We start from the raw sequence: 55,379 nt of genomic DNA, 5'->3' as shown, positions 1-55,379 counted from the left end.
CTGGTCCGGCTTGAAGGGCATGGTCGACAAGGCCAAGATTGCGCTTCTGTCGCCTGATTTCATGGATCGCACGGTGTTCTGTTGTGGACCGGAGCCTTTCATGGCCGCCATCCGCTCCATGCTGGATGCTTCCGGCTTCGACATGAGCCGTTACCACCAGGAAAGCTTTTCGCCAGCCGCCCCGGTTGCTGTGGGCGAGAGTATTCACACCGTGGCGGATGGCGAAGCACTCTCGATGGTGGGGTTTACGCTTTCCGGCAAGGAGGTGCCGTGCCAGCCCGGCCAGACCGTTCTGATGACGGCGCGCGCCGCCGGTGTGCGCATCGGTGCCGCCTGCGAATCGGGGATATGCGGCACCTGCCGGGTGCTGAAGCTCTCCGGCGAGGTGGAGATGAACCACAATGGCGGCATTCTCGATGACGAAATCGATGAAGGCTATATTCTCGCCTGCTGCTCGCGGCCGTTGACCGACGTGAAGGTGGAAGCCTGAGCGCACGAAATCCTGCGTCTTATGCGGGAATCTATTTTTGAACCGGAACCAAAGGTCTTAAAACTCGTTTGCACGTCATCGAATTCTTTTCGGGTGTTTCAATGGGGCTGCCCCTACCTCCGACAAGACCGAGTAGTTAGAAAGCGCGGTTCAACGCGCTACAGCAAACGGAGGAAAGATCATGATGAATTTCCGCACGACGAGCGTCGCTACGGCGGTTGTCCTGTTCCTGACAAGCTTCACGCCGTCGCAGGCGTTCCAGGCACCTGTTCCGATGGCGAAACCGGCAATCTCAACCGAGAATGTAGTGCCGGTGCAGTATCGTGAATGGGACCGCCGAGGTGACCGTAGATACGGCGACCGCATGTATCGTCCGCGCCCGTCGCGGGACGGATATTATAACGGCCATCGCGGCTATCGCGACCGCCGTCCGGGCTACCGCTATCACAACGGAATGTGGTTCCCGCTGGCGGCATTCGCCACTGGCGCAATCATTGGCGGTGCCATGGCGCAGCCGAGACCGGCTTATGGCGGCAGCCATGTTGCCTGGTGCCAGAATCGTTGGCGCTCTTACCGCGCCTACGATAACAGCTACCAGCCGAACAGCGGTCCGCGTCGTGTATGCGTATCTCCATACAGCCGTTAAGCACGCCTTTCGAAAGCCCGGATCGGATCCGGGCTTTTGTTTTCGGGTGGCGAGTTTCGGTAACCGAAGCGTGACAACGCCGTTAATGCTGGGTTCAGGCGAAAGCGCCTAGCCTGCAACCTGTGATGTTCCAGCCAGCACCGACAAACTGGCTGGATAAAAAGAAAAAGGTGTAATTATTCACGTGCAACGGCCTGTCGACCGTCGTGAATGGAGGAAGTCAGATGAGAAGCTATGTGAAGAATATCCTGGCTGTCGGTCTTTCTGCAATCGTGGTTGCAGGAGCGATTGTTCCCGCTGAGGCAATGCCATTGCTGATGGCGCCGAAGAGTGTCGAGACCCTGGGTAACGATGCCGGCAAGAATGTCGTCAATGTGCAATACTGGCGCGATCGTGACAATCGTGGCGGCTGGGGCGGCGAACGCCGCGGCTGGTACGGCGGCCATCGCGGTTATCGCGACTACCGCCCGGGTTATCGTCACCACGACGGTTACTGGTTCCCGCTCGCAGCCTTTGCGACGGGCGCGATCATCGGCGGCGCACTGTCGCAGCCGCGCGAAGTCTACCGTCCGGTTCCGGAATATCGCCCGCGTCCGGTCTACCGCGAATATCGTCCGGTCCGTCGTGCCGGCATGAGCCAGGCGCATGTGAACTGGTGCTATGGCCGGTATCGGTCCTACGATGCCTATAGCAACACGTTCCAGCCCTACAATGGCCCACGCCAGCCCTGCTATTCGCCTTACAGCTGATAGCACTACTCCGTCACTCCGGCCTTCATCCGGCAAGACGGAGTAGCGATTGACCAGCCTGATAGTTATTACGAGCCGCCCGGATACGGGCGGCTTTTTGTTTTCACAGAATGCGCGCCCGCTTCAGCACGAACCAGGCAAGCATAACCGAAATCACGATGAAGATGCTGGCCGCCATCGTGCCGCCGGTGCCGACCGTAAATGGCAACTCATCCGTGTTCATGCCGAAGAAGCCAGTGACCAGCGATGGCGGCAGCAGGAATGCCGTCATCAGCGACAGGATATAAAGATGCCGGTTGGTTTCGGACGAGAGCTTGGAATCGATTTCCTCGTGCAGCAGCCTTGCGCGTTCCTGAAGGGCGTAGACATCGTGATCGACGGCCTCGAGGCGGCCCATCAGCCGCGAGGCGACATCCTCGAAACCGTCAGGCATCTCGTCCTCATCGGCGGCAGACGCCCGCCGCATCAGGGTGAGCACCGTGCGCAGATGCCGGTGGAGGCGAACGACCGTGCGCCTGAGCGGCGCAAGCCGCCGCCGCTCGTCGCGGTTTTCGCTGTCATAGACCAGATCCTCGATGGCATTCAGCTCTTCGGTCGTTTCCATCACCAGGCTGATCAGCGAACGCTGGAACTCCGCGACGAGGCCTTCGAAGACATGGGCCGGCGTGAGGTAGCGGTTGGAATTCTTGTCGACTGCCGCTTTCAGCCGGTCCACTGAGCGCAACGGTTGCAGACGGGTGGTAATGATGAAACGGTCGCTGACCGCGAAATGCAGCCAACCGAAATCACGCGTTTCCTGATCGAACTCGCGCTGGAAATCGACCAGCGTTCCATAAAGTGACTTTTCATCCACCGTGATGGACGGATGGGTTTCATGGGTGGTGAGGCTTGCCAGCGCTGCCGGATCGAGACCATCGATCGTTTCGAGAAAGCCCGCCACCCGCTGATCCGCGAGATTGAGGTGCAGCCAGAAGAAGCCCTCGCATTGCGCCATCTCGCTAAAGCCCGCATCGGGCGCAAGCCGCCTGCATGGCGCCGTTCCGGGGTGGAATTGATAGGCCCAGACAAGGCCGGGGATAGCGGGCGTTATGAGATCCATCGTGGCAGTCCTGACCGGCGGAATGGGAGGGGAGGCGTCCGTCGCCCCAAGACGGAAACGGCAGCGGTGGCACGGCACCTGTCAGCGCATGCTGAGCAAATTCATATGACAGTTTTATAACAATCCCGCTGAAAAGGCGGGAATTTTCAAATTGACGTTTACGTAAAAATCATTTAGCCCGAAAGCAACAGCACGATAGGCAAGAGCTTCGGGAGGAGGCAGCATGTATACCGCGCCGGTGGATGATATCGCCTTTACACTCAAACATGTGGCGGGTCTGCAAGACGCGTTGTCCAGGGGTGCTCTGAGAGACCTCGGTGAAGATGTGGTCGATGCCATATTACAGGAGGCCGGCCGTTTCGCCACCGAGCAGGTCGCGCCGCTTGCCGATATAGGCGACCGACAGGGCGCGCGGCTGAGCGACGGCAAGGTCTCAACGCCGGACGGCTGGGCCGATCTTTACCGGCGCTGGGCTGAGGCCGGCTGGAACAGCCTCACCGCACCGGAAGAATTCGGCGGCCAGAACCTGCCGCATATGCTGAATGTCGCCGCACTCGAAATGTGGAATTCCGGTTCCATGGCTTTCGCGCTTGCGCCGACGCTCACCATGGGCGCGGTGGAAGCTCTCGTTGCCCACGGTAGCAAGGACCTGAAGCGCATCTATCTTCCCAAACTCGTCTCCGGCGAATGGACCGGCACGATGAACCTCACCGAACCGCATGCGGGATCGGACCTTGGCGTGCTGAAAACCCGTGCCGAGCGTAATGGTGACGGCACCTACCGCATTTTCGGGCAGAAGATTTTCATCACCTGGGGCGAACATGACGCCGCGGACAATATCATCCACCTCGTTCTTGCCCGCCTGCCGGATGCGCCGGCCGGCACGCGCGGAATTTCGCTGTTCCTCGTGCCGAAATTCCTGCCCGAAGACGATGGCACGCCGGGCAGTCGCAACGACGTCTTCTGCCATTCGCTGGAGCACAAGCTCGGCATTCACGGTTCGCCCACCTGCACGATGATCTTCGGGGACGGAAAGTTTGGCGAAGAGAAGGGTGCCTTGGGCTGGCTGATCGGCGAGGAGAACAAGGGTCTCGCCTGCATGTTCACCATGATGAACAACGCCCGCCTTGCCGTTGGCATGCAGGGCGTGGCAATCTGCGAGGCGGCGACACAGAAGGCAATCGAATACGCCAGGGAACGCACGCAGGGCAAGGCGCCCGGCTGGCAGGGTTCGGGCATGAGCCCTATCATCGAGCATCCCGATATCGCCCGCACGCTGTTGACGATGAAAGCGCTGACACAAGGTGCGCGCGCCATCTCCTTCAACTGCGCCCACGCCATCGATATGGCGCATGCCGCCGAGGACGGGGCTGAACGCGCCCACTGGCAGGAGCGCGCAGCTCTTTTAACGCCAATCGCAAAGTCCTTCTCCACCGATGCCGGTGTCGATGTCGCTTCCATGGGCATTCAGGTGCATGGCGGCATGGGCTTCATCGAGGAAACAGGTGCGGCGCGTTACCTGCGCGATGCCCGCATCGCGCCGATCTACGAAGGCACCAACGGCATTCAGGCGATCGACCTGGTGGTGCGCAAGCTGCCGCTTTCCAATGGCGCACAGGTGCGCGGTTTCATCGCAGAATTGCGCGAAATCGTCGCCCGAACTGCTGCCTCGAACCGCACCGATCTCGGCGAGACTGCCCGTTATCTCGAAACGAGTCTCACCGATCTCGAAACGGCGACCGACTGGTTGCTGGAACGCCTGAAAGCGGGGGAAACCGAAACCGCGCTCGCCGGTGCCACGCCCTATCAGCGCCTCTTCGGGCTGGCGCTCACCGGAGCCTATCTTGCCAAGGGCGCCCTGGCCCAGGTGGATGACGGCAGGGGAGCGCCTCGCGCATCGCTCTGCCGGTTTGCGGCGGAAAACCTGCTGGCGGAAACGGCAGCGCTGAGGGATCGCGTCATTGCCGGTGCAGCAAGCCTTGCCGCCGCCCGCGCCGTGCTGGGTTAAGGAGAAAACCATGTCGGACGACCATATTTTAGTCGAGCGGGTCAGTCATGCGCCTGAGGTTCTGACCATTCGCTTCAACCGGCCGGAAAAGAAAAATGCCATCACCGATGCAATGTATATGCGCATGGCAGAGGCTCTGAAGGCCGCCAATGCAGACCCGGATATCCGTGTCGTCGCGTTTCTGGGTACGGAAGGTTGCTTTTCCGCCGGCAATGATATGGCCGATTTTCTTGCCTTCGCCATGTCTGGCGCAAAGGGCAAGCTCGCGGTGCTCGATCTTCTGAAGGCGCTGGCAACCTTCGAAAAGCCGCTGGTTTCGGGCGTCGATGGGTTGGCCATCGGCATCGGCACGACGCTGAACCTGCATTGCGATCTGACCGTTGCCTCCAACCGCAGCCTGTTCAAGACGCCGTTTGTGGATCTGGCGCTGGTGCCGGAAGCCGCGTCCAGCCTGCTTGCGCCAAAGCTCATCGGCCATCAGCGCGCCTTTGCCCTGCTGGCCATGGGCGAAGGTTTTACCGCCGAACAGGCCTTGCAGGCCGGAATGATCTGGAAAGTCGTGGCGCCGGAACATGTCGAAAGCGAAACGCTGGCGCTTGCCACGCGGCTTGCCGCCAAGCCGCAGCAGGCGTTGAAGATTGCCCGCGATCTCGTGCGCGGCAATCCGGCAGATGTGCTGGCCCGCATCGATGAGGAAGCCCGCCATTTCACCGCGCAATTGCAGAGTGCCGAGGCGCGGGCCGCTTTCGAGGCATTCATGCGGCGTTAAGCGTTCCGGCAGGAATTCCTTGCGGTTAAGGAACCGGGTAATATGGCTTGGGTTAGATAACGCAACGTCATCCTTCGAAGGCCACCCGCCATGCGTCACTTTGTTTTCGCCCTGACCGTCCTCCTCTCCGCTGCGACTGTCGCAGAGGCGGCGGCGACCGTGCCTTTGCCGGGTTCGAGCAATAACGTCATTCTGGCGCAGTCCACGCAAGAGGACAGCCCGAATTATTACTCCGGCAATTCCCGCGATCGCCAGCGCCGCGCGCGTTTCGTTTGCGTCATCACTCCACCGGACAGCGCCAATCGTCGTCGGCCCTATGTCTGCCCCATCGAGCAGGGCCGCGTTGGCGGCGCCTGCCGTTGCTCGGGCGTGGTCGGCAACGGCACGGTCGACACCGCCTGGTGATTATTTCTCCAGCGTCGCCACCGCTTCCACATGCGGCGACCACAAGAACTGGTCGACCGGCGTGACGCGCGTGACGCGATAGCCGCCCTCCACCAGAATGGCGAGGTCGCGCGCAAGCGTCAGCGGATTGCAGCTGACGGCGACGATTTTCTTCACCGCGCTGCGCGCAAGTTCCTTGCACTGGACTTCCGCACCGGCGCGCGGCGGATCGAACACCACGGCATCGTAATTCTTCATTTCGCTCGTCATCAACGGCCGGCGGAAAAGATCACGCTTTTCGATGCTGACGGGTTTCAGGCCCTGCGTGTTGCGCGCGGCGAAATCGAGCGCTTTCAGCGGCTTGTCCTCTGCCTCAACCGCATGCACGCGGCCGACGCGCGCAAGCCGCAGCGCAAACGTGCCGGAACCGCAGAAGAGATCGGCGATGCGTTTGGATTTGCCAACATGGGCAAGCACCAGTTCCGCCATGGCGTCTTCGGCCTGTTTGGTTGCCTGCGTGAAACCGCCGGCCGGTGGGGAAACCGGAATGCCGCCGAATTCGATGATCGGCTTTTGCGGTTCGATCAGGATTTCGCCTGATAGCGCGACACGGGCGATGCCACGCATGGCCAGCACCGTTTCCGTCAATGTACGCCGCTGTTTGTCGCCGACGGATTTGATGCCTTCGACGGAAATGTCGAGGCCCGAAAGCGTTTCAAGAACGGTCATGCGGAACGGTTCGGCATTCGACGCAAGGGAAAGGCCGATTGCGCGCACGGCGTCCAGCCGCGCGACGATACCAGGCGAGGTGACGGGACATTCCTCGATGGCGACGATGTGATGGCTGTTTGCCTGGTTGAAGCCGAGCAGCAGGCCCTTTTCCGTCTTGCGGGCGGCAAACACCGCGCGGCGGCGCTCGCCGGGGCGACAGATGACGAGATCGTCTACTGGCGGCGTCAGGCCTTTCGATCTCAGCGCCGAAACCACCAGCTCCCGCTTGAAGGCGTGGTAGGGCTGGTCGGCAAAGTGCTGCAGCGAACAGCCGCCGCAGGTGCCGTTAACGCCCTCGGGGCCGAAGTGGCGGCACACGGGTTCGCGGCGATCCGCGGAGGCTTCCGCAATCGAGATGATGGTGCCGGTATCCTTGACCTTGGCGATCGCCACCGTTTCGCCGGGCAGGGCGAAGGGCACATAGACCGGGCCGTCGGGACAGTGCGCAATGCCGTCGCCCTGGGCGCCAAGGCTCTTGATGCTGACGGTCTGCGTGCTCATGGCTTTTCGCCTCCGAGAAGAAATTCGATATTGCCATCGCCGCCGGAAATCGGCGAGGGGATGAGGCCGAGGCTCTTCCAGCCCATGTCTTCAACGAGCCAGCGTTCCAGTTCGGCAGCAACGGCAGGCGCCGTTTCCGGCTCTTTCAACAGCCCGGCCTTGCTGATGGCATCACGGCCTGCCTCGAATTGCGGCTTGACCAGCAGAACCGCTTGCGCGCCGGAGGCGGCAAGCGCGAGTGCCGGGGCAAGGGCGAGCTTTATGGAGATGAAAGACACGTCGGAGACGATGAAGTCCACGGACCGGTCATCAATGTCGTCGGTTGTCAGGAAGCGCGCATTCAGCCCTTCCAGATTGGTCACGCGCGGATCGTTCTCGATCCGTGGATGCATTTGCCCGTGGCCGACATCGATGGAGGTGACGTGTTTTGCGCCGCGATGAAGCAATACCTCGGTGAAGCCGCCGGTGGAGGCGCCGACGTCGAGGCATTCATGGCCCTTCGGATCGAGCCCGAAGTGTTCGAGCGCGGCGGTGAGCTTGAGGGCGGCGCGGGAAACATAGGCCTGCGCCGGATCGGTAATGGCGATCTTGACGTTTCCGGCAACGGTTTGGCTGGGCTTTGTGGCCGTTTTCCCGTTGACGCTCACGGTGCCGCGCGCAATCGCATCGCGCGCACGCGAGCGGCTGGCAAAGTGGCCGAGCGAAACAAGAAGCTGGTCAAGCCGTTCATTTTCAGGTGTTTTGGACATGGTCCCGTGTCAATGACCGCCAAACCCCGCAGATGCAAGCGATTTATCGCGCGCAAGGCTTCGCAACGGCACCATTTGCCGCAGCGCAGGGTCGTTTCGTGGTCTTTAACAGCATATGCGATTAATCCAATATAAAGGCTTGTATTGCACTTTGTCTGCAAGGCCCGTGCGGCCAGTCGGAACCTGCCATGACGGCATCTCCTCCCATTTCCAAAATTGCGACCGTTGCAGCGCAGACGCTTGCTCCGTGGCATCAGGTCGCCGAGAGAGTTTGCGATGTCGCTAAAAAATTTCCCCATCAACATTAAGCTCATTGTCACCTTCTGCGTCTTGATGGGCGTTTGCCTGCTCGCCTCGGCGGTGGTCTTCTGGCAGACGCTGGGGAGCGAGCACGTCACGGTCCAGAACAACAAGGCCAACAACATCCTGCATGCGGTTGACGGTGCGACGGCCGCAATGCTGGAACAGGCCGTCAACCAGCGCGGCTTTCTGCTGTTTCGCAGCGACAGCACCTACAACGATGTTTTCGCCCAGCGCGATCTGATGCTGAAGAAGCTTGGTGAAGCCCGTGCGCTTGCCGCCGGCCAGCCGGACATTCTGAAATCCATCGATGACATGCAGGCATCCGCCACCGTGTTCTTCAAGGAACTGGCGGAACCGCAGCTTGCCGCCCGCAAGACGACCGAAGCACCGATTTCCGAAATCATCGAGATCGGTCGCAATCAGGCCAAGGGTCAGCTCGACGGTTTCCGCGCCTCCGCCGCCAAGATCAAGGACCAGCTGAACGGCTTGTCGGCAAGCTACGCCGCACAGCAGGACGCTGCCGCACTCAACCTCAAGCTCGCACTTCTGGGTGGCGGCGCGGTTGCCGGTCTTCTGGCCGTGGCCCTCATCTGGGCCCTGTCGCGCTCCATCGTCACGCCGATCGTCGGTATGACGGCGGCTATGAGCAGGCTTGCCGACGGCGATATGACCACGGAAGTTCCGGCTCTCGACCGCAAGGATGAAGTCGGCAAAATGGCGAAAGCCGTTCTCGTCTTCAAGGAAGCCGGGTTGGAAAAATCCCGCCTTGCCGGCGAAACCGAGCGCATGCGCTCCGCAACCGAGACCGAGCGCCGCCGCAACGAAGAAGAGAAGGCCCAGGACGAAGCCGCCAACGCCCTTGCGCGTGACGAGCTTGGCAAGGGTCTTGCGGCTCTGGCGGAAGGCGATCTCGCCTACCGTATCGAAACGCCGTTCGCCTCCTACATCGACCCCATCCGTATCGACTTCAACAGCGCTGTCGAAAAGCTGCAGCAGGCCATGCGCGCAGTTGGCGAGAATGCCGCTGCAATCAATGCCGGGGCTTCGGAAATGCTCTCTGCTGCCGACGACCTGTCGCGCCGCACCGAACAGCAGGCCGCTTCCATCGAGGAAACCGCCGCAGCACTGGAAGAAGTCACCACCACGGTGCGTGACAGCGCAAGGGGTGCTGAGGACGCTGGCAATCTGGTTCAGCGCGCCCGCAGCGGAGCGGAAAAATCCGGCATCGTGGTCCGCAAGGCGGTTGCCGCCATGCGCGAGATCGAAAAATCATCAGGCGAAATCGGCAATATCATCGGCGTCATCGACGATATCGCTTTCCAGACCAACCTGCTTGCGCTGAACGCAGGCGTCGAAGCCGCCCGTGCGGGTGATGCGGGCAAGGGCTTTGCCGTCGTCGCGCAGGAAGTGCGTGAACTCGCCCAGCGTTCCGCCAATGCCGCAAAGGAAATCAAGACGCTGATCGGCGCTTCCAGCCAGCAGGTGGAAAACGGCGTCAACCTCGTCGACGAGACTGGCAAGGCGCTCGAACTCATCGTGGCAGAAGTCGAGGAGATCAACGCCCATGTCAGCGCCATCGTCGTCGCTGCCCGCGAACAGGCGACTGGTCTGCAGGAAATCAACACGGCCGTGAACACCATGGATCAGGGCACGCAGCAGAATGCCGCAATGGTTGAGCAGCAGACCGCCGCCAGCCATTCGCTCGCCCGTGAAGCGGAAGCGCTCAATAGCCTGCTCGGCCAGTTCAAGGTGGGCGGCGTTCGCGGTGCCGTTGCCGGCGCCGGCGGATATTCTGCTCCTCGCCAGTCCTCGGTGAAGCCTGTCTACCAGTCCGCACCCGCCGCACCAGTCAGAAAAGCCGCAGTGAAGCCTGCCTCCACAACCGCAAGGCCGGTCGCTTCACCCGCCCGCGCCCTTGGCCAAAGCCTCGCCCGCGCCTTTGGCGGCAAAGCGGAAGCGCCGGCTGCCAAGGATCAGGACTGGACGGAGTTCTGAGCCTGACGGTCACGATCATCAAGCGTGAATCAGGGGGCTGTGAAGCCCCCTTTTTGTTGCTAGATTTACGGCGCGAGCACTCAACCACGCTTTCTGTCGCAGTTTCCCAACAAAGGTGATTTCGAGATGGCACCTAGGATCAAGTTGAAAGTTCTGGATGGTGCATATGGGGTGGCCCGACTTGAGGCATCTGAAGCCATTCCGGCCTGGGCCGATGGCGGTGGCTTCGTCAGTATCACCCGGACCGATGATGAGCTTTCCATCGTCTGCCGGGAAGATCGTATACCTGGGCATGTCAGATCTGATACGGGTTGGTCCTGTCTAAAGCTACAGGGGCCATTTGCCTTCGATGAAACGGGCATCGTCTTGTCCGTTATCGAGCCGCTCTCGACCAATGAGATCGGTATATTCGTGGTTTCGACTTTCGATGGCGACCACCTGCTTGTGAAATCGAACGATCTGGAAAAAGCTTTCGTTCTGCTGAAAAATGCAGGGCATTCGCTCATCTAATATCCATTTCGCAGCGACACTGATGCACTATGCGTTGGTGGGACGATGATAGTCTCACGCGGCATGATCAGCCCGCATGGGGTGCCATACGGAGATATCGCGCGGGGCATCCAGAAGCTCGGGCAAGGCATCGTGCCAAGCCTGCCGATAGGGACGATGAACCTGAACGTCTAGGACATCCTGATGGTCGCTCCAGGTCTCATGCAGCAGGAAGTGGTTTTCGTTTTCGCCGTCCCGATGCAGGGTTGCGTTCACAAAGGTGTTCTCGTGTCGCATGGCGTCGAGCAGATCATTCAGCAATCCTAGAAAACGTTCGCGCTGATCGGCACGGACCTTGAAGCCGATGAGATAGGTGGTGTGCATGGATAGTTACTCCTTTGTACCGTTCATCAGGGCGGCGCGGGTCTCGGCGTCGGCCGGGTAGAAACATTCCAGCACCAGCTCGGACAACGTCACATCCGTGGCGGTTCCGAAAACCGTGGTGGTCGAAATGAAGCGCAGCACGCCTCCGGACAACGGATCGCGTAGTTCGAGCGGTATCGCCAGCGGATCGGCCCCGGCGGAATGCCGTGGAGCTGCAGGCGCGGGATAGGCGGAAAGTTCCGCATGCAGCCGGGAAAGCGTCTCGTCTCCGGTATCTTCGACTTGGCGGCGTAGGCGATCCAGCAGGTGATGCCGCCATTCGGCAAGATTGACGATGCGTGAACTCAAGCCATCAGGATGCAGGCTCAGCCGCAATACATTGAGGGGCGGGTGAAGCAGGTCTTCGGATATGCCGGCGAGAAGCGATTTGATCGCATCATTGGCAAGAACCAGATTCCAGTGGCGGTCGACGGCAAGTGCCGGGAAGGGCATGTGGCCCTGCACCACGGTTTCGACGGCCTTACGAACGGCCGTCATATCAGGCGCATCCAGTGATCGTTCGGAATGGATCGGCGCATAGCCTGCCGCCAGCATCAGCCGGTTGGCGGCGCGGGCTGGCATGGAAAGCTGCTCTGCCAGCCTCGCCAGCATTTCACGGCTGGGCGAAGATCGCCCGCTTTCCACAAAACTCAGATGGCGCGCCGATATCTCGGCATCGGACGCCAGATCGAGCTGGCTCAATCTGCGGCGCGCCCGCCATTCCTTAAGCACCTGGCCGACATGTTCTTGATGATGTGTCATGCCCCGCAGCCTAGCAGAAGATATCGGCAATGCGATTACCTCGCAGGTAATTGTTCTGCGTCACAGCCGCCGGCATGCTCAGGCCGTCAACCAAAAGGAGCGCAATCATGACGCAACATCTCAAAATCGCCGAAACCTACCTCGCTGTCTGGAACGAGGAGAGCGATGAACGCCGCCAGCGCCTCGTCAGCCAAGGCTGGGCTGAAATGGCGTGCTATACAGATCCTTTGATGCAGGGTGAGGGGCAGCAGGGGATTGCCGCGATGATCGAGGCGGCGCGGCAGAAATTTCCGGGATATCGCTTTGTGCTCACAGGCACCCCGGATGGCCACGGCAACTTCACCCGTTTTTCATGGCGTCTCATTTCGCCTGACGGAGAAGATGTTGCCGGCGGAACCGATGTCGTCAGCCTAAATGCCGAGGGGCAGATTGAAAATGTCGTCGGTTTTCTCGATGGCGCCGCATCCTGAGGCAGAGGCGGGTCGTCCCGCCTTCAGTCCCGGTAATGCTGTCAGCCGGCGAAACCGACGCCGGCCTGACGCTGGCCGAGCGCATTGAACACGGTGGAAACGATGCCGGCGCGGTCGAGGCCGGCATTGGCATACATGGTCTCGGGCTTGGCCTGCTCCACCCAATGGTCGGGCAGCGTCAGGGTCCGGACCTTCGGGCCATGGTCGAGCAAGCCTGCGCTTGCCATGAAATGCAGCACATGTGCACCGAAACCGCCGACAGAGCCTTCCTCGATTGTCACCAGAACCTCATGATGAGCGGCAAGCTGGCGGATGAGGTCGAGGTCGAGCGGCTTGGCGAAGCGCGCATCGGCAACCGTGGTCGAAAGTCCGGCGGCATCGAGGTCTTCGGCAGCCGCCAGGCATTCGGCAAGGCGTGTGCCGAAGGAAAGTAGTGCGACCTTGGTACCCTCCTTGATGATGCGGCCCTTGCCGATCTCAAGAATCTGGCCGCGTGCGGGCATCTCGACGCCCACGCCTTCGCCGCGCGGATAACGGAAGGAAATCGGGCCTTCATCATAGGCTGCGGCTGTGCGAACCATATGTTTCAACTCGGCCTCGTCGGACGCCGCCATAACCACCATGCCGGGCAGGGTGGCAAGGAATGTGGTGTCGAAAGAGCCGGCATGGGTCGGTCCGTCTGCGCCGACGAAACCGGCGCGGTCGATGGGGAAGCGCACGGGCAAGCTCTGGATCGCCACATCATGCACCAGCTGGTCGTAACCGCGTTGCAGGAAGGTGGAATAAAGCGCGCAGAACGGCTTGTAGCCATCCGCCGCAAGCCCCGCCGCGAAGGTGACGGCGTGCTGCTCGGCAATGCCGACATCGAAGGTGCGGGCCGGGAAAAGCTCGGCCATCTTGTCCAGCCCGGTACCATTAGGCATGGCGGCGGTGACGCCGATGATCTTGTCGTCGAGGGTCGCTTCCTGGATAAGCGCTTCGGCAAACACGCTGGTATAGCTCGGCGCATTCGGCTTGGCTTTCGCCTGTGCGCCGGTAATGACATCGAACTTGTTGACGCCGTGATATTTGTCCGCTGCCGCTTCTGCTGGCGCATAACCCTTGCCCTTCTGCGTCACCACATGGATGAGAACAGGGCCTTTCTGGTTGTCGCGCACATTGCGCAGCACCGGCAGCAGGTGATCGAAGGAATGACCGTCGATCGGGCCGATGTGATAGAAGCCAAGCTCCTCGAACAGCGTGCCACCGGTCACGTAACCGCGCGCATGGGTCACGGCGCGGGTAATGGCGCGGTCGATGGTCTTGCCGAGATAGGCGGTGAGTTTCTTGCCGAAATCGCGAAAGCCCATATAGGTGCGGCCGGAGGCAAGCCGCGCGAGATAAGCGCTCATCGCGCCCGTCGGCGGCGCAATTGACATGTCGTTGTCGTTGAGGATGACGATCAGCCGCGCGTCGAGCGCACCGGCATTGTTGAGCGCCTCAAACGCCATGCCCGCAGACATGGAGCCATCACCGATGACGGCGATAACCTTGCGGTCGCTCTGATCCAGCCCCGCCGCCACCGCCATGCCGAGACCGGCGGAAATGGAGGTGGAGGAATGGCCGGCGCCGAAATCGTCATATTCGCTCTCGGCCCGACGCGTGAAACCGGAAAGCCCGCCTTCCTGGCGCAGCGTGCGGATGCGCTCGCGACGGCCGGTCAGGATCTTGTGCGGATAACATTGGTGGCCGACATCGAAGATCAGCCGGTCTTCAGGCGTGTTGAACACCTTGTGGATGGCAATCGTCAGCTCCACCACGCCCAGACCGGCACCCAGATGCCCGCCGGTGCTCGACACCGCGTCGATCATCTCGTCGCGCAACTCCCTTGCCAGTTCCGGCAGGTCGCGATCGTCGATCTCCTTGAGATCGGATGGAAAATTCACCCGGTCAAGCAATGGGGTCTGTGGCATTCCGGTCAATCGTTCGGCCTTTTCTCGTGTCAGCGGTGGGCACCAGTGCGTCTTTCATATGGAAAGCCGGCAGTTGAGCCCTGCATGTCGTTCACTTCTATAGAATTTCAACCCTCCGGCAAAGGGACAAACTCTTCTTCGTCGCCGGGAACGATATCGAAGCGTCCGGTTCTCCACTCCTGTTTGGCCTGCTCTATGCGTTCTTTTGATGACGAAACGAAGTTCCACCAGATGTAACGGCGCTGGTTGAGTGCCGCACCGCCGAAGATCATGATGTGACAGCCGCCGCTGCCGCTCTGCAATGTGATGTCGTCGCCGGGCCGGAAGACGAGCAACTGGTCGGCGGCAAAAACGTCACCTGCGACATCCAGAGAGCCGGAAAGAATGTAGATCGCCCGTTCCTCATGGTCGGCAGAGAACGGAAATTTCACACCCGGTTCCAGCGTCAGGTCAACGTAAAGCGTGTCGGTAAAAGCCGAAACGGGGGAAGTGAGGCCTTCGAAATCACCGATAACGACCCGGCCGGATGCGCCCTTGATATCGATCAGAGGCATGTCTTCCCGGGCGGTATGGGAAAAAGCCGGAGCGATTTCCTCCATATGATCGGGGAGGGCAAGCCAGGTCTGCAGGCCGGACATGGAAAGCGGATGGCCGCGCAGGTTTTCCGGCGTGCGCTCCGAATGCACGATTCCGCGCCCCGCCGTCATCAGGTTGATGTCGCCGGGCCGGATGACCAGTTCGGTGCCGAGGCTGTCGCGATGCTTGATTTCGCCGTCAAACAGATAGGTAACGGTGGAAAGCCCGATATGCGGATGCGGCTTGACATCCAGCGCCTCGCCCGCCTTCAGGATGGCCGGACCCATGCGGTCGAAAAAGATGAATGGGCCGACCAGCCGCCGCTGCCGCGTCGGCAGCGCCCGCCGCACGGCGAAGCCGCCAATATCGCTGGTGCGCGGAATGATGAGGTTTTCGATGGCGTCGCAGGCGAAAGCATCACCCGCGACAGGATCGTTGCCGGGAAAGAAGGACATCCGAAGCTCCTCGTATCGTTACACGCAAGCTTACCACGAACGATACGACGTGGGAGCGCCGTAATGTTGAACGCTGTGTCGCCCCCGTTCAACAGGACGTGTTTATTCCCCGTCCAGCGGCTCCACGCCCTGCGGTTTTCCGGCGCGGTCGAGACGGATCTTCTCGATACGCTTTTCGGCGGCGTTCAACAGCGTCTCGCAATGTTTTTTCAGGGCTTCGCCGCGCTCGTAGATGGCGATCGACTCGTCCAGCGCCACGTCTCCGCGCTCCAGGCGTGCGACAATGCTTTCCAGCTCGGCGACGGCCTTTTCGAAGGAATAACCGCTGACATCGGCTGTGTTGGCATTTTCCGTCATTTTCAACCCTTCATCATTCTCAAAATATGCATGGCCGCCGATTCCGCCAGCCCTTCCAGATCATAACCGCCTTCAAGCAGGCTGACGACCCGGTTCGAGGCGTATTTGTCCGCCATTTCCAGCAGCCGCCCCGTCGCCCAGTCGAAATCCTCGCCCACCAGATTGATCTGCGCAAGCGGATCGCGGTGATGCGCGTCGAAACCGGCGGAGATGATAATGAGATCGGGCGAAAAATCGGCAATCGCCGGCAGGACTCGGGATTTGAACGCCTCGCGAAAATACTCGCTGCCGGTATTGGGGGAAAGTGGCGCGTTGACGACATTGTTCTTCACGCCAGTTTCGTTTTTATCGCCGCTCCACGGGTAAAGCGGCATCTGGTGGGTGGAACAGAACAGCACTGACGTGTCGTTCCAGAAGATATCCTGCGTACCGTTGCCGTGATGCACGTCCCAGTCGATGATGGCGACGCGCTCTGCGCCGTGCACCTTCTGGGCGTGACGGGCGGCGATTGCTGCATTGTTGAAGAGACAGAACCCCATGGCCTTTGCGGTTTCCGCATGGTGGCCGGGCGGGCGGGACGCAACGAAGACGTTGTCGGCGGCACCCGTAAACACGTCATCTACCGCCACCATCGCAGCGCCAATACCGGTCAGCGCCGCTTGCAGGCTTTTCGGCGAGACATAGGTGTCGGCCTCGACGCGGTTGATCTCGCCATCTTCCTCGGGAATCTGGCGCATGACGGACAGCAGATGCTCCTCCGGATGCGCCAGAAGCACGGCATCCTCGTTGGCCTGCGGTGCTTGCTTGCGGACCAGTCGCTCGAAATTCGGATGTTCGAGCGCAATGTTCAGAGATCGCAGCCGATCCGGCCGCTCGGGATGGCCTTCCGGCGTGATGTGTTCAAGGAAGATCGGATGTTCGTAAAGACGGGTCGCCATTCTCTAATCCTCCCGAAATAAGCTGATCAAGCGCGCTGCGGCAAAAGCGGATAACCGACCATCACAGCGCGGCCGGCAAGGGCGGCAAGCACGGCCTTCAACGCATCGCCGGGAATGAAGGCGAGCGAACCCATGAACGCCTTTTCAAACCCGAGCCCGACCACCAGCGCCAGATAGGAGATGCCGAAGGCATAAAGCACGACCACGCCGCCGGCGAGGCTGGCGATGAGGAAACCGATACCCTGCGTCAGAGCCGACTGGCCGCGATTGACGAGTTTTTCCGAGAGCGTGCCGGTGACGAAAGCGGCAGCAATCCAGCCGATCAGGAAGCCCGTGGTCGGCGTGGTGAAGATGGAAAGGCCGCCGCGTCCGCCTGAGAGGACTGGCAGGCCGATGGCGGCGATGAGGATGGTCAGAAGAACCGCGAGCGTGCCGCGTTTCGCCCCCAGCACGACACCGGCCAGCATGACGCCAAGCGACTGCGCGGTGATGGGCACCGGAATGAAACCAAGCGTGATCGGCGGCAAAAGTCCGAGTGCGATGATGATGGCGGAAAACAGCGAGATCAGCACAAGGTCGCGGGTCGTCATGGCTCGGGAACTCCGGATGGTTGTTTTGCCGTCAGCTTTGGCCTCTGAAACCGCGCGCGTCAATGGCGTCGGCGATGGCATCCGCATCCTTCAACGTCATAATGACGAGCGGCACGATGATCGTGGCCAGCCGAACGGGGAGGCCGCGCGCGCGGTGCGCATCGCGCACCGCATGGTAACGATTGACGATCTCCGGCACGAACCGCACGACGAGCCCGACCGCGAGCCCGATATCGGCCGCCTTGACCAGCCCCAGCCTTTCCAGCGGGGCGGCGGCAAGCGAGATTTCGTCCATGAATTGCGAAATGCTGACGGTGATGGTGACGGCGGTGGCGAGAAGCGCCAGTGCAGTCAGCCGCAAAAGATTGACACTCGCATCGTGTACCGGAAGCAGCAGATAGCTGAAGGCGGCAACGAGGAGAATGGTCAGCATCACCGGGCGTAGCCGCAGGCCGATCTCGCGGAATTGCAGCCGCGTCTCGCGCAGAATGGCGGCGGCGACAACGACGGCGCATCCCAGCAAAAGCAGATCGCGGGTGAGAAACAGCGCAATGCTGAAAACCATTAGCGTCACGAGCTTGAGGCGCGGAGAGACGCGGTAGAGCCAGCCCGTGCCTTCGACATGCAGCGACTTCATCGCGACGCAACCTCCAGATAACGTGCCACCGCCTCTTCGGGGTTGGCGTCTGCAACAAGCTCGCCTTCGTGAAAAACCAGTACGCGATCGAAGCCGGAAAGCAGCGGCAGATCGTGGGTGATGACGACAAGCGCCTGCGACAGCGCAGCCATTGTCTTTTCAACGATCGCGCGGTTTTTGAGGTCGAGCTGATTGGTCGGTTCATCGAGAATGAGGATTTGCGGTTCAGTGACCAGCAGGGCGGCCAGCGCCGCCAGCTGCAATTCGCCGCCGGAAAGCTCGTGCGCGCGCCGTTCTTCCAGATGAGCGATACCGAGCCGGGCAAGCACGGCCTTGACCCGCGTTTCTGTCTCCGTCTTGCCGATACCGAGTCGCTTGAGGCCGAAGGCGACATCGTCGCGTATGATCGGCAGGATGATCTGGTTCTGCGGATTCTGGAAGATGAAACCGACTGCCTGCAATACCGCTCTCGCATCTTTGACGGTGTCGAGACCGTTCACCGACACCTTGCCGCGCGTCGGCTTTGTCAGACCATTAATCAGCCGCGCAAAGGTGGTCTTGCCCGAGCCGTTGAGGCCGATCACGCCGATACGCCGTTCAGTCAATGTCAGGGACACGGGCTGTAAAGCCTGCCTGCCCTCGAAGGCGACGCCTGCGGTGTCGAAACGGATTTCCAAGATTGATGCATCCCTCTATCGCTTTCCGGTTCTATATCGTGTCATCAACAGAAGTGAAACAAAGAACAAAAAAAGAACATTGCAATCCTGAAAAAGCCGTCATACCTTCTGCTTTATGACGATCAAGGTTTCAAACGAAGCGGCAAGGCGGATTTTTTTGGCGCGGCAGGGGCTTTGCTCTCCGCCCGGAAAGGCGCTTTCCAAGGATGGACTGCTGCAGCTCATTACCGATATCGGTTTCGTGCAGGTGGACAGTATCGGCACGGTGGAGCGCGCCCATCACCAGATAATATTCTCCCGAAACCAGACCTACAGGCGCGAACATCTGACAGCACTGCTGGAAAAGGACCGCGCGCTGTTCGAGCACTGGACGCATGATGCCTCCATCGTGCCGACCGAATTTTACCCCTATTGGAAGCACCGCTTCCGCCGCCGCGAGCCGATCATTCAGGAGCGCTGGCGCAAATGGCATGGTGAGGGGTTCGATGCGGCTTTCGCCGAGACGCTGGAGCGCATCGCCGCCACGGGTCCTGTTCTGGCGCGTGAGTTGAAGGAGGAGGGGCATCAGTCCGGCGGCTGGTGGAACTGGCATCCTTCCAAGACCGCACTCGAATATCTGTGGCACACCGGCAAGCTTGCCATATCCGGCCGCGTGAATTTCCAGAAGGTCTATGATCTGGCGGAGCGGGTCATTCCCGGCGAGCACCACGAAAGCGAAGTGGAGCATACGCAATTCGTCGACTGGGCCTGCCGGCAGGCGCTCACCCGGCTGGGTTTTGCCACCCATGGCGAAATCGCCGCCTTTTTTGATCTCGTTACCCCGCAGGAGGCGAGGGACTGGGTCAAGAGCCACCGTGACGAACTGTGCGAGGTCTCGCTTCTCGCAAGCGATGGCGGTGCTGCCCGTCCGTCCTATGCTTTTGCGGATTTCAGCGCCGATGTCGCCAACCTGCCGGAGCCGTCGTCCCGCGTCCGTGTGCTGAGCCCCTTCGATCCGCTGTTGCGCGACCGCAACCGCACGGAGCGGCTGTTTGGCTTCTATTACCGTATCGAGGTCTTCGTACCCGAGCCGAAACGGCAATATGGCTATTACGTCTTCCCGCTTCTGGAAGGCGACCGGCTGATCGGCCGTATCGACATGAAGGCAGACCGCAAGCGCAGCACGCTGGATGTGCGCCGCCTGTGGCTGGAACCGGACGTGCGCGCCTCAGCAGGAAGGCTCGAGAAACTAGACGCGGAATTGTCGCGGCTTGCGAAGTTTACGGGGGTGGAGAGTGTGAATTATCTAGAGGGGTGGCGGGAAGTGTAATTGCGCCTTGAGCCGGCGACTGCCTCTTCCGTCATGCTCGGGCCCGTCCCGAGCATCTGCAACGAAAAATGTATAGGATGCGTCTGCAGATCCTCGGCACAAGACCGAGGATGACGCCGGACGGGCGGAGAGGACGCCAAATCGAAGCGCCCTCGCGACGTCCCTAAATCACCCGATATCCGTTGCCGAAATCTTGATCCCGAAGCCTTCCAGCCCGACATAGTGGCGCTCGCGGGTCGTCATCAGCTTGATCGAGCTGATGCCGAGATCTTTGAGAATCTGCGCGCCGAGGCCGATTTCCAGCCACTCATTTTCGCGGGAGCGGGCCTGTGCGTGCGCTTCGTCGGGATCACGCGCCTTGCGCCGTCCGTCCACCTGGCCGACGCCGACAGAACCTTCGCGCAGATAGACGATGACGCCGCGGCCTTCTTCGGCGATCTTCTGCATATAGTGCTGCACCGGCTGGCGGTCGCCGAACACGTCGTCAGCAACGTTTTCAGGGTGCAGGCGGACGGGAATATCGACGCCATCGCGGATATCGCCGAAAATCACCGCCATATGCTGCATCCGGTCCCATGGCAGGGAATAGGTATGCGCCTTGGCCGGTCCGAACGGGGTTTGGATGGTGAAGGAGGATTCCATCTCCACCAGCGTTTCCTTGCGCTGGCGATAGGCGATCAGATCGGCGACCGAAACATGCTTCATGCCGTGTTTTTCGGCGAAATCCAGGACCTGCGGCCCACGCATCACGGTGCCATCGTCATTGACCAACTCGCTGATGACGCCTATGGGCGGCAGGCCGGCGAGCCGGCAGAGATCGACGGCCGCTTCGGTATGGCCGGAACGCATCAGCACGCCGCCTTCGCGGGAAATCAGCGGGAAAATGTGGCCTGGCCGGGTGAAATCCGACGCGCCGACATTCGGGTTGGCGAGGTTGCGCACTGTCAAGGTGCGGTCATCCGCGGAGATACCGGTCGTGGTGCCATGCTTGAAATCGACGCTGACGGTGAAGGCGGTCGTGTGGGCGCTGTCGTTTTCCGCCACCATGGCGTTGAGGTTCAGCCTCTTTGCCTCATCACGCGGCATGGGCGCGCAAACGATGCCGGATGTGTGGCGCACGATAAGCGCCATTTTTTCCGGCGTGCAATGAACCGCCGAAATAATCAGATCGCCTTCGTTTTCACGGTCGTCGTCGTCGGTCACGACAACGATCTCGCCAGCTTCGAAAGCGCGGATAGCGTCGACGACACGTTTCTGATCATAGGCCATTTCGGATTTACCTCACTTCAACCGGCCGGTCTGGCCACGATCTCTCAAATAATGGTCGGCAACGGTGCAGGCCACCATCGCCTCGCCGATCGGCACGGCGCGGATGCCGACGCAGGGGTCGTGGCGGCCCTTGGTGCGCACATCCACGTTGCGGCCGTCGGTGTCGATGGACTGGCGCTCCGTCAGAATGGAGGAGGTAGGCTTGATGGCGAAGCGGGCGATGACGGGCTCGCCAGTCGCGATGCCGCCCAGAATGCCGCCGGCATGGTTCGACAGGAAAATCGATTTGCCGTCATTGCCCATACGCATCTCGTCGGCATTCTCCTCGCCGGAAAGCTCGGCCGAGGCAAATCCCTCGCCAATCTCCACGCCCTTGACGGCGTTGATCGACATCAGGCTGGAGGCAATATCCTGATCGAGCTTGGCGTAGATCGGCGCGCCGATGCCGGCCGGAACACCTTCCGCCACGACTTCGACGACCGCGCCGATCGACGATCCCGCCTTGCGGATGCCGTCAAGATATTCTTCCCACACCGGCACCATAGCCGGATCGGGGCAGAAGAACGGGTTCTGATCGACCTGGTCCCAATCCCAATTGTCGCGGTTGATCTTGTGTTTGCCGATCTGCACCAGCGCACCGCGCACGTTGAGGCTCGGTACCACCTTGCGGGCGATTGCGCCTGCGGCAACACGCGCCGCCGTCTCGCGGGCGGAAGAGCGTCCGCCGCCGCGATAGTCGCGAATGCCGTATTTCAGATCATAGGTGAAGTCGGCATGGCCGGGGCGGAAGCTGCGGGCAATCTCGCCGTAATCCTTGGAACGCTGGTCGGTATTTTCGATCAGCATGGAGATCGGCGTGCCGGTGGTTATCATCGTCTCGCTGTCCTCATCCAGCATCACGCCGGACAGGACTTTGACGATGTCATCTTCACGGCGCTGGGTGACGAAGCGGCTTTGGCCGGGCTTGCGCTTGTCCATCCAGTGCTGCACCTCGGCAAGCGTGAAGCGAATACCGGGCGGGCAGCCGTCCACCACACAGCCCAAAGCGGGCCCATGGCTTTCGCCCCAGGTGGTAACGCGAAAAAGATGACCGAAGCTGTTATGCGACATATTTCTCTAGACCGGAAAACGAGGGCGCGCCTGCGGACAGGGGCCGTTTAAAACAAGCGGATTTGTCATAGTAGAAAATCGGACCAAGGCAAAAGCCTTTCTTTCATCGCAAGTCCGATAAGAAGGTGACGCACCGTTCACGACGCCGAGCAGCCCGGAAAACGACAGGCGTGACGATGGCTGACGACTGGCCGGATGAATGATTCGGCGGAAACGGCGCAGGGTTTTCCAGATGACAAAAGTGTAAAGGTGCTGGTGTTTTCCACGCTGTTTCGCGGTTTTCCAATATTGCCGGGAAATGCGGTGTAAAAATCACTAACGACTTGAACGTGATCCAAAATCCGTTCATCAATTGGGCCGAAAATGTCATGGTTGCGGGCAATTTCCGCCACATTCGAAAGGCAATTCTTCATGCATGTAAGGTTTTCACGCAAATTCACGAAAGCTAGATCGATGCGTATGATGATTGCCGCCCTTCTGGCCACCGCCAACTTGCTTATGCCTATCAACAGCTACGCCCAGAGCGTCGATGTCGAGGGAACGATCAGCAAGATCGACGTGAATGCGCTGACCATTACTTTGAACGACGGCAAGAATTACCGTGTGCCGGAAGAGTTCAATTTCGAAGGCCTGAAGGCAGGCGTGAAGGTCGTTGTTTTCTACACGGAAGTGGACGGAAAACGCGTGGTCGACGATCTCGAGGTCGTGCAGTAAACTGCGGTTTCTGCTCTGCCTGTTGTCGAGGCAGACCTCTCTAATCCCGGTCGGGAAGCTCCAGAATTTCCATTATGCCGGACTTGATCCGACATCCAGCCGACGAGCGTCTGCGTGGCGGGATTGGTTTTTTCAGCCTAAAGATTTGGGCTGGCCGGGTTCCGGCTCGAGGCCGGAATGACGGAGCAGGATCGATACCCTCACGAAATCCACTCAGCACTGTTCCTGTCGATCTCGACCTTCAAAATCCGGTCCTGCGGGATCTGCGTCGTAGAGGCTTCATCCTTGTCCATGCCGGAAACCAGGCGGAAGATCGAGCGGATCACGCCGCCGTGGCAGACACATACCGTCGGCACCTCGACTGAGGAAAGCCATGCGCCAATACGCCAGGACAGGATTTCATAGCTTTCGGCATGCTGGCCGGGGGGAATGAAGTCCCACTTGTTGGCCTTGCGCGCCTTTACCCGGTCGGGAAATTCTTTTTTCAGTTCCGGCAGTGTCAGGCCTTCCCAGTCGCCGAAGGAAACTTCGACGAGGCGGTCATCGGTACGGTATGCGTGGGGATCGAGCCCCATCGCTCCGCGCATCAGCTCCATGGTCTCGCGCGTGCGCCCGAGCGGGCTTGCCACGTAATCGAAATCACGCGCGGAGTCGCCGAGAATTTGCGCCAGAACCTTGCCGTTGCCGACCGCTTGCGCGCGGCCGAAATCATTGAGCGGAATGTCTTTCTGGCCCTGAAGCCGGCGTATCGCATTCCAGTCCGTTTGTCCGTGCCGGATCACATAGACGAGCAAGGCGATACCCCTGTTTCAAAGTTCGGTCGGCTCAGTCCTTGACCACCGAGATATCCGGCGCGTCAACGGCCTTCATGCCGATGGTGTGATAACCGGAATCCACGTGGTGGATTTCGCCGGTGACAGCCGTCGAAAGGTCGGACAGCAGGTAAAGCGCCGACTTGCCGACTTCTTCGATGGAAACGGTGCGCTTCAGCGGCGCGTTGTATTCGTTCCATTTCAGAATGTAACGGAAATCGCCGATACCGGAAGCCGCAAGCGTCTTGATCGGGCCAGCGGAAACCGCGTTGACGCGGATGCCGCGACTGCCGAGGTCTACCGCGAGATAACGCACGCTGGCCTCGAGTGCAGCCTTGGCCACGCCCATGACGTTGTAGTTCGGCATGACCTTCTCGGCACCGTAATAGGTGAGCGTGATGATCGAACCGCCATCATTCATGATCGGCTCTGCCCGCTTGGCAACGGCGGCCAGCGAGAAGACGGAAATGTCCATGGTGCGGTTGAAGTTGTCGCGGCTGGTGTCGAGATAACGGCCGGTCAGCTCGTCCTTGTCGGAAAAGGCGATGGCGTGCACGACGAAATCGATCTTGCCCCAATGCTTTTCCAGCCCGGCAAAAACCGCATCGATCGTCTCGAGGTCGGTCACGTCACAGTGGCCGGCCATGAAGGCGCCCAGTTCCTGCGCCAGCGGTTCAACACGCTTCTTCAGCGCGTCGCCCTGCCAGGTGAGCGCGATTTCCGCGCCCGCGTCCGCGCAAGCCTTGGCAATGCCCCAAGCGATTGAACGATTATTGGCGACACCCAAGATGATGCCGCGTTTGCCAGCCATAAGGCCGGATGCCTGAGCCATTGTATGCTCCCTGATACTTTCGATTGATCCTGCCTATGGCATAGGCTGCAATCCTGTTCAAGATTGCCGAGGATCATCTACTGTTAGGGAACGTAACAAAGGGTGCGTTGTCCCGCCTATTCGCAAAACTTTTACAAATAAAGGCCTTCGCGCATGTGGCGCATGAGGTCGGTTACCTTCTCGTCCGGCTTTTCGAGCAGGATGATGCGCAATTCGATGACGAGATCGCCATATCCGCCCTTGCCGTCCGCAAGCCCCTTTTCGGCAAGCCGCAGCTCGCGATCGGAGCCGGACCAAGCAGGAATGGTGACGGTTTCCTCGCCAAGCGGCGTCCGGATACTCGTCTCGCAACCCAGAACCGCGTCACTGAGAGAGATTGGCAGCGTCGTATGAATATCGAAGCCGCGAAGGGAAAAGGCGTCGTCGCGTGCCGCCAGCAACGTGACGGCCAGATCGCCACGCGCAATGTTCGGCAGCTTCAGCCCCTGGCCCTTTAGTCGCACCACATGACCGTCCGTCATGCCGGGTTCAAGCTGGAAGCGTACCTCGCGTTCGTCGGCAAGGGATACGGTGATCCATTTGCGCTCCAGAAGTTCGGTGACCGTAACGGTGGCTTCCGCCGTGATGTCAGGTGCCTTTTCCGGCGGCGTCTGCGGGGGGCGGAAGCGACGCACGAGAGCGCTGAAGAGATTGGCGGCGAGCGAGGCGGCTGCGGTTTCGCTTGCAGACGTCTGCGTGGTCTCGCCAGCACCGGGCGCATCGCCTTTAACGCCCGTGGCTGCGGCTTTCGCCGCTTCGGCTGCCTGCTGCACCTTGGGGTCGTTCTGCGCGTCTGCGCCGAAAATCCGCTCGACGATATCTTCGGCCGTTTCGGGTTTTGCATCGGCTTTCTGGCCGGTTTGCGCCCTGTTGCGGGCATCCGCACGGGCCAGTTCCTCCATCAGCTTCTCAGCGGCCCTGGCGCGCTCGGCGGCCTCGCGCGCCGCCTCCCGCTGCTGCATGATTGTTTCGCCGCGCTGCTTTTTCTCGGCCGCCTTGCGGGCCTGGTCGTAAAGATCGCGCTTTTTGGGGTCTTTCAGAAGATCGTAGGCCTGCCCGACCTCGGCGAATCGCGCCGACGCGTCAGGGTCATCGCGATTGGCGTCCGGATGGACGGTTTTCGCCTTCGTGCGCCAGGCAGCCTTGATGTCTTCGTGACGAGCGTCACGTTTTAAGCCGAGGATAGAATACGGATCGCGCATGCGAAACACCAGTTACGTTGGCTCAGGCACGTGCAGCCGCTCATGGCGCAATCCTGAAACAAACCCCTCCGAAAAGGGATGCCTGCGATCATTCGCATGCATGCCCTCGGTTCAAACAACGTCGACTGTGGCAATAAGTTGCTAAGCAGTTGTTTACGGGGAATGCGCGCCGCCATGCGGCCGGATTAATTCCGCGCGCCAGGGTAAACAGTTTATTTCTGTTCGAAGCGGGTGAGTAACCATTCGCCGGTTTCCGACAGGCAGGCCTGTCCGGCATAACTCGCCACACCTTCGAAAGAGTGGCGCGTCGTCTTGAAATCGCGGCAGACGAAACCGCTGGACTTGTCTTCGTGAATGGTGGTGACGACACCAGCGCTGCCGGTTGCGGCATTGGCCCAGGGCAGGGGCTGTTCCGCGAGTTTGGTGAGATCCGCCGATGTGACCGCATTGCGGATGGTCGCGTCGTCGGTCTGCGGGTTATTATTGGGCTGGTTGGGAACGGAGGCGGTGGAAAGCGAGCGATCGACCTTGTCGCCGCCGAACAGGTCAAGGCTGACGCATCCGCTCAGCACCACAAGCATTGACACGATGGCGGAAACTTCCGCTATCGATGAAAGGAGGCCCTTTGTTCGACTGTTCGACTTTGCTATGACGGTCACCATCTTTCGCCAGAGATCATCTCTGGGGTCCAAATCAGCTCGGGAGCATTTTAGTCAATATGTCGGAAACGGGGTTAACATCCAGTGACTTCACTGAAGAAAATGAACCGTTCACGCTTTTTGCCGAATGGCTGAAGGACGCGACGGCCTCCGAAATCAACGATCCGAACGCGGTAGCACTCGCAACCGTCGATGAAAACGGCCTGCCGAATGTGCGCATGGTGCTGCTGAAGGACGTCGACGATCGCGGCTTCGTTTTCTATACGAATTTCGAAAGCCAGAAGGGGCGCGAGATCCTGGGCCAGAAAAAAGCGGCCATGTGTTTCCACTGGAAAAGCCTGCGCCGGCAGGTGCGTCTGCGCGGCAAGGTGGAGATCGTTACCGACGCGGAAGCGGATAGCTATTACGCCTCGCGTCCGCGCGGAAGCCGCATCGGCGCCTGGGCGTCGAAGCAGTCGCGGCCGCTGGAAGGCCGGTTTGCGCTGGAAAAGGCGGTTGCCGAATACACCGCGAAATATGCGATCGGCGATATTCCGCGCCCCTCCTACTGGTCCGGTTTCCGCATTCGCCCGGTCAGCATCGAGTTCTGGCACGACCGCAAGTTCCGCCTGCACGACCGTGTCGAATTCCGCCGCGAGACGCCGGATGAACCGTGGTCCAAGGTCCGCATGTATCCTTGAAAGCTGCAGGAGGCAGGCCGTCCTTGCCTGCCTATTTCAGCAGCGAATCAAATAGCGGCAGGCCGATGACGGCGGAAATTGCGATCAGGCCGTAGCAGATGCGCCTGAACGCCGCCTCGTCGGCAAGCCCGTGCAGCCGCGCACCGGCATAAAGACCCGCCCCGTAAAACGGCAGGGCCAGCAGGAAAAAAACAAAGACGTCAGCGGTGAACAGGCCACCAAAAAAATAGCTGGTGGCCGAGATCACGGTCGAAATCGCGAAATAGAGAATGACATTGGCGCGCACGAAAGCGCCCTTGAGGGCGCCGCCAAGCCAATAGGCGACGATGGGTGGACCGCCCAGTTGCGCCGCACCCGAAAACAGCCCGGCAACAAGCCCGGTGAACAGGGTGAGCGGTGTTTTCGGCCGGCCGCTGTAACGCCAGCCGGAAACGAGAAATAACAGCAGCACGACAACCACGATGGAAATGATCCAGCGCAGGGTGAGCGGATCCCCACCGGAAAGCAGCAGCGTTCCAAGCGGGACGCCGACAAGCGCACCGGCTGCCATGGTGAAGACTTCACGCCGGTCGGCCATGCGCCAGGCCGGCGGTATCATGCCGAGCGTCAAAACGCCGTCCACCACAAGAAGAACCACCGAGGCGATGCGCGGGCCGACAATGGCGCTTGCCAGCGGAATGAAGATGAGGGCCGCACCAAAGCCGGAAAAGCCGCGGGCAAGTCCGGCGAGAAAGGCGGCGCCCGCAAACATGGCGAGCAGCGTCGGACTATGCGCGGTGATGAGAGCCGAGAAAAAATCGAGGAGAGGCATGGGTGACTGCATGGGTTTCGAATACCTCTTTATCCCGCATGCAGGCACCTGTCGCGGAAATTTCAGCTGATTATCGCACGATACGCTTTCGAATCGACGCCGCCGGAGAATCGTGATCAGAGTTGTATCTCACGAACAAAGGATGAACAAATGCTTGCTGTCTTGATGCGCCAGTTTGAAGCTGCCTCACAGAAATACGCTGAGGAAAATGGGATCGTCCGCGATCCCGACTGGTATATGCTGAAGCTCCAAGAGGAGGTTGGTGAGGTCACGCAGGCCTGGAACCGGCTGACGGGGCGTGGGCGCAGCAAAGGCAGAAGCGAAGAGGAGATGAAACTCGATCTTGCCGACGAAACCGCCGATCTCCTCGGCCACGTTTTGCTGCTCGCCCATTATAACGGTCTCGACATCGAAGCATCGATAGAGCGCAAGTGGCGTTTTAAACCGTCGGTTTGACAGTTTGCGGGGAGGGACGCGGCCCTACCGCTGCGGCTCTGCCGCTGCCGCGATTATGAGAGCAAAACGATAGAGAGCATAGCTGCTAGAATGGCGGCCACCGGCGTCATGACCTGCCGCAGGGTAATCTCAAATGCGGAAAGAGCGAGCAATATCAGCGCCGCTCCGTTTATGGATGTGCCGACAAATGAATTCGGGCAGGATCGTCCTGTCAGCCTATATGGCTCCATAAAGACCAATGGCTAAAGGCATGTGACGCGCCTTCATGCCTCTGATAACGGCGCCTGTTGCAGGAGGCCGGCAACCGCATGAAGGTCGGTTGAAACGGCAATGCATTTTTCCCGCATTTCCTCGGTCGGCGGCGCGACATCCGGCACCATGATCGTCATCATGCCCGCCGAGGAGGCGGAGCGCACGCCGTGCCAGGAATCCTCCAGCGCCAGGCAACGGCCCGGATCGATGCCGAGACGTTTTGCGGCAGTAAGATATGGCATGGGCGACGGCTTCGGCTCCGAATAGTCGCCGCGGGCGACAATGGTATCGAAACGTTTGAGCAGGTCATAGGGGCCGAGATGACGTGTGACGGAATCGTGCCGCGAGGAGGTGGCGATGGCGCGGCGTATATCGAGCCTGTCGAGAAGATCGAGGATTTCGACGACGCCGGGTTTCAGCGCCACGCCTTCCGCCATCATCACGGCAAGATGCCGGAGCCAGGCGTCACGGAAGCTGTCGATCGGAAAATCCGCGCCATAATCGGCGAAAATGGTGCCGGTAATGACATCCCACGGGCTGCCGCAGACCTTCTGATAGGTCTCTACCCGCATTCCGTGGCCGCCCTCATCTGACGCGGCCAGAAAGGAATCGCGATAAAGCGTCTCGCTTTCGATCAGCAATCCGTCCATGTCGAAAACGACAGCATGCGGGAGAAAAGGCAGCATGGCGGCTCAACCGAACCGGAAGGGGCGTTCGCCGAGGCTTTCGAACGGGCGGAGCAGGTAACCGTCCGGATCGGCAACGATGAATTGCCGGTTGCCGACCTCGACTGTGCCGCGCCTGTACCATTTTTCCTCTGACGGCAGGACAAGATCGATCGAGGCCCGCTCAAGCCGCGCGAGGATTGGCAGCAGGGAAGGAACGGCAAGTTGCAGATTCATGCCGCGGCCCAGCGGAAATTCAAGCGCTGCATTTTCCGCCACGAAGGTCCGGGTCGCACCGATCTGGTCGATCATCAGCTGCGCATCACCCAGCGCCAGATAGGCAAAGCCCTCTTCGGCGCGCTCATAAACCACATGAAAACCGATCAGGTCGCAATAAAAAGCGCGGCTTTTCTGCCAGTCGCTGACGGCTAGTTCCGGGACGAGGGCATTTCGTATGATGGTCATGGTCTCCTTTGCCGCGCAGGCCCGGCTATGGGAGGCGTGGCCTGCGGTAATGGGGCGATATTATCGTCTTCCGGGTGACTTGCCAGAGGAATCCTCATCATGGCAGCCATGTGCGGAGTTGTGGGCTGAAGCAGGTTCAACTTTTCGGCCTACCACAGCCTTTCTCACCTCATGCCGGGCATGATCCGGCACACAGTCAGCCCAAGTCCTTGGGCTGAAACGGCTCATCTCGCCAAACGGACGCGGGTAGGCTGGATTCCGGCTCGAGGCCGGAACTACGCCTTCGTGCCGCCGACGGTGATCTGGTCCATGCGCAGATGCGGCTGGCCGACGCCAACCGGCACCCATTGCCCGGCCTTGCCGCAATTGCCGATGCCGGTGTCCAGTTTCGAATCGTTGCCGATCATCGAGACGCGCTTCATTGCGTCCGGCCCGTTGCCGATCAGCATTGCACCCTTCACCGGCGCGCCGATCTTGCCGTTCTCGATGAGATAAGCCTCGGTGCAGCCGAACACGAACTTGCCTGATGTGATATCCACCTGACCGCCACCGAAGGAAACGGCATAGATGCCCTTCTTGACGGAGGAGATGATCTCCTCGGGCGTCTTGTCGCCTGACAGCATGTAGGTGTTGGTCATGCGCGGCATCGGCACATAGGCATACCCCTGCCGGCGGCCATTGCCTGTCGCCTTCGCACCCATCAGCCGGGCGTTCTGGCGGTCCTGCATATATCCCACCAGCCTGCCGTTCTCGATCAGCACATTATGGGCCGACGGTGTTCCCTCGTCGTCGACGGTGAGCGAACCACGGCGGCTGTCGATGGTGCCGTCATCCACCACAGTCACACCCGGGGCTGCCACCATCTCGCCCATCAGGCCGGCAAAGGCCGAGGTTTTCTTGCGGTTGAAATCGCCCTCGAGGCCATGGCCTACAGCCTCATGCAGCATGACGCCGGGCCAGCCGGAGCCGAGAACCACATCCATGGTGCCGGCCGGCGCATCGACGGCGGTCAGGTTGACGAGCGCCTGGCGCAGCGCCTCGTCGGCACCGCGCTGCCAGTTCTCCGTGGTGATGAAATCGCCAAAGCCGACGCGGCCGCCAATGCCGTAGGAGCCGCTTTCCTGCCGGTCGCCTTCACCTGCGACCACGGAAATATTGATACGGGTCATGGGCCTGACATCGCTGACGCGATGGCCATCGGCGCGCAGAATATCCACTACCTGCCAGCTTGCGGAAATCGTCGCCGTCACCTGCCGGACATTCGCGTCTTTGTCGCGCAAATAGGCGTCGATATCGGTGAGAAGTTTCACCTTCTCCTCGAAGCTCGGGCTGCCGATCGGGTTTTCGTCGCCGTAGAGCTTTTTGTTAGTGCGTTGTGGGGCTGCGGCATAGGAACCGGAATAACCTCTGGTCACGGCGCCGACAGCATCCGACGCCCGCTTCAGCGCAGCCTGCGACAGCTCGCCCGCATGGGCGTAGCCGACGGTCTCGCCGGCAACGGCGCGCAGGCCAAAACCCTGGTCGGTATTGAAGGAGCCGCCCTTGAGGCGGCCGTTATCGAAGGTCAGCGATTCGGCCTGCGCATGTTCGATGAACAACTCGCCATCGTCTGCGCCGGTGAGCGCTTCCGCGACCAGCTTGCGCAACTGCGTCTCGTCGCAATCGAAGAGATTTACAAGGTCGTTGGTCATGGGAGGCTCCAAACTGAATAGTGTCTGGCAAGCATGTAGGATTGTGGGGCGTCGGTGGCAAGCCAAAGCGTGATTTGGCTCAAGTCAGCTTGAATATGAGGTGCACGAAAAAAGCCATGGCCACATAGACAGGGACGCTATGGAGAAGAACCAGCAACGTCAGACGTCCCCAGTGCTCAGGCGGATTCGGCACGACGCGTTCCCAGTGGAACTGCGACAGAATATTCCCAGTGACAATCATAATCAGCATTTGCGGCTGCGCGTTTCCTACCATGAAATCGGGCAAGAGGCCACTTTCATGAGCAAAGCTCACCGCAAAAGCAAATAGTAGAAGTACCAGAAAAACGCCGCGAAACTGACGGAGGGTTACCGGTTTTCTATATTTCATGATATCCGAAAATAGTTAAAACAATACTTTCATGGTAGAGTTTTAGTCTCTCGGATTCAACCTTATTGTTTAAGGAAGCGCGTCGTAGCCTTCGGCAAAGCCGGTGAGCTCGATCGGAATACCGACACGATCCTGATCGACGGATTCACGCAGCGCGAAAACCGCGTTCTTGCCGGCGCGCAGAACCTTCAGCAGCTCGTCGTCAATATCGACCTCGACATAGCAGCCTTCGGAGAAGCAGCGGGTGAAATAGGCGCGGCCAATATTGTTGTTGTCGATATAAAGCTCCATGCCGTCCTTCAGAAGCACGCCAAGCGGTGCGAGGATACGCAGGATGCGCGACTTGCGGTCCGCGGTTTTCAGGACCACCACCGAAAGCCCCACTTCCGGGCGGTCGTCGGCAATCACGTTCTGCATCAGGGCGCATTGATCTTCGGATGCGCCTGCCGGCTTGTCGCAGATCACCGACCATGCTCCATGCGTCGACTTCGGCGTTCCGGGCGGCTGCTGTTGCGCCAGCGCCGCTGCGGCGGGAGCGATGATGGCAAGACCGGCGGCGGCAAGAAAAGTGCGCGCGAGCGGGGAAAGACGCATGGATACCTCTGGGATTCGAATCAGTGCGGCTATTTTGACGCCATAATCCGGAAAAAAAAGCCTTGGTACCTCAATTCCAGCCGAGTTGGGCGGAAATAGGACCTGTTGCCGGGTGCAGGCGCCTGATTTGACCGTGCGGCAGCCGGTGCCTGTTGGCTGAAGCCTGCTGCAAAAGCGCTGCCAGCAGGGGCTGCGCCGGATTTTGACCATTGCCAAGCGCGCCTGAAATATCTTGCAGGATACGGGACATGGGAAACTCGGCTGCGACGAACAATGGTGAAATTGGCTGACATCCGTGTCCTTACGCATATTGCGGCAGAGGACAAACTGTGGTTTGAAGTTAGTACCATAAGCATGGATTCTGCGTCTGTAATTGATCAAGATCAGACGCGTGAGGGAGAGGGTACCGTGACGAATAGGATTTACGCAGCATTGGCGGGGATGACCTGTCTGCTCACGGCTGTCGGCGCCCAGGCCGATCAGCCGGTGCATTGGCAAATGGGCATGCAGGAGGCCGCCACGCCGATCATGCACGAAATACGCTGGTTTGAACAATATACGCTCTGGTTCATTGTTCCGGTTACGCTTTTCGTTCTTGCGCTGCTCATTATCGTCGCCTTGAAATTCCGTGCAGCGAAAAATCCGGTGCCGTCCAAGACCAGCCACAACACCGCGATCGAAGTGGTGTGGACGCTTGCGCCGGTTCTCATTCTCCTGTTCCTCGCTTTCCCGTCGTTCAATCTTCTGAACGCGCAGCTGACGCAGCCGGAAAACCCTGACCTGACGCTGAAGGCGACTGCGACGCAATGGCTCTGGAACTACGAATACAAGGCTGCCGAGGGCGCCGAGCCGCTCGCCTTCGACAGCTATCTGCTGAAGGAGCAGGATCGTGCAGCTGCAGGCAAGGAGGACAAGGCCCGCTACCCGCGTCTTCTCGCGGTAGACAATGAAATGGTCGTTCCGGTCGGCAAGACCGTTCGCCTTCTGGTGACGGCGGCGCCTACGGATGTCATCCACGCCTTCGCCATGCCCGCTTTCGGTGTTAAGATCGACGCCGTTCCGGGCCGCCTCAACGAAACTTGGTTCAAGCCGGAGAAGGAAGGCCTTTATTACGGCCAGTGTTCCGAGCTTTGCGGCAAGGACCATGCCTTCATGCCGATCGCCATTCGGGTGGTTTCCGAACAGCAGTACAATGCCTGGCACGCCGCCGCCGCTTCAGATCTGAACGGCGCGAACCGGGCACTGATAGCCTCCGTCGATGGCGCTCCGCGCACGGTCGACGTTGCCGCCAACGAAACCAACTGAGACCTGGAGTGACGACAATGGCTGGACCTTCCGCACACGACGATCATCACTCGCATGGTCAATCCGCTCATGATGGGCACGCGCATGATGATCATTCTCATGATCATTCCCACAAGCCGGGCTTTTTCGCCCGCTGGTTCCTGTCGACCAACCATAAAGACATCGGCACGCTCTACCTGATCTTCGCCATCATGGCGGGTATCATCGGTGGCGGGCTTTCGGTTGTCATGCGTATGGAGCTGCAGGAGCCGGGCATCCAGATCTTCCACGGTCTGGCCTCCATGGTTTACGGTTTCGAGGGTGACGCTGCCATCGACGGCGGCAAGCACATGTTCAACGTGTTCACGACAGCGCACGCGCTCATCATGATCTTCTTCATGGTCATGCCGGCGATGATCGGCGGCTTTGCCAACTGGATGATCCCGATCATGATCGGCGCTCCTGACATGGCTTTCCCGCGCCTCAACAATATTTCCTTCTGGCTGATCGTTCCGGCGTTCATCCTGCTGCTCCTGTCGCTTTTCGTCGAAGGTCCGGCGGGCGGTTACGGCGTGGGTGGCGGCTGGACCATGTATCCGCCGCTTTCGACCAACGGCATGCCGGGACCGGCGGTGGATCTTGCGATCTTCTCGCTGCACGTTGCCGGCGCGTCCTCGATCCTTGGCGCCATCAACTTCATCACCACCATCCTCAACATGCGCGCTCCGGGCATGACGCTGCACAAGATGCCGCTTTTTGCCTGGTCGGTTCTGGTCACCGCATTCCTGCTGCTGCTTTCCCTGCCGGTTCTGGCTGGTGGCATCACCATGCTTCTGACCGACCGTAACTTCGGCACGGCATTCTTCTCGCCGGAAGGCGGCGGTGATCCGATCCTCTACCAGCACCTGTTCTGGTTCTTCGGCCACCCGGAAGTGTACATCCTGATCCTGCCCGGCTTCGGCATCATCAGCCACATCGTGTCCACCTTCTCCAAGAAGCCGGTCTTCGGCTATCTCGGCATGGCATACGCCATGGTCGCCATCGGCGCTGTCGGCTTCATCGTGTGGGCGCACCACATGTACACGGTCGGCCTTTCGCTGGAAGCGCAGCGTTATTTCGTCTTCGCAACCATGGTCATCGCGGTGCCGACAGGTATCAAGATCTTCTCGTGGATCGCGACAATGTGGGGCGGTTCGCTGACCTTCTCGACCCCGATGGTCTGGGCAATCGGCTTCATCTTCCTGTTCACGGTCGGCGGTGTTACCGGCGTCCAGCTCGCCAATGCCGGTCTCGACCGTTCGCTGCACGACACCTACTACGTCGTGGCGCACTTCCATTACGTTCTGTCGCTCGGCGCGGTCTTCGCGATCTTCGCCGGCTGGTATTACTGGTTCCCGAAGATCACCGGCTACATGTACAACGAGTTCATCGGCAAGCTGCACTTCTGGGTGATGTTCGTTGGCGTGAACCTGATCTTCTTCCCGCAGCACTTCCTCGGCCTTGCCGGCATGCCGCGTCGTTACATCGATTATCCCGATGCCTATGCCGGCTGGAACCTGGTGTCTTCCTATGGTTCCTATATCTCGGCCGTTGCCGTGTTGATCTTCCTCTTCGGTGTTTGGGAAGCCTTCGCCAAGAAGCGGATCGCTGGCAACAATCCCTGGGGTGAAGGTGCGACGACGCTCGAATGGCAGCTGTCCTCTCCGCCGCCATACCACCAGTGGGAACAGCTTCCGCGCATTCGCTGAATGCCGGACCGGAGTGCGCGGGCAGGGCTTGCGAACTCCGGAAGCTGAAAAGAGGGGATGGTGCGGGCTTATCCGCGCCGTTTCCCTTGAGGCGGACGGAGTCTGCTGCTGCGTGAGGCATTTTGTCCAAGCGAAGCTTTTCGTGCGACATGATAAAAGCCAAGTACTGCCACTATGAATGGGCAGACGCAGCAGGGCGACGGAACGGGCGTGGCGATATGCCAGGCGCATGGCATCGGGTCTTTGACCCCGGTGCTGCCCGTGCCGGAACGTTCGGACCAATGAATTGACGCACCGTGCACGCCGAAAACGACACTCTGTTTTCGGGCTGGTGCAAGGGATGCCGCGACAAGCGGCATCTGAAGAAAAACAGGATACGAAATGACCGTCATCGACAATCGCGAAATGCTTGGCCTGGAAAGCTCCGAACTTTCGGAAGCCGGCGCGCGCGATTATTTCGAGTTGCTGAAACCGCGCGTCATGTCGCTCGTCGTCTTCACGGCGTTTGCGGGCCTCGTGCTGGCGCCGGGCCACATCAACCCGGTCCTCGGCCTCATCGCCATTCTCTGTATTGCCGTCGGTGCCGGCGCATCCGGCGCGCTCAACATGTGGTACGATGCAGATATCGACGCCGTGATGAGCCGCACCGCCAAGCGGCCGATCCCGTCCGGCCGCGTAGCACCTGGCGAGGCGCTGGCCTTCGGACTGACGCTCTCGGCCTTTTCGGTGGTCATCCTCGGGCTTGCGGTCAACTGGTTCTCCGCCGGATTGCTCGCCTTCACCATTTTCTTCTACGCCGTCGTTTATACGATGTGGCTGAAACGCTCGACACCGCAGAACATCGTCATTGGTGGTGCTGCCGGCGCTTTCCCGCCCATGCTTGGCTGGGCCTGCGTCACCGGCGGCGTTTCGCTTGATAGCGTCATCCTCTTCCTCATCATCTTCTTGTGGACACCAGCCCATTTCTGGGCGCTGGCGCTGTTCAAGATGCGCGACTACGGCTCCGTCGGCATTCCGATGATGCCGAACGTGGCGGGCGAGCGCTCCACCAAGAACCAGATGATCGTTTACGCCGTGCTGACGGCTGCAGTTGCGGTCGCGCCGTATTTCACCGGTCTGGCGAGCCTCGGTTATGGCATTTTCGCCGCCGTGCTGAGCGCGATCTTTGTGTACTGTTCGCTCGATGTCCGGCGCATGCCTGACGGTGACGAAAAAATGCTGCCCGCCAAGAAGATGTTCGCCTATTCGGTGCTTTACCTCTTCGCCGTCTTCTCCGGCCTTTTGGCCGATCATTTCGCTCCGGCCCTGAAAGCCGTGATTTCGGGAGTTTTTTGATGGAAACCGTGGAACTGAGCGCGGCGCAGAAAAAATCGAGGCGCGGGCGCAACGTCGCGCTCGGCGTCTTGCTCGCCGGTCTGGTGGTGCTGTTTTACGTCATCACCATCATCAAGATCGGCTCGCATTGACGGCCTGACAGTGAGGGCATGATCGGAGGAGAGGAGGGGGACATGGCGAATACTGGGGCAAATATCGGGGCAGACAAGGCAACGGCCGGCACGCAGCGGGTGAGCAATCGCTCCATCCTCGTGCTCTGTCTCGTCTTTTTCTGCGCTATGATCGGCATGGCCTATGCCGCCGTTCCGCTCTACAGCCTGTTCTGCCGCGTCACTGGCTATAACGGCACGACCCAGCGCGTCGAGCAATATTCCGACGTCATTCTCGACAAGACCATCAACGTCACCTTCGACGCCAATACGTCGAATGGCCTCAACTGGGATTTCCGCCCGGTCGACAAGCTGGTCACGCCGAAAATCGGCGAGACGGTGCAGATCAATTTCAAGGCGACGAACCGCTCAGCGGTGGCAACCACGGGCACGGCGGTCTTTAACGTCACGCCCATGGAAGCAGGCGCTTATTTCAACAAGGTGGAGTGTTTCTGCTTCACTGAAACGACGCTTCAGCCGGGCGAAACGCTCGAAATGCCGGTGGTGTTTTTCATCGATCCGGATATCGCCACGGCGCGCGAAACGAAGAACATTCATACTTTGACGCTGTCCTATACGTTTTATCCGGCCAAAACCGAAAAACCGGTTGCGTCCTTGCCGGTAAAGACTGAATCTGGCGAAAGCAAATTGTGAGAGGAGACTTGGGCCTTTTGAGTAGGGCCGGGTCTGGGAAGAGATACCAGGGGATTGTCACACATGGCAGATACGCATCAGAAGAACCACGACTACCACATCATAGATCCAAGCCCCTGGCCGCTTCTGGCCTCGATCGGCGCCTTCATTCTGACCTTTGGCGGCGTCTGTTACATGCGTTACCTGTCGGCTGGCTCCTTCAAGCTGTTCGGCATGGAACTGGCCAATCCCTGGCTGTTTTATATCGGTCTCGTCATCGTGCTTTACACCATGTACGCATGGTGGGCAGACACGATCAAGGAAGCCAATGAGGGTAGCCACACCCGCGTCGTTTCGCTTCACCTGCGTTACGGCATGATCATGTTCATCGCCTCTGAGGTGATGTTCTTCGTCGCGTGGTTCTGGGCCTATTTCGATGCCAGCCTTTATCCGCACGAGGCCATTCAGGCGTCCCGCCTCGAATATACCGGCGGTCAGTGGCCGCCAAAGGGCATCGAGGTCATCGATCCCTGGCACCTGCCACTCTACAACACCGTCATCCTGCTTTTGTCGGGCACCTGCGTGACATGGGCACACCATGCCCTGCTGCACAATGACCGCAAGGGGCTGATCACCGGTCTCGTCCTCACCGTTGCCCTCGGCGTCCTGTTCTCGACCGTGCAGGTTTACGAATACATGCACGCCCCGTTCGACTTCAAGAACTCGATCTATGGTGCGACCTTCTTCATGGCGACCGGCTTCCACGGTTTCCACGTTTTCGTCGGCACGGTTTTCCTGCTGGTCTGCCTGCTGCGCGCCATTGCCGGCGGTTTCACGCCGAAACAGCATTTCGGCTTCGAAGCGGCTGCCTGGTACTGGCACTTCGTTGACGTCGTCTGGCTGTTCCTGTTCTTCGCGATCTACATCTGGGGCGGCTGGGGCGCGCCGCTGGCGGAGTGATGCGGTTTGTTTTCTGACTCGGAGGGCGGCATCTGCCGCCCTTTGTGTTTAAACAGGCGGGCCGGACGGAGGTTTAACCGGCCCAAGGCGGGAGGCCATCATGTCTGAACCCGGAAACGGCGGCTTTGCGCCGGTGGACCCAATAAAAGTCGGGCTGAAGGGCTGCTGCCCGCGTTGCGGCAATGGCAGGCTGTTCGACGGCTTCCTGACCCCGAAACCCGCATGCAGCGCCTGCGGGCTGGATTATGGCTTTGCCGATGCGGGCGAAGGCCCGGCCGTCTTTGTCATGCTGATCGTCGGTTTCCTTGTCGTCAGGCTGGCGCTTTGGTTCGATCAGCGTTTTGCGCCACCCGTCTGGGTGCATGCCATGCTCTGGTTGCCTTTCGCGGTGATCGTCTCCCTCGTGCTGCTGCGCAAGATGAAGGGCATCATGATTGCGCTGCAATACCGCAACAATGCAAGCGAAGGCAGGCTTGATCGTGAATGAGGTTTCCCACATGAAGGCGGCGGAAAGACGCATCTGGTTTGCCGCGCCGCTCGTCCTTTTGGCACTTGCCATCCTTCTCGGGCTAGGCACATGGCAGGTGAAGCGGCTTTACTGGAAAGAAGCGCTGATTGCCGATATCGAGGCGCGGCGCAACGCAAGTCCGGCCACGCTCTCGCAGATCGAAGCCATTGCCAAAAGCGGCGGCGAAATTGAATATCGCAGGGTCAACGTTTCCGGCGTTTTCGATCATGCCCGCGAGCGGCATTTCTTCGCCACCCACCAGGGCAGAACCGGCTATTACATCTATACTCCGCTGTCGCTTGCCGATGGCCGCATCCTCTTCGTCAATCGCGGCTTCGTGCCGTTTGAGATGAAGGAGGCGACGAAGCGGCCTGAAGGGCAGGTCGCTGGCGAGGTGCAGATCAAGGGGCTGGCGCGCGCGCCTCTCGTTGCAAAACCGTCTTCCCTGCTGCCGGATAACGATATCGCCAAGAACATCTTCTACTGGAAGGATCTGGCGGCCATGGCGTCGAGCACCGATATCCCGCCCAACAAGCTGGTCAACCTGTTCGTGGATGCCGACGATGCGCCGAACCCCGGCGGCTGGCCACAGGGCGGCGTGACGCTGATAGATTTGCCCAACAATCACCTGCAATATGCGATAACGTGGTATGGTCTGGCGGCGGCCCTTGTCATCGTCGCCGGTTTTGCCTATTTCCGGAACGGTAAGGCGCAAGGTGAATAACGCGCGCCCTGTCCGGTAAGGCTGGCTACCGGGCAAGGGCAAGGAGCACGCCAAGGAGCACGAATGAACATCGCCGTTTCCAAACCCCCTTTGACGATAAGGCTGTGCGGACCGCGCGGCTTTTGCGCGGGCGTGGACCGGGCGATCCAGATCGTCGTGCTGGCGCTGAAAGCCTATGGCGCGCCGGTCTATGTCCGCCACGAAATCGTCCATAACCGATACGTGGTCGAGGGGCTGGAAGCCAAGGGCGCTATTTTCGTCGAGGAACTGCACGAAATCCCCGCCGAGCATCGCGAGCAGCCGGTGGTCTTTTCCGCCCATGGTGTGCCCAAATCCGTGCCGGAGGATGCGCAGGCGCGCAACCTGTTTTATCTCGATGCCACATGCCCGCTCGTCTCCAAGGTCCATAAGCAGGCCATGCGCCACCAGCGCCTCGGCCGCCATGTCGTGTTGATCGGCCATGCCGGTCACCCTGAGGTCATCGGCACCATGGGCCAGCTGCCCGAAGGTACCGTTTCGCTCATCGAGACGGTGGAGGATGCCGGCACCTATGAACCGGTGGACCGAGAAAACCTCGGTTTCGTTACCCAGACAACGCTGTCTGTCGATGATACCGCAGGCGTTATTGCCCGGTTGCAGGAACGTTTTCCGGCCATTCAGGCGCCCGCCGCCGACAGCATTTGTTACGCCACCACCAACCGTCAGGATGCGGTGAAGCAGGCGGCCCCCGGCTGCGATCTCTTCATCGTGGTCGGCGCGCCCAATTCGTCAAACTCGAAGCGGCTGGTGGAAGTGGCGCTGCGCGCTGGCGCCAAACATTCGGTTCTGGTGCAGCGTGCGGCGGAAATCGACTGGGATGCGATCGGCGATATCCGCACCGTCGGTCTTTCGGCGGGCGCTTCTGCGCCGGAGGTCATCGTTGATGAGATCATCGAAGCCTTCAAGGCGCGTTTCGATACGACGCTCGATCTGGCCGTCACGGTGGAGGAAACGGAACATTTCCTCGTCAACCGCGAACTGCGCAGCATCGAGCTGACGACGGACGACATGGCTTTCGTGAACGGCAATGCCAGCAATGCCCTGCCACCGAAAGCCGCCACTGGCGCCTAGACCGGGATGGCGAGATATGTGAGTGGTTCCCACCGCGCATATGTCATCCCCTCTTCAGATTTTCACTCCATCCTTCATCAAGAGATTTGAAATTGGCAGTTTATACGGACATCACCGAAGATGATCTGAGGAATTTCCTCATACAATACGACGTTGGCAGCCTTACATCCTATAAGGGCATTGCCGAAGGCGTCGAAAACTCCAATTTCCTGCTGCATACGACGAAGGATCCGCTGATTCTGACGCTTTACGAAAAGCGAGTGGAAAAATCCGATCTGCCGTTCTTCCTCGGTCTCATGCAGCATCTGGCCGCCAAGGGTCTGTCCTGCCCCTTGCCGCTGCCGCGCAAGGACGGGGAACTGCTGGGCGAATTGTCCGGTCGCCCAGCGGCGCTGATCTCCTTCCTTGAAGGCATGTGGCTGCGAAAACCGGAAGCGAAACATTGCCGGGAAGTCGGCAAGGCGCTGGCCGCCATGCATCTGGCCGGTGAGGGGTTCGAGATCAAGCGCCCCAATGCACTCTCCGTCGATGGCTGGAAGGTGCTGTGGGACAAGTCTGAAGACCGCGCCGACGAGGTGGAAAAGGGCCTGAAGCAAGAGATCCGCCCGGAAATCGATTATCTCGCCGCCCATTGGCCGAAGGATTTGCCCGCGGGCGTCATCCATGCGGACCTGTTTCAGGACAACGTGTTCTTCCTCGGTGACGAGCTTTCCGGGCTCATCGATTTTTACTTCGCCTGCAACGACCTGCTCGCCTATGACGTGTCGATCTGCCTCAATGCCTGGTGCTTCGAGAAGGATGGTGCGTACAACGTCACCAAGGGCAAGGCGCTGCTGGAAGGTTACCAGTCGGTGCGCCCGTTGAGCGAGGCGGAACTGGATGCCTTGCCGCTTCTGGCACGCGGCTCGGCGCTGCGCTTCTTCCTGACCCGCCTCTATGACTGGCTGACGACGCCAGCGGGCGCGCTGGTGGTGAAGAAAGACCCGCTGGAATATCTGCGCAAGCTGCGGTTCCACCGCTCCATCAGCCATGTCGCCGAATACGGGCTGGTTGGCGAATGAAACATGTCGATATCTTTACCGACGGCGCCTGCTCCGGCAATCCCGGTCCGGGCGGCTGGGGTGCCGTGCTGCGATATGGCGAGACCGAAAAGGAATTGTCCGGCGGCGAGGCTGATACCACCAACAACCGCATGGAACTGCTGGCGGCCATCTCGGCGCTCAACGCGCTGAAAAGTCCCTGCGAAGTCGATCTCTATACCGACAGCGCCTATGTCAAGGATGGCATCACCAAGTGGATTTTCGGCTGGAAAAAGAAGGGCTGGAAAACCGCCGATAACAAACCGGTCAAGAATGTGGAGCTGTGGCAGGCGCTGGACGCTGCGCAGGAGCGCCATAAAGTGACGCTGCACTGGGTCAAGGGCCATGCCGGCCACCCGGAAAACGAGCGCGCCGACGAATTGGCACGCAAGGGCATGGAGCCTTTCAAACGCCGGTAACGGAAGACTGATTTCTTCCATTCGGCCCTGATCCGGCCCAACCGTGATAAGGGATTGTGAAAACTGAAACCCGATCTATCTTGTCGTCAAACAGTTGGACGATGTTCCAGCGGAGGAGAGACATTCAGATGATCCTGCATTGTGTATTTCTACGGTTCAAGGCTGCAACGGCATCCTCTGAAAAACACGCGGTGTTTGAAGCAATTGCGGCCCTCAAGGACGTGATACCCGGCATAATCGACGTGAAATACGGCCAGAACGTTTCGCCGGAAGGCCTGAATGGCGGTTTCGTCGATGGCTTCATCGTGACGCTGGACAGCCCGGAAGCCCGCGACGAATATCTGGCGCACCCGCAACACATGGAAGTCGGTCAACGTCTGGTCTCGCTGACCGATGGCGGTCTGGCCGGGCTTCTGGTGTTTGATATGAATGTGTGAAAAAGGGCGGTTTGACCGCCCTTTAATGGATACTGTACTTCATTCGCGACGACAGAGAGGTGGCTTAAAGCTGCTCGATCATCGCTGCAGCGGCCGAGACCGTCGCCTGGCCGGGATTTTCTTCCACGTTGAGCGATGTAACCACGCCGTCTTTCACCAGCATCGAATAGCGCTTGGAGCGCACGCCGAGGCCACCGCCGGAAAGGTCGGCATCGAGGCCGAGCGCCTTGGTGAAGGCGGCGTCCCAGTCGGCGAGGAAGTGAATTTTGCCCTGGCCGCCGGACGATTGTGCCCATGCGCCCATGACGTGCCAGTCGTTGACGGAAACGACGGCGATGTCATCCACGCCCTTTGCGAGAATGGCGTCGCGGTTTTCGAGGTAGCCCGGCAGGTGGTTCAGCGAGCAGGTGGGAGTGAAAGCGCCGGGTACGGCGAAAAGAACCACCGTCTTGCCGCCAAAAAGCGCATCGGTGGTGGTTTCCACCGGGCCATCGGCGGTCTTTTCCTTGAAGGTTGCGGAAGGCAGTTTTTCGCCGATCTTGATAGTCATGTCCATGCTCCTATGGCCGTTTGGTTCGCGCGACTATAGAGCAAGGAAAAGAAAACTGTCATACGGTTTTCGCGGGAAATTACATGGCTGAGACACCCGTTCGGGATATGCCGCCTGAACCGTCAGGGCTTTGGAAAATTGAGCATGGTCTCCATGGTCCGATCGCCGGATTTGACCAGAATGGGCCAGCTGTTGCCCTGCACCTGATAGGTTTTTGGCAAGCCCTTGATGTTCATGTAGAAGGAGAGCTTGCGCTTGTCTCGCACCAGGTTCTGCGGCTCATAATAGGCAAAACCGGAGGGGCCGGCGATGAATATCTCGGTCTCCTTCGGCGCGTTTTCCGGCAGCTGCAATTGCACGCCAAGCATGGTCTTGTCGGGCGTGATGTGGAAATCGACAACCTTGAAATCGTCGGACGCAGCCTCTGGCAGCGTCTCGCGCGCCTCTTCCAGCAATCGCCGCTCTTCGTGGTCGTCATCGCCCGCATTGCCGCGGCTGATCGAAAACGTCGCCTCAAAGGGAATGCAGATATTCTGGCAGACGCCGATGAAGGCGGTGAGGTCGATATTGCCTCCCGCTTTGGCGTCCACGGCTTTCAACTGAAAGGGAATGCTGACGGCGTGATCGTAGCCGATATCGGTGATATCGCCGTTCTCGATGAGTTTGGGAACGGGATAGGCCATCGATGTCAGGCTTATACCGCTTGCCGGATCAAGCGTGATCTTGGGCGGTATTCCAGCTTCGCCCGGTTCGCGCCAATAGGTTATCCAGCCGTCTTTCGGCTCGATCTGCAACACGCCGCGCACCACGCCGTCCGCATCCATGGCAAGGCTTGCCACACGCATCTGGCCGCCTTCACTTCTCGCCCAGTCGGTAATTTCGGCCTGCGCTAGTTGCCAGCTACCGAGAAGGGCGGCGAAGGCAACGGCGAGGCGAAGATGTGAAAATCGAAAGAATGTCCTGACGCTCATTCTTTCCGTCTAACCCAACATCGCCTGATGGACCAGTTACGAATTCGTGCGGTTCATCATTTTCGGTTGATTGATCGGGCGCGATGCCGCATCCTGTGCTTTGTCGAAGTGCGAACGCCGCTTTCCCGTTCAATGGTGGAATTCGGCAAGCTGGAGGCGCCGGTGAGCTTTTCAACCCTGATGGACAAACGCGAACGTGGCTTTTTTGACAGCCAGTTCCTCATTGCGATGCCGGGGCTGGACAATGGCAATTTTGCCCGTTCGGTGGTCTATATCTGCGCCCATTCGGATGCCGGAGCCATGGGTTTCATCATCAACCGGCCGCAGCAGATCACCTTCACGGATATTCTGCTGCATCTGAAGCTGGTGGACAGCAACGACGCCATCATGCTTCCCAACCGCACCCGGGAATTTCCGATCCAATGCGGCGGCCCGGTCGAATCCGGCCGGGGTTTCGTGCTGCATTCCGATGATTATTTAAGTGAATCGAGCATTCCGGTCAGCGACGACATTTCCTTGACGGCAACGCTGGATATCGTGCGCGCCATTTCCAATGGTCGCGGCCCGCAAAAGGCCACCATGATGCTCGGTTATGCCGGCTGGGGTCCGGGCCAGCTGGAAAACGAGATCGCCAATAATGGATGGCTGAATTGCCCGGCGGCGGAAGAGCTGATTTTCGACCGCGGACTGGACAACAAATACGAGCGGGCGCTTGCGCTTATGGGTGTGGATGCTCGCATGCTTTCTGCGGAAGCCGGCCACGCCTGATTTTTTCGTGATGCTCCTTTTGTCGACTGCTGGAACCAATCCCAATCCCTGACGTTAACAGTCCCGAAAGCCGCACAGACAGTACGGCTCAACTAGGGAGCAGTAACATGGGTAGCACATCAGACAAGATCGCCGGTACAGCCAAGGAAGTTGCTGGCAAGGTCAAGAAAAACGTCGGCGAAGCAACCGGCAACAACGAGCTGCGCGCCAAGGGTGCCGCTCAGGAAACCGAAGGCAAGGTACAGAAGAACGTCGGCAAGGCCAAGGATGCGGTCAAGGGTGTCGTTGATCGTATGTAATGCCGCCTGACGGGCTCCCGTGTCTTTGATGCGGTGCTTTGGAGCGCATGTGTTATCGCACATGCGCTCTTGTCGTCTGGGGGCCTGAAGGGCGGGTTTGTGACGCCTTTCACCTTTGTCTCTTATATTCGCCTTCACCCAATTCATCCACCGCAAGGGTTTCATGAATGAAGCTTTTTTCCTGCGCTTCCTGTGGCCAGCCGGTCCACTTCGACAATCGTTTCTGCGTCTCTTGCGGCCATCGTCTGGCCTTCGTGCCGGAGCGCCTTTCCATGGAAGCGCTGGCGCCTGCGGGTGAGCCGAATTGGCAACTCGTAGCCCAGCCGGAAAGACAGGTGCGGTTCTGCGCCAATGAGGTGAACGACATCTGCAACTGGTCTGTGCCGGCGGAAAGCCAAAACGCCTTTTGCCCGGCCTGCAGCCATAACCGTCTCGTGCCAAATATCGCGACGGATAAGGGCATCGAACAATGGCGCGGCATCAGCCAAGCACAGCGGCATTTGTTCTATTCGATATTGCGTCTCGGCCTGCCGCATCCCAACCGCGATGCCGATCCTGTCGGCGGGCTAGTCTTCGACTTTCTGGTTGATGAGGTCGCGCCTGACGGTTCCGTCATTCCCGCCATGACCGGCCACGACGAGGGCCTGATCGCCATTCGCGCGGCAGAGGTGGATGATGCGACGCGCGAGCAGGTGCGCGCCAACATGAACGAGCCCTATCGCACCATGCTTGGCCATTTCCGCCATGAGGTTGGGCATTTCATCTGGAACAAGCTGGTTCGTGATGAGAACCGACTGGAGGCCTGCCGCGCGGTATTCGGCGATGAGCGCGAAGACTATGCCGCGGCGCTACAGCGCAATTACGAGCAGGGGCCGCGCCCCAACTGGCAGGAAACCTTCATAAGCGCCTATGCCTCCGTGCATCCCTGGGAGGATTTTGCCGAGTGTTTCGCGCATTATCTTCACATTGTCGATACGCTGGAAACCGCGCGCGCCTTTGGTGTGGCGATAGACCCCGATGGACATGAGGAAATGGCGGCGGAGGTCACTTTCGATCCCTATAATGCCCGTAGCGCCGCACAACTGGTCAAGGCCTGGATTCCGCTCAGCGTCGCCATCAACTCGATCCAGCGCAGCATGGGGGAGGCGGACCTTTATCCCTTCGTGCTGGCCCCGCCTGTTGTGAGCAAGATGGAATTCATCCACGACCTGCTACACGGCAGGATCGACGCGATGCCTCAACAGCAGATGCAGCAGTTCTCGATGGCGCAGTGAATACGAGACACGAGAAGTCATAGTCAGGAAACGCGTCGTTTCCTTCTCCCGTCATTCCGGCTCAATGCCGGAATGACGGCGGTGGATGGAGTAGCCCTTTACCACCCCATATTCCAATTCCTCTTACGAAGCTCGCTTCGTCGGCTGGAACCGCTCCCGCAGAAGCTTCAGCGCCGCATCGCCGGAAACCGGTGTGCCGAACAGGAAGCTCTGGCCGAAATGGCAGTTCATGCGTGAGAGTTCCGCCGCATCCTCAGGCGTTTCAATGCCTTCCGCCACCACCTGCATATCGAGAGCGCGCGCCATGGCGATAACGGAGCGCAGCAGCACGTTGCGCTTGTCGCTGGTATTGGCCACCAGTGCCTTGTCGAGCTTGATCGTGTCGAAGGGGAAGCGGGTGAGATAGGCAAGTGACGAATAGCCGGTGCCGAAATCGTCCATGGCGAGGCTGATGCCCGTTTCCTTCAGCTTGGAAAGCACCAGCCGCGCCTGTTCCGGGTTTTCCATCACCACGGATTCCGTCAGCTCCAGCTTCAGCTGCTGCGGATTACAGCGCGTTCGCGTCAGCATGCCGCGCACGTCGTTATACAGTTCGTTATTCAGCAATTGCGCGCTGGAAATATTGACGGAGATGAAGATCGGCATCTTCTCGATGGAATGCTGCCAGTCCATCAGGTCGGTCGCTGCCCTTTCCAGCGCGAACATGCCGAGCGGTTCGATCAGACCGGAGGCTTCCGCGATGGGTATGAATTCGCTTGGCGGAATGTTGCCGCGCTTGGGGTGTTCCCACCGCATCAGCGCCTCGAAACCGGCCAGCGCGCCATCGTCAAGCTTGACGATGGGCTGATAGGCGAGCGACAGCTCCTTGCGCTCGATGGCGCGGCGAAGATCGCTTTCCATTTGCAGGCGGTCGGTGCCGGACGTGCGGAAAGCGGGACGGAAAGGCTCGACGCGGTTTCCGCCAGCGCGCTTGGCGCGGTACATCGCCAGTTCCGCATCGCTCAAGAGACCTGCGGCACTTTCCTGCTGGTCGATCCATGAAACGAGGCCGATGGAGGCGGTGAGGATGATTTCGCGATTGGCGAAATTGATCGGCACCATGATTGCCTTGTTCACCGCATCGGCGAAATCGGCCACCCGCTGCGGATCGCGCTCCGAGGTCAGGATCAGGCCGAATTCATCGCCGCCGAGACGCGCCAGCGTATCCTGCGGTTTCAACAGGCGGCGCAGACGCCGTGTCAGCGCGATGAGGATATTGTCGCCTGCAGCAATGCCGAGCGTATCGTTGACCAGCTTGTAACGGTCGATATCGATCGCCATCACCGTCGGGCGCACGCCGTCGCTTTCAGGAGAGAGGTTGAGGATCGATTGCAGGCGGTCGAGGAAGACCTGCCGGTTTGGTAGCCCGGTCAGATTGTCATTCATCGCATCCTGCAACAGCCGCTCCACCGAGTTCTTCTGCTCGGTGATGTCGGTGATGGTGCCGACGCAGCGGATGATTTCGCCGTTGGAGCCCAGAACCGGGCGGGCGCGGATTTGCAGCCAATGGAAATGTCCGTCTTCAGCGCGAATGCGGAATTCGTGATTGAGGCGGCCCTTGCGATGGTCGAGCAGCACGTCGAGCGTTGCCTTGAACCGGTCGCGATCGTCAGGATGCAGGCGCGGCAGCCAGTTGCGCGCAGCACCATGCATCGTGCCGGGCTCCAGCCCCAGACGGTTGGAAATATCAGGTGTGGTGACGATGCGGTCGCGCGTCACGTCCCAGTCCCACACGGTATCGCCGCTGCCCGTCAGTGCGAGAGATTGCCGTTCGAGATCGGAAAACAGGCCCTGCTGATAGGCGCTGCCGGCAAAGGCGTGCTGGATGACTGTGAAGCCGATCAGAAGCACGATCAGCACCAGCCCGCCGCCAAGCGCCGGCTGAACGATGTCGTTGTCCAATTGTCCGGTCACCGTCAGCCAGCTGCCGAACAGCCAGACGAGGATGAGCGCCCATGACGGAACGAGCAAAATCGCCCGGTCGTAACGGTTGAAGCCAAGATAGATGATGAGTGCGATGCCGGCCGTCGCCGTCAGCGCGAAGGAGACGCGCGCGATACCGGAGGCGACCGAAGGATCGTAAATCGCGACGCCGAACAGCAGCGCCAGCCCCACCACCCAGGCAAAGGTCGCATAACCCAGATGCGCGTGCCAGCGGTTGAGATTGAGATAGGTGAACAGGAAGACCACGAAGCTGGAGGCGAGAGCCACTTCGGCGCCCGCCCTCCATATTCGCTGATCGCTGGATGTGACGGTGATGAGTTTTTCAAGGAAGCCGAAATCGACGCAGATATAAGCGAGCACCGCCCAGGCGAGCGCGGCCGACGCGGGCAGAACCGAGGTTCCCTTGACGACGAACAGGATGGTCAGGAGCACTGCCAGCAGGCCGGCAATGCCGAGAACGATGCCGCGATAGAGCGTGAAGGCGTTGATCGTATCCTTGTAGGCTTCCGGTTCCCACAGATAGATCTGCGGCAATTGCGGTGTCGACAGCTCGGCGACGAAGGTGATGACGGAGCCGGGATTGAGCGTGATGCGGAACACGTCGGCATCCGGGCTCGGCTGCCGGTCAAGCGCAAAGCCTTCGCTCGGCGTGATCGCGATGATGCGCTGCGAGCCGAGATCGGGCCAGAACAGCTTGGAGTTCACCAGACGGAAATGCGGTGCGACGATAACGCGCTCCAGCTGCTCTTCGGAGACGTTGGCGAGCGCGAAGACGGCCCAGTCGCCCTGATGGTCGGTGGAGCTGGCGCGCACCTCGATACGGCGGCGGATGCCATCCGGACCGGGCGCGGTCGAGACCTGAAAGGCTTCGCCCTGATTGGCATAGATATCGGTTGTCGCGGTGAGATCGAGCGCCGTATCGTCACGGGAAATCTTCACCGGCTCGAAGGCGTAGGAAAGAGACGAAAAAAGCAGGAAAAACAGGAAGAACGGCGCAGCCAGTGCAATTGCCGCCAGACGTTTCGACAGGCACGGCGCAGAGTGAGTGTAAGTCATGTATCGTACTTCGTTCCACTGGAGCTTTGCTTGTCGGCAAGAAGGGAAAACATCGTATGATCCCGCCATTGGCCGTTGATTTTCAGATATTCCCGCAAGAGGCCTTCCCGCTGGAACCCGGCATTTTCGAGAAGCCGGATGCTTTTGAAGTTTTCCGGAATACAGGCTGCCTCGATACGGTGCAACTGAAGTCCGTTGAAGATATAGGGTATTACCAATTTTAATGCGGCAGACATATGGCCTTGCGCGGCGTAGCGTTCGCCCACCCAATATCCTATCATGCAGCTTTGTGCAGCACCCCGCCTGATATAACCGATGGTGATGCCGCCAACGAGCAACGTCTCCTTCTCGAATAGCAGAAACGACACGGCGGTGCCGGAGGAAAACTCCTGGCCGTTGCGCACCACACGCGTGCGGAAGGAGCCTTCCGTCAGTTCGTCCGGGCGCCAGGTGGGTTCCCATGGCTGGAGAAACTGACGGCTTTCCGAGCGCAGAACGTGCCATTGCTTGAAATCGCCATAGCGCGGCAGTCTGAGAAGATGGTTGGCGCTGCGCAGTTCCGGGGTGTCGTTATGTCGGGAAAGAAAACGCAGCATTCACCATCCCTGTACGGAAAGAAACCGCAACCCTCAGCCGTTCGCCTTTATCCTTGCGGGCTGCTGCGCGGAAAGCGCGGCAGTAATGTCTGAAAGAGGCGGCAGCTGTTCGAGCGGGCCAATTGCAGACAATGTCGGAACTGTATCGAAAAACAGCCGTCCTGCAAGATCGGTCAGGCGTTCCCGCGTGATGTCGTTCAGGCGCTCCATCATCTCCTCATTGGGGATGGGCCGGCCGTAAAGCATCATCTGCCGTGCCATCTGGCCGGCACGGGCTGCCGGGCTTTCCTGACCCATCAGCAGTTGCGCGCGGATTTGTGCGCGGGCGCGGTCGATTTCTTCCTGATGAATGGTCTGGGAAGACTTGCGCAACTCGTCGACGATGACGGGCATCAGTTCCGGCAGGTCGTTGCCGCCGGTCGCCGCGTGCACGCCGAAAATGCCGGTGTCGGAAAAACCCCAATGGAAGGCATAAACGGAATAACAAAGGCCGCGGGACTCTCGCACTTCCTGGAACAGGCGCGATGACATGCCGCCACCGAGAATATTGGCGAGAATTTGCGAACAGTAGAAATCGCGGGCGTGATAGGCCTTGCCCTCGAAGCCGAGAAGCACCTGCGCGTCCATGAGGTCACGGGTCTCGCGGATTTCCCCGCCGGTATAGATCGCCTTTTCGAGAACCGGCGTGGTGACCGGCAGCTGCGGCAGCGAGGCAAAACGTTCTTCCACCTGCTTCACGAAGCTCTGGTGGTCGACAGCACCTGCTGCAACGACGAAGATGCGATCCGTTGTATAGTTGCGGGCGAGATAATGCCTGATCTGGGCGCTGGTGAAGGATTGCACGGTTTCCGGAGTGCCGAGGATCGGGCGGCCGATGGTCTGGTCGCGATAGGCGACGCCGGAAAAATTGTCGAAAATCACATCGTCAGGCGTATCGGTGGCGGCACCGATTTCCTGGAGGATTACGTTTTTCTCCCGCTCCAGCTCGTCTTCGTCGAACAGCGACTCCGTCAGGATGTCTGCAAGAATATCGACGGCGAGCGGAACGTGGTCTTTCAGGACGCGGGCGTAGTATGAAGTTGTTTCCGTCGATGTCGCGGCGTTGACTTCGCCGCCGACATTTTCGATCTCTTCGGCGATCTGCCGGGCGGTACGGCGCGCCGTACCCTTGAAGGCCATATGCTCGAGAAGATGGGCGATGCCGTGCTCGGCAGTCGTCTCGTTGCGGGACCCGGATTTGATCCACACCCCAAGAGCAACGCTTTCGAGATGCGGCATTCTTTCCGTGACAACGGTCAACCCGGACGAAAGCCGGGTCACATTAACTCTCATATCAAGTCTTTCCGCGTCTCTATTTGCCGGCGCGTGCGTGGCTGCCGATGAAGGTTTCCACCGTCTTCAGCTCTGCGTCCAGAATGTCGAAACGCTCCTCCCGGTTCATAATGTCAGCTAGCCATACTGGAAGCGCCGGGTCGATTGCGCAAGCGGATTTTACGGCGGCCGGGAATTTAGCCGGATGGGCAGTGGACAGGACCACCATCGGGCTTGATGCCTTTTCGTGTTTTTCCGCCACAAAAACGCCGGTCGCCGTATGCGGGTCGATCAGGTAACCGGTTTTCTCAAGCGTATCGCGGATCGTCGCCGCCACCTGCTTTTCGGTGGCGCGGCCGGCGCGGAAATCCTTCTTGATGAATTTCAGCGCATGCGGCGGGATTTCAAACGCGCCGGATTGCTTGAGGCCATCCATCGACGCCTTTACCGCAGCGGAATCGCGGCCATAGGCCTCAAACAGCAGCCGTTCGAAATTCGAGGATATCTGGATGTCCATCGAGGGCGAGGTGGTGGGCGTGACGCCACGCATCTCGTAACGGCCTGTCTTCAGCGTGCGCGCCAGAATGTCGTTGTCGTTGGTGGCGATGACAAGCTTGTCGATCGGCAGGCCCATCTTCTTGGCGACGTAACCGGCGAAGATATCACCGAAATTGCCCGTTGGAACGGTGAAGGAAATCTTCCGGTCGGGACCGCCGAGCGACAGGGACGCCGTGAAATAATAGACCACCTGCGCCATGATGCGCGCCCAGTTGATGGAGTTGACGCCCGAAAGCTTGACGCCGTCGCGGAACTTCGCGTCGTTGAACATTTCTTTGACGAGGTTCTGGCAATCGTCGAAATTGCCGTTGATCGCCAGCGCATGCACGTTGGAGGCGGTGGAGGTCGTCATCTGGCGCTGCTGCACCGGAGAGACCTTGCCGTTGGGGAAAAGGATGAAGATGTCGGTGCGCTCGCGCCCGGCAAAGGCGTCGATGGCTGCGCCGCCGGTGTCGCCGGAGGTGGCGCCGACGATGGTGGCGCGCTCGCCGCGCTCAGCCAGCGTATAATCCATCAGGCGGGCGAGAAGCTGCATCGCCACGTCCTTGAAGGCAAGCGTGGTGCCGTGGAAAAGCTCCAGCACGAAGGTGTTCGGCCCGGTCTGCGTTAGGGGTGCTACGGCCGGATGGCGGAACGTCGCATAGGCGTCGTCGATCATCGCCCGGAACTTGTCGGCCGGAATTTCACCGCCGGTGAAACGGTAGAGAACCTCAAACGCGATGTCCTGATAGGACTTGCCGCGCAGGTTGCGGATTTCCTTTTTCGACATGGAGGGCCATTCGCGCGGCACGTAAAGCCCGCCATCACGGCTAAGGCCCGCCAGAAGCGCGTCGCAGAAACCAAGCGAAGGGGCCGCACCCCTGGTCGATACATATTTCACGAGATAGTCCCTTGTCGTTTACCGGTCTGTCCGTTGCCGTTACCGGCTCTTTATCAGCAGCATCCCGCCGGAATGAGGCGATTGGCGAGGTAATGAAGGGCTTTTTTGAAAATTCAAGCAAAACCAAACATGCCAATCGATTTTTTCCGGCGTCGCTGCTATAGACCATCGCCAACCTGCGTGAAAGGTCAATAAACAGCGTCTCCGGTTCGGTTCCGGGACAATGGAGAGGGAATTAGAAGAGTGTCAGGGAATTTCTTGCGTTTGTCCGCCGCGATGTCGCTTCTGGCCGTTGTTGCAGGATGCAATTCCTCCAATCCGTCAGATTCGCTTGCCGTCAACCCTCCGGCGGCGCAGGCAAATGCCGTTGCTCCGGTGGTGCAGGCCAACTGCCCGACGGTCACGGTTCTCGATGCCAATGCCGTCCACCGCGTCTATGCCGGTGGCGCAAAGGACGATCCGCAGAAACTCGCCTATCAGGTTTCGCTGTCAGACACGACGCGCTCCTGTACCGCGAACGAAACCACGCTGACGGTAAACGTGCTGGCCCAGGGCCGTCTCGTTCCCGGCCCGATGTCGAAGCCCGGCCGCGTGACCGTACCGATCCGCGTCACCGTTAAGGACGGCGACGGCGAGATTTACGGCGAAACGACCAATTTCGCCATCGACGTTGCTGCAGGCGGTGCCGGCACGCAGTTCATCTTCAACAACGATCATGTCGCCATTCCCAACGGACCGGGCGGCGCACCGAGGTCGGTCAGTGTCTATATCGGTTTTGCCGAGCAGGGCGCAAAGGCCAAGACCAAGCGCCGGTGATTTGACGGGCGAAATGTAAAAACCGGAGGCTGCTGTTGCGGGCTTTCGGGCAGATCGCAAACAAACCATGGCTCATACGCAACGTCATCCTCGGGCCCGTCGCGAGGATCCGAACACGTATCGTGGAATCAAGTCGTTGCAGATGCTCGGGACAGGCCCGAGCATGACGAAGTGGCGTTTGTGACAAAGTCAGAGATTAAAAAGCGCCTTCCCACTCCGCCATCGCTGCAATAACGGCGGGCAGGTCCTGCATCCGTGAAATCACCGTTTCCGCGCCCGCATCCGTCAACCGGTCGGCATGGCTCGAATAGGTGTGGGATGCGCCGGTGAAGCCGATGACGCGCATGCCGGCTGCCTTTGCACCATGCACGCCGTGCACGGAATCCTCGATTACCACGGCGCGATCCGGTGAAACGCCGAACTGGGCTGCGCCATGCAGGAAGATATCCGGCTTCGGCTTGACGCGGTCGGCTCCGAGATCCTTGGCGGAGTAGATATGCGGTGCGAAATAGGGCTTCAGGCCCACCTTCGTCAGCATCATGTCGAGGCGGTGGCTGGAGGAATTCGAGCAGATGCAACGCGGTGTCGTCAGGCGCGACAGAGCGAACTTGACGCCCTCGATGATCTTCACGTCGCGTTCCAGCCGCGCGTCGAGCAGCTTTTCCGACTTGTCGAGCAGCGATGCGGAAAACGGGATGCTGGCTTCGCTTTCCACCTGCAGGAGGATGTTCTTCCAGGTCATGCCGGCGAAACGCTCGCCCATTTCCTCGACGGAGATCGGATACCCGGCCTCGGTCAGAAGGCGGGACTCCACCTGTGCGGCGATGATTTCGGAATCGACCAGAACGCCGTCACAGTCGAAAATAATGAGGTCGAAGCCGCTCATGGGCGCTCCCTGTATCGGATTTGCCTTGGAAAAAAGTGATGCCCGGGCTTTTAGACCAAGTCCGCGTCAAGCTCAACCGGCTGGCCCGCAAGGGTCGGTCGCGCCCGGCTCATAGCTGGGATTTGGCTTTGCGCGTTTCCTGCGTGCAAAAACCGCTACACAGATTAGCGCCGGATGCGTTATGGGATGTTATGCCCAAGACAGCGAAAACCAGACCCGAAGATACCATTGCCGCACGCATCAGTCGCACACTGGCTGACCGCATCGTGCGCGGCGAGCTGTCGCCGGGTGAACGTCTGAGGCAGGA

The 55,379-nt window shown here is 59.7% G+C and carries 62 protein-coding genes (2 of these 62 cut by a window edge); 30 read left to right on the top strand and 32 right to left on the bottom strand.

Annotated elements, in window-relative coordinates; translation table 11 throughout:
* The 3 genes from GH784_RS16330 to GH784_RS16320 form a co-directional block, all read left to right on the top strand.
* Window positions 1–490: the end of an FAD-binding oxidoreductase gene (locus tag GH784_RS16330; RefSeq protein WP_013635587.1), read on the top strand. It extends 593 nt beyond the left edge of the window; only the last 490 of its 1,083 coding nucleotides appear in the window; the start codon falls outside the window, past its left edge; its stop codon occupies window positions 488–490.
* A gap of 181 nt (window positions 491–671) precedes the next feature.
* Entirely contained in the window at window positions 672–1,136 is a 465-nt protein-coding gene (locus GH784_RS16325; protein ID WP_003511718.1) for a BA14K family protein, read from the top strand.
* 224 nt (window positions 1,137–1,360) lie between these two features.
* Window positions 1,361–1,885: a BA14K family protein gene (locus GH784_RS16320; RefSeq protein ID WP_003511720.1), complete on the top strand. Its 525-nt coding sequence runs from the start codon at window positions 1,361–1,363 to the stop codon at window positions 1,883–1,885.
* 103 nt (window positions 1,886–1,988) lie between these two features.
* On the opposite strand, the gene GH784_RS16315 is transcribed toward GH784_RS16320, so the two are convergent.
* Entirely contained in the window at window positions 1,989–2,984 is a 996-nt protein-coding gene (locus tag GH784_RS16315; protein WP_065702776.1) for a transporter, read from the bottom strand.
* Window positions 2,985–3,207: 223 nt separating this feature from the next.
* On the opposite strand from GH784_RS16315, the gene GH784_RS16310 reads away from it, so the two are divergent.
* From GH784_RS16310 to GH784_RS16300, 3 genes are all read left to right on the top strand, one after another.
* A complete protein-coding gene (locus GH784_RS16310; protein ID WP_065702774.1) occupies window positions 3,208–4,992 on the top strand; it encodes an acyl-CoA dehydrogenase in 1,785 nt (594 codons plus the stop codon).
* Between the two features lie 10 nt (window positions 4,993–5,002).
* Window positions 5,003–5,761: a crotonase/enoyl-CoA hydratase family protein gene (locus GH784_RS16305; RefSeq protein ID WP_065702772.1), complete on the top strand. Its 759-nt coding sequence runs from the start codon at window positions 5,003–5,005 to the stop codon at window positions 5,759–5,761.
* A 90-nt stretch (window positions 5,762–5,851) separates the two neighbouring features.
* Window positions 5,852–6,166: a hypothetical protein gene (locus GH784_RS16300; protein WP_065702770.1), complete on the top strand. Its 315-nt coding sequence runs from the start codon at window positions 5,852–5,854 to the stop codon at window positions 6,164–6,166.
* Here GH784_RS16300 and GH784_RS16295 read toward each other — a convergent pair whose 3' ends face one another.
* Both GH784_RS16295 and GH784_RS16290 read right to left on the bottom strand, forming a co-directional pair.
* Window positions 6,167–7,417, bottom strand: coding sequence for a class I SAM-dependent RNA methyltransferase (locus GH784_RS16295; protein WP_065702768.1), 1,251 nt, complete (start codon window positions 7,415–7,417; stop codon window positions 6,167–6,169).
* On the bottom strand, window positions 7,414–8,166 hold the full coding sequence (locus GH784_RS16290) for a TlyA family RNA methyltransferase (protein WP_065702766.1): 753 nt from the start codon (window positions 8,164–8,166) through the stop codon (window positions 7,414–7,416). The genes GH784_RS16295 and GH784_RS16290 overlap by 4 nt, the downstream gene beginning before the upstream one ends.
* Window positions 8,167–8,442: 276 nt before the next feature.
* Between GH784_RS16290 and GH784_RS16285 the strand changes: the two genes are divergently transcribed.
* Window positions 8,443–10,464, top strand: a complete 2,022-nt coding sequence (locus GH784_RS16285) for a methyl-accepting chemotaxis protein (protein ID WP_065702765.1) — start codon at window positions 8,443–8,445, stop codon at window positions 10,462–10,464.
* Window positions 10,465–10,590: 126 nt separating this feature from the next.
* Window positions 10,591–10,974, top strand: a complete 384-nt coding sequence (locus GH784_RS16280; protein ID WP_003511736.1) for an ACT domain-containing protein — start codon at window positions 10,591–10,593, stop codon at window positions 10,972–10,974.
* A gap of 54 nt (window positions 10,975–11,028) precedes the next feature.
* Here GH784_RS16280 and GH784_RS16275 read toward each other — a convergent pair whose 3' ends face one another.
* Both GH784_RS16275 and GH784_RS16270 read right to left on the bottom strand, forming a co-directional pair.
* Window positions 11,029–11,337: a putative quinol monooxygenase gene (locus GH784_RS16275; RefSeq protein ID WP_013635594.1), complete on the bottom strand. Its 309-nt coding sequence runs from the start codon at window positions 11,335–11,337 to the stop codon at window positions 11,029–11,031.
* 6 nt (window positions 11,338–11,343) lie between these two features.
* Complete coding sequence (locus GH784_RS16270; RefSeq protein ID WP_065702763.1) at window positions 11,344–12,138, bottom strand: helix-turn-helix domain-containing protein; 795 nt, start codon at window positions 12,136–12,138, stop codon at window positions 11,344–11,346.
* A 107-nt stretch (window positions 12,139–12,245) separates the two neighbouring features.
* On the opposite strand from GH784_RS16270, the gene GH784_RS16265 reads away from it, so the two are divergent.
* A complete protein-coding gene (locus GH784_RS16265) occupies window positions 12,246–12,608 on the top strand; it encodes a nuclear transport factor 2 family protein (RefSeq protein WP_065702761.1) in 363 nt (120 codons plus the stop codon).
* Window positions 12,609–12,649: 41 nt separating this feature from the next.
* On the opposite strand, the gene dxs is transcribed toward GH784_RS16265, so the two are convergent.
* The 7 genes from dxs to GH784_RS16230 form a co-directional block, all read right to left on the bottom strand.
* Window positions 12,650–14,569 (bottom strand): 1-deoxy-D-xylulose-5-phosphate synthase, encoded by a 1,920-nt coding sequence (gene dxs, locus GH784_RS16260; RefSeq protein WP_065702759.1) that lies wholly within the window; start codon window positions 14,567–14,569, stop codon window positions 12,650–12,652.
* A 98-nt stretch (window positions 14,570–14,667) separates the two neighbouring features.
* Window positions 14,668–15,591, bottom strand: a complete 924-nt coding sequence (locus GH784_RS16255) for a pirin family protein (RefSeq protein ID WP_003511747.1) — start codon at window positions 15,589–15,591, stop codon at window positions 14,668–14,670.
* 102 nt (window positions 15,592–15,693) lie between these two features.
* Complete coding sequence (locus tag GH784_RS16250) at window positions 15,694–15,948, bottom strand: exodeoxyribonuclease VII small subunit (protein WP_003503059.1); 255 nt, start codon at window positions 15,946–15,948, stop codon at window positions 15,694–15,696.
* 2 nt (window positions 15,949–15,950) lie between these two features.
* On the bottom strand, window positions 15,951–16,886 hold the full coding sequence (locus GH784_RS16245) for a histone deacetylase family protein (protein WP_003511750.1): 936 nt from the start codon (window positions 16,884–16,886) through the stop codon (window positions 15,951–15,953).
* 26 nt (window positions 16,887–16,912) lie between these two features.
* Window positions 16,913–17,476: a biotin transporter BioY gene (locus GH784_RS16240; protein WP_065702757.1), complete on the bottom strand. Its 564-nt coding sequence runs from the start codon at window positions 17,474–17,476 to the stop codon at window positions 16,913–16,915.
* 31 nt (window positions 17,477–17,507) lie between these two features.
* A complete protein-coding gene (locus tag GH784_RS16235; protein WP_038490066.1) occupies window positions 17,508–18,113 on the bottom strand; it encodes a CbiQ family ECF transporter T component in 606 nt (201 codons plus the stop codon).
* On the bottom strand, window positions 18,110–18,790 hold the full coding sequence (locus tag GH784_RS16230) for an energy-coupling factor ABC transporter ATP-binding protein (protein ID WP_013635602.1): 681 nt from the start codon (window positions 18,788–18,790) through the stop codon (window positions 18,110–18,112). Before GH784_RS16230 ends, GH784_RS16235 begins: the two co-directional genes overlap by 4 nt.
* Before the next feature lie 115 nt (window positions 18,791–18,905).
* Between GH784_RS16230 and GH784_RS16225 the strand changes: the two genes are divergently transcribed.
* On the top strand, window positions 18,906–20,099 hold the full coding sequence (locus tag GH784_RS16225) for a winged helix-turn-helix domain-containing protein (RefSeq protein WP_065702755.1): 1,194 nt from the start codon (window positions 18,906–18,908) through the stop codon (window positions 20,097–20,099).
* A gap of 168 nt (window positions 20,100–20,267) precedes the next feature.
* Here GH784_RS16225 and ribB read toward each other — a convergent pair whose 3' ends face one another.
* The 3 genes from ribB to GH784_RS27180 form a co-directional block, all read right to left on the bottom strand.
* Window positions 20,268–21,368: a 3,4-dihydroxy-2-butanone-4-phosphate synthase gene (ribB, locus tag GH784_RS16220; RefSeq protein ID WP_003511757.1), complete on the bottom strand. Its 1,101-nt coding sequence runs from the start codon at window positions 21,366–21,368 to the stop codon at window positions 20,268–20,270.
* A gap of 12 nt (window positions 21,369–21,380) precedes the next feature.
* On the bottom strand, window positions 21,381–22,478 hold the full coding sequence (aroC, locus tag GH784_RS16215; RefSeq protein ID WP_065702753.1) for a chorismate synthase: 1,098 nt from the start codon (window positions 22,476–22,478) through the stop codon (window positions 21,381–21,383).
* 137 nt (window positions 22,479–22,615) lie between these two features.
* Complete coding sequence (locus GH784_RS27180; protein ID WP_162163068.1) at window positions 22,616–22,891, bottom strand: hypothetical protein; 276 nt, start codon at window positions 22,889–22,891, stop codon at window positions 22,616–22,618.
* Window positions 22,892–22,931: 40 nt separating this feature from the next.
* Between GH784_RS27180 and GH784_RS16210 the strand changes: the two genes are divergently transcribed.
* Window positions 22,932–23,192 (top strand): DUF1344 domain-containing protein, encoded by a 261-nt coding sequence (locus tag GH784_RS16210; protein ID WP_003511760.1) that lies wholly within the window; start codon window positions 22,932–22,934, stop codon window positions 23,190–23,192.
* A 200-nt stretch (window positions 23,193–23,392) separates the two neighbouring features.
* Here GH784_RS16210 and GH784_RS16205 read toward each other — a convergent pair whose 3' ends face one another.
* From GH784_RS16205 to GH784_RS16190, 4 genes are all read right to left on the bottom strand, one after another.
* On the bottom strand, window positions 23,393–23,986 hold the full coding sequence (locus GH784_RS16205; protein ID WP_065702752.1) for a histidine phosphatase family protein: 594 nt from the start codon (window positions 23,984–23,986) through the stop codon (window positions 23,393–23,395).
* Between the two features lie 31 nt (window positions 23,987–24,017).
* Complete coding sequence (gene fabI / locus GH784_RS16200; RefSeq protein ID WP_003511762.1) at window positions 24,018–24,836, bottom strand: enoyl-ACP reductase FabI; 819 nt, start codon at window positions 24,834–24,836, stop codon at window positions 24,018–24,020.
* Between the two features lie 131 nt (window positions 24,837–24,967).
* The gene (locus tag GH784_RS16195; RefSeq protein WP_025592658.1) at window positions 24,968–26,077 is read right to left on the bottom strand and encodes a DnaJ C-terminal domain-containing protein; all 1,110 of its coding nucleotides are present in this window, start codon (window positions 26,075–26,077) and stop codon (window positions 24,968–24,970) included.
* Between the two features lie 212 nt (window positions 26,078–26,289).
* Window positions 26,290–26,739, bottom strand: a complete 450-nt coding sequence (locus tag GH784_RS16190; RefSeq protein ID WP_003511767.1) for an RT0821/Lpp0805 family surface protein — start codon at window positions 26,737–26,739, stop codon at window positions 26,290–26,292.
* 56 nt (window positions 26,740–26,795) lie between these two features.
* Here GH784_RS16190 and pdxH point away from each other — a divergent pair, with 56 nt between their 5' ends.
* Window positions 26,796–27,416, top strand: a complete 621-nt coding sequence (pdxH, locus tag GH784_RS16185) for a pyridoxamine 5'-phosphate oxidase (RefSeq protein WP_065702749.1) — start codon at window positions 26,796–26,798, stop codon at window positions 27,414–27,416.
* Window positions 27,417–27,447: 31 nt separating this feature from the next.
* Here pdxH and GH784_RS16180 read toward each other — a convergent pair whose 3' ends face one another.
* Window positions 27,448–28,227, bottom strand: coding sequence for a sulfite exporter TauE/SafE family protein (locus tag GH784_RS16180; RefSeq protein ID WP_003511770.1), 780 nt, complete (start codon window positions 28,225–28,227; stop codon window positions 27,448–27,450).
* A 150-nt stretch (window positions 28,228–28,377) separates the two neighbouring features.
* Here GH784_RS16180 and GH784_RS16175 point away from each other — a divergent pair, with 150 nt between their 5' ends.
* On the top strand, window positions 28,378–28,683 hold the full coding sequence (locus GH784_RS16175; protein WP_065702748.1) for a pyrophosphohydrolase domain-containing protein: 306 nt from the start codon (window positions 28,378–28,380) through the stop codon (window positions 28,681–28,683).
* 263 nt (window positions 28,684–28,946) lie between these two features.
* On the opposite strand, the gene GH784_RS16170 is transcribed toward GH784_RS16175, so the two are convergent.
* The 5 genes from GH784_RS16170 to GH784_RS16150 form a co-directional block, all read right to left on the bottom strand.
* On the bottom strand, window positions 28,947–29,621 hold the full coding sequence (locus GH784_RS16170) for an HAD family hydrolase (RefSeq protein WP_003511772.1): 675 nt from the start codon (window positions 29,619–29,621) through the stop codon (window positions 28,947–28,949).
* A gap of 6 nt (window positions 29,622–29,627) precedes the next feature.
* A complete protein-coding gene (locus GH784_RS16165; RefSeq protein WP_003511773.1) occupies window positions 29,628–30,065 on the bottom strand; it encodes a bleomycin resistance protein in 438 nt (145 codons plus the stop codon).
* Between the two features lie 275 nt (window positions 30,066–30,340).
* Window positions 30,341–31,756, bottom strand: coding sequence for a metalloprotease TldD (gene tldD, locus GH784_RS16160; protein WP_065702746.1), 1,416 nt, complete (start codon window positions 31,754–31,756; stop codon window positions 30,341–30,343).
* 79 nt (window positions 31,757–31,835) lie between these two features.
* A complete protein-coding gene (locus GH784_RS16155) occupies window positions 31,836–32,144 on the bottom strand; it encodes a hypothetical protein (protein WP_065702744.1) in 309 nt (102 codons plus the stop codon).
* A gap of 69 nt (window positions 32,145–32,213) precedes the next feature.
* A complete protein-coding gene (locus tag GH784_RS16150; protein WP_003511775.1) occupies window positions 32,214–32,738 on the bottom strand; it encodes an invasion associated locus B family protein in 525 nt (174 codons plus the stop codon).
* A gap of 441 nt (window positions 32,739–33,179) precedes the next feature.
* Here GH784_RS16150 and coxB point away from each other — a divergent pair, with 441 nt between their 5' ends.
* The 12 genes from coxB to GH784_RS16090 all read left to right on the top strand — a co-directional run bounded on the left by coxB (window position 33,180) and on the right by GH784_RS16090 (window position 43,124).
* Entirely contained in the window at window positions 33,180–34,043 is an 864-nt protein-coding gene (coxB, locus tag GH784_RS16145; protein ID WP_153793581.1) for a cytochrome c oxidase subunit II, read from the top strand.
* 17 nt (window positions 34,044–34,060) lie between these two features.
* On the top strand, window positions 34,061–35,770 hold the full coding sequence (gene ctaD / locus GH784_RS16140; RefSeq protein ID WP_003511781.1) for a cytochrome c oxidase subunit I: 1,710 nt from the start codon (window positions 34,061–34,063) through the stop codon (window positions 35,768–35,770).
* Window positions 35,771–36,151: 381 nt separating this feature from the next.
* The gene (cyoE, locus tag GH784_RS16135; protein WP_065702739.1) at window positions 36,152–37,105 is read left to right on the top strand and encodes a heme o synthase; all 954 of its coding nucleotides are present in this window, start codon (window positions 36,152–36,154) and stop codon (window positions 37,103–37,105) included.
* Window positions 37,105–37,236, top strand: coding sequence for a hypothetical protein (locus tag GH784_RS27620; protein WP_013635615.1), 132 nt, complete (start codon window positions 37,105–37,107; stop codon window positions 37,234–37,236). Before cyoE ends, GH784_RS27620 begins: the two co-directional genes overlap by 1 nt.
* Window positions 37,237–37,278: 42 nt before the next feature.
* Window positions 37,279–37,908 (top strand): cytochrome c oxidase assembly protein, encoded by a 630-nt coding sequence (locus GH784_RS16125; RefSeq protein WP_003511786.1) that lies wholly within the window; start codon window positions 37,279–37,281, stop codon window positions 37,906–37,908.
* 63 nt (window positions 37,909–37,971) lie between these two features.
* Complete coding sequence (locus GH784_RS16120; RefSeq protein WP_003511788.1) at window positions 37,972–38,847, top strand: cytochrome c oxidase subunit 3; 876 nt, start codon at window positions 37,972–37,974, stop codon at window positions 38,845–38,847.
* Window positions 38,848–38,947: 100 nt separating this feature from the next.
* Entirely contained in the window at window positions 38,948–39,334 is a 387-nt protein-coding gene (locus tag GH784_RS16115) for a DUF983 domain-containing protein (RefSeq protein ID WP_065702738.1), read from the top strand.
* A gap of 10 nt (window positions 39,335–39,344) precedes the next feature.
* A complete protein-coding gene (locus GH784_RS16110; protein WP_065702811.1) occupies window positions 39,345–40,079 on the top strand; it encodes an SURF1 family protein in 735 nt (244 codons plus the stop codon).
* Between the two features lie 63 nt (window positions 40,080–40,142).
* Window positions 40,143–41,189 (top strand): 4-hydroxy-3-methylbut-2-enyl diphosphate reductase, encoded by a 1,047-nt coding sequence (ispH, locus tag GH784_RS16105; protein WP_065702736.1) that lies wholly within the window; start codon window positions 40,143–40,145, stop codon window positions 41,187–41,189.
* Between the two features lie 92 nt (window positions 41,190–41,281).
* Window positions 41,282–42,250 carry a homoserine kinase gene (locus GH784_RS16100; protein WP_003511797.1) on the top strand — a complete coding sequence of 323 codons (969 nt, stop codon included), beginning with the start codon at window positions 41,282–41,284 and terminating at the stop codon, window positions 42,248–42,250.
* Complete coding sequence (gene rnhA / locus GH784_RS16095; RefSeq protein WP_065658252.1) at window positions 42,247–42,687, top strand: ribonuclease HI; 441 nt, start codon at window positions 42,247–42,249, stop codon at window positions 42,685–42,687. The genes GH784_RS16100 and rnhA overlap by 4 nt, the downstream gene beginning before the upstream one ends.
* A 128-nt stretch (window positions 42,688–42,815) precedes the next feature.
* A complete protein-coding gene (locus GH784_RS16090; protein ID WP_013635620.1) occupies window positions 42,816–43,124 on the top strand; it encodes a Dabb family protein in 309 nt (102 codons plus the stop codon).
* A 64-nt stretch (window positions 43,125–43,188) separates the two neighbouring features.
* Here GH784_RS16090 and GH784_RS16085 read toward each other — a convergent pair whose 3' ends face one another.
* The gene (locus tag GH784_RS16085) at window positions 43,189–43,674 is read right to left on the bottom strand and encodes a peroxiredoxin (protein ID WP_003511803.1); all 486 of its coding nucleotides are present in this window, start codon (window positions 43,672–43,674) and stop codon (window positions 43,189–43,191) included.
* 122 nt (window positions 43,675–43,796) lie between these two features.
* On the bottom strand, window positions 43,797–44,645 hold the full coding sequence (locus tag GH784_RS16080; protein WP_065702733.1) for a protein-disulfide reductase DsbD domain-containing protein: 849 nt from the start codon (window positions 44,643–44,645) through the stop codon (window positions 43,797–43,799).
* A gap of 162 nt (window positions 44,646–44,807) precedes the next feature.
* Between GH784_RS16080 and GH784_RS16075 the strand changes: the two genes are divergently transcribed.
* From GH784_RS16075 to GH784_RS16065, 3 genes are all read left to right on the top strand, one after another.
* A complete protein-coding gene (locus tag GH784_RS16075; protein WP_003511807.1) occupies window positions 44,808–45,413 on the top strand; it encodes a YqgE/AlgH family protein in 606 nt (201 codons plus the stop codon).
* 107 nt (window positions 45,414–45,520) lie between these two features.
* On the top strand, window positions 45,521–45,712 hold the full coding sequence (locus tag GH784_RS16070; protein ID WP_003511808.1) for a CsbD family protein: 192 nt from the start codon (window positions 45,521–45,523) through the stop codon (window positions 45,710–45,712).
* A gap of 167 nt (window positions 45,713–45,879) precedes the next feature.
* Complete coding sequence (locus GH784_RS16065) at window positions 45,880–46,986, top strand: zinc-binding metallopeptidase family protein (protein ID WP_003511810.1); 1,107 nt, start codon at window positions 45,880–45,882, stop codon at window positions 46,984–46,986.
* Between the two features lie 123 nt (window positions 46,987–47,109).
* Here the strand turns inward: GH784_RS16065 and GH784_RS16060 are convergent, their stop codons facing one another.
* From GH784_RS16060 to thrC, 4 genes are read right to left on the bottom strand one after another with little or no spacing between them, the layout of a single operon-like run.
* The gene (locus tag GH784_RS16060; protein WP_003511812.1) at window positions 47,110–50,025 is read right to left on the bottom strand and encodes an EAL domain-containing protein; all 2,916 of its coding nucleotides are present in this window, start codon (window positions 50,023–50,025) and stop codon (window positions 47,110–47,112) included.
* Complete coding sequence (locus GH784_RS16055) at window positions 50,022–50,621, bottom strand: GNAT family N-acetyltransferase (protein ID WP_003511814.1); 600 nt, start codon at window positions 50,619–50,621, stop codon at window positions 50,022–50,024. The genes GH784_RS16060 and GH784_RS16055 overlap by 4 nt, the downstream gene beginning before the upstream one ends.
* 33 nt (window positions 50,622–50,654) lie before the next feature.
* Window positions 50,655–51,953 (bottom strand): M16 family metallopeptidase, encoded by a 1,299-nt coding sequence (locus GH784_RS16050; protein ID WP_003511816.1) that lies wholly within the window; start codon window positions 51,951–51,953, stop codon window positions 50,655–50,657.
* A gap of 19 nt (window positions 51,954–51,972) precedes the next feature.
* On the bottom strand, window positions 51,973–53,370 hold the full coding sequence (thrC, locus tag GH784_RS16045; protein WP_065702731.1) for a threonine synthase: 1,398 nt from the start codon (window positions 53,368–53,370) through the stop codon (window positions 51,973–51,975).
* Window positions 53,371–53,646: 276 nt separating this feature from the next.
* Between thrC and GH784_RS16040 the strand changes: the two genes are divergently transcribed.
* On the top strand, window positions 53,647–54,186 hold the full coding sequence (locus tag GH784_RS16040) for a hypothetical protein (protein ID WP_003511819.1): 540 nt from the start codon (window positions 53,647–53,649) through the stop codon (window positions 54,184–54,186).
* A gap of 196 nt (window positions 54,187–54,382) precedes the next feature.
* Here GH784_RS16040 and GH784_RS16035 read toward each other — a convergent pair whose 3' ends face one another.
* Window positions 54,383–55,072 (bottom strand): HAD family hydrolase, encoded by a 690-nt coding sequence (locus GH784_RS16035; protein WP_013635629.1) that lies wholly within the window; start codon window positions 55,070–55,072, stop codon window positions 54,383–54,385.
* Between the two features lie 191 nt (window positions 55,073–55,263).
* On the opposite strand from GH784_RS16035, the gene GH784_RS16030 reads away from it, so the two are divergent.
* Window positions 55,264–55,379 carry the beginning of a GntR family transcriptional regulator gene (locus GH784_RS16030; RefSeq protein WP_013635630.1) on the top strand. Its footprint extends 565 nt past the window's final position, so only the first 116 of its 681 coding nucleotides appear in the window; its start codon is at window positions 55,264–55,266; its stop codon lies beyond the right edge, outside the window.

The sequence above is a fragment of the Agrobacterium tumefaciens genome, from assembly GCF_009649785.1.
GTDB classification, from domain to species: domain Bacteria; phylum Pseudomonadota; class Alphaproteobacteria; order Rhizobiales; family Rhizobiaceae; genus Agrobacterium; species Agrobacterium tumefaciens.
The sequence above is the reverse complement of the archived record's forward strand: the minus strand, read 5'-3'. Positions and strand labels throughout refer to the sequence as shown.

Coding starts and splice junctions, on each gene's coding strand:
- GH784_RS16235 (WP_038490066.1), bottom strand. CDS start 18,113: ATGAAGTCGCTGCATGTCGAAGGCACGGGCTGGCTCTACCGCGTCTCT.
- GH784_RS16060 (WP_003511812.1), bottom strand. CDS start 50,025: ATGACTTACACTCACTCTGCGCCGTGCCTGTCGAAACGTCTGGCGGCA.
- GH784_RS16280 (WP_003511736.1), top strand. CDS start 10,591: ATGGCACCTAGGATCAAGTTGAAAGTTCTGGATGGTGCATATGGGGTG.
- GH784_RS16225 (WP_065702755.1), top strand. CDS start 18,906: ATGACGATCAAGGTTTCAAACGAAGCGGCAAGGCGGATTTTTTTGGCG.
- GH784_RS16295 (WP_065702768.1), bottom strand. CDS start 7,417: ATGAGCACGCAGACCGTCAGCATCAAGAGCCTTGGCGCCCAGGGCGAC.
- GH784_RS16285 (WP_065702765.1), top strand. CDS start 8,443: ATGTCGCTAAAAAATTTCCCCATCAACATTAAGCTCATTGTCACCTTC.
- GH784_RS16065 (WP_003511810.1), top strand. CDS start 45,880: ATGAAGCTTTTTTCCTGCGCTTCCTGTGGCCAGCCGGTCCACTTCGAC.
- GH784_RS16110 (WP_065702811.1), top strand. CDS start 39,345: ATGAAGGCGGCGGAAAGACGCATCTGGTTTGCCGCGCCGCTCGTCCTT.
- GH784_RS16165 (WP_003511773.1), bottom strand. CDS start 30,065: ATGACCATCATACGAAATGCCCTCGTCCCGGAACTAGCCGTCAGCGAC.
- GH784_RS16120 (WP_003511788.1), top strand. CDS start 37,972: ATGGCAGATACGCATCAGAAGAACCACGACTACCACATCATAGATCCA.
- GH784_RS16320 (WP_003511720.1), top strand. CDS start 1,361: ATGAGAAGCTATGTGAAGAATATCCTGGCTGTCGGTCTTTCTGCAATC.
- GH784_RS16275 (WP_013635594.1), bottom strand. CDS start 11,337: ATGCACACCACCTATCTCATCGGCTTCAAGGTCCGTGCCGATCAGCGC.
- GH784_RS16125 (WP_003511786.1), top strand. CDS start 37,279: ATGGCGAATACTGGGGCAAATATCGGGGCAGACAAGGCAACGGCCGGC.
- GH784_RS16150 (WP_003511775.1), bottom strand. CDS start 32,738: ATGCGTCTTTCCCCGCTCGCGCGCACTTTTCTTGCCGCCGCCGGTCTT.
- GH784_RS16315 (WP_065702776.1), bottom strand. CDS start 2,984: ATGGATCTCATAACGCCCGCTATCCCCGGCCTTGTCTGGGCCTATCAA.
- GH784_RS16040 (WP_003511819.1), top strand. CDS start 53,647: ATGTCGCTTCTGGCCGTTGTTGCAGGATGCAATTCCTCCAATCCGTCA.
- GH784_RS16240 (WP_065702757.1), bottom strand. CDS start 17,476: ATGACGACCCGCGACCTTGTGCTGATCTCGCTGTTTTCCGCCATCATC.
- GH784_RS16210 (WP_003511760.1), top strand. CDS start 22,932: ATGCGTATGATGATTGCCGCCCTTCTGGCCACCGCCAACTTGCTTATG.
- GH784_RS16290 (WP_065702766.1), bottom strand. CDS start 8,166: ATGTCCAAAACACCTGAAAATGAACGGCTTGACCAGCTTCTTGTTTCG.
- GH784_RS16170 (WP_003511772.1), bottom strand. CDS start 29,621: ATGCTGCCTTTTCTCCCGCATGCTGTCGTTTTCGACATGGACGGATTG.
- GH784_RS16035 (WP_013635629.1), bottom strand. CDS start 55,072: ATGAGCGGCTTCGACCTCATTATTTTCGACTGTGACGGCGTTCTGGTC.
- GH784_RS16245 (WP_003511750.1), bottom strand. CDS start 16,886: ATGGCGACCCGTCTTTACGAACATCCGATCTTCCTTGAACACATCACG.
- GH784_RS27620 (WP_013635615.1), top strand. CDS start 37,105: ATGGAAACCGTGGAACTGAGCGCGGCGCAGAAAAAATCGAGGCGCGGG.
- pdxH (WP_065702749.1), top strand. CDS start 26,796: ATGTCGGAAACGGGGTTAACATCCAGTGACTTCACTGAAGAAAATGAA.
- GH784_RS16180 (WP_003511770.1), bottom strand. CDS start 28,227: ATGCCTCTCCTCGATTTTTTCTCGGCTCTCATCACCGCGCATAGTCCG.
- GH784_RS16115 (WP_065702738.1), top strand. CDS start 38,948: ATGTCTGAACCCGGAAACGGCGGCTTTGCGCCGGTGGACCCAATAAAA.
- GH784_RS16090 (WP_013635620.1), top strand. CDS start 42,816: ATGATCCTGCATTGTGTATTTCTACGGTTCAAGGCTGCAACGGCATCC.
- GH784_RS16325 (WP_003511718.1), top strand. CDS start 672: ATGATGAATTTCCGCACGACGAGCGTCGCTACGGCGGTTGTCCTGTTC.
- GH784_RS16255 (WP_003511747.1), bottom strand. CDS start 15,591: ATGTCCTTCTTTCCCGGCAACGATCCTGTCGCGGGTGATGCTTTCGCC.
- rnhA (WP_065658252.1), top strand. CDS start 42,247: ATGAAACATGTCGATATCTTTACCGACGGCGCCTGCTCCGGCAATCCC.
- GH784_RS16175 (WP_065702748.1), top strand. CDS start 28,378: ATGCTTGCTGTCTTGATGCGCCAGTTTGAAGCTGCCTCACAGAAATAC.
- GH784_RS16300 (WP_065702770.1), top strand. CDS start 5,852: ATGCGTCACTTTGTTTTCGCCCTGACCGTCCTCCTCTCCGCTGCGACT.
- GH784_RS16270 (WP_065702763.1), bottom strand. CDS start 12,138: ATGACACATCATCAAGAACATGTCGGCCAGGTGCTTAAGGAATGGCGG.
- GH784_RS16310 (WP_065702774.1), top strand. CDS start 3,208: ATGTATACCGCGCCGGTGGATGATATCGCCTTTACACTCAAACATGTG.
- fabI (WP_003511762.1), bottom strand. CDS start 24,836: ATGGCTCAGGCATCCGGCCTTATGGCTGGCAAACGCGGCATCATCTTG.
- GH784_RS16080 (WP_065702733.1), bottom strand. CDS start 44,645: ATGAGCGTCAGGACATTCTTTCGATTTTCACATCTTCGCCTCGCCGTT.
- GH784_RS16055 (WP_003511814.1), bottom strand. CDS start 50,621: ATGCTGCGTTTTCTTTCCCGACATAACGACACCCCGGAACTGCGCAGC.
- ctaD (WP_003511781.1), top strand. CDS start 34,061: ATGGCTGGACCTTCCGCACACGACGATCATCACTCGCATGGTCAATCC.
- GH784_RS16070 (WP_003511808.1), top strand. CDS start 45,521: ATGGGTAGCACATCAGACAAGATCGCCGGTACAGCCAAGGAAGTTGCT.
- coxB (WP_153793581.1), top strand. CDS start 33,180: ATGACCTGTCTGCTCACGGCTGTCGGCGCCCAGGCCGATCAGCCGGTG.
- ribB (WP_003511757.1), bottom strand. CDS start 21,368: ATGGCCTATGATCAGAAACGTGTCGTCGACGCTATCCGCGCTTTCGAA.
- GH784_RS16155 (WP_065702744.1), bottom strand. CDS start 32,144: ATGAAATATAGAAAACCGGTAACCCTCCGTCAGTTTCGCGGCGTTTTT.
- GH784_RS27180 (WP_162163068.1), bottom strand. CDS start 22,891: ATGAAGAATTGCCTTTCGAATGTGGCGGAAATTGCCCGCAACCATGAC.
- GH784_RS16190 (WP_003511767.1), bottom strand. CDS start 26,739: ATGGTGACCGTCATAGCAAAGTCGAACAGTCGAACAAAGGGCCTCCTT.
- GH784_RS16305 (WP_065702772.1), top strand. CDS start 5,003: ATGTCGGACGACCATATTTTAGTCGAGCGGGTCAGTCATGCGCCTGAG.
- cyoE (WP_065702739.1), top strand. CDS start 36,152: ATGACCGTCATCGACAATCGCGAAATGCTTGGCCTGGAAAGCTCCGAA.
- tldD (WP_065702746.1), bottom strand. CDS start 31,756: ATGACCAACGACCTTGTAAATCTCTTCGATTGCGACGAGACGCAGTTG.
- GH784_RS16250 (WP_003503059.1), bottom strand. CDS start 15,948: ATGACGGAAAATGCCAACACAGCCGATGTCAGCGGTTATTCCTTCGAA.
- GH784_RS16265 (WP_065702761.1), top strand. CDS start 12,246: ATGACGCAACATCTCAAAATCGCCGAAACCTACCTCGCTGTCTGGAAC.
- GH784_RS16195 (WP_025592658.1), bottom strand. CDS start 26,077: ATGCGCGATCCGTATTCTATCCTCGGCTTAAAACGTGACGCTCGTCAC.
- ispH (WP_065702736.1), top strand. CDS start 40,143: ATGAACATCGCCGTTTCCAAACCCCCTTTGACGATAAGGCTGTGCGGA.
- GH784_RS16050 (WP_003511816.1), bottom strand. CDS start 51,953: ATGAGAGTTAATGTGACCCGGCTTTCGTCCGGGTTGACCGTTGTCACG.
- aroC (WP_065702753.1), bottom strand. CDS start 22,478: ATGTCGCATAACAGCTTCGGTCATCTTTTTCGCGTTACCACCTGGGGC.
- GH784_RS16085 (WP_003511803.1), bottom strand. CDS start 43,674: ATGACTATCAAGATCGGCGAAAAACTGCCTTCCGCAACCTTCAAGGAA.